The sequence below is a fragment of the Levilactobacillus parabrevis ATCC 53295 genome, assembly GCF_001434055.1.
GTDB classification, from domain to species: Bacteria; Bacillota; Bacilli; order Lactobacillales; family Lactobacillaceae; genus Levilactobacillus; species Levilactobacillus parabrevis.
This window is the reverse complement of the sequence record NZ_AZCZ01000011.1, coordinates 1-57,671: the sequence shown is the minus strand read 5'-3', so window position 1 is coordinate 57,671 and position 57,671 is coordinate 1. Positions and strand designations below refer to the sequence as shown.

44 protein-coding genes (1 of these 44 running past the window's edge) are annotated in these 57,671 nt (G+C 48.8%); 15 read left to right on the top strand and 29 right to left on the bottom strand.

Going from position 1 to position 57,671, the window contains the following annotated elements; all coding sequences use genetic code 11:
* The 7 genes from FD07_RS04375 to FD07_RS04345 all read right to left on the bottom strand — a co-directional run.
* Nucleotides 1–768, bottom strand: the 5' portion of a protein-coding gene (locus FD07_RS04375) for a multicopper oxidase family protein (protein WP_020088727.1). It extends 768 nt beyond the left edge of the window; the window shows 768 of its 1,536 coding nt (coding positions 1–768); its start codon is at nucleotides 766–768; its stop codon lies off the left edge, out of view.
* A 189-nt stretch (nucleotides 769–957) separates the two neighbouring features.
* Nucleotides 958–2,751, bottom strand: a complete 1,794-nt coding sequence (locus FD07_RS04370; protein ID WP_020088726.1) for a heavy metal translocating P-type ATPase — start codon at nucleotides 2,749–2,751, stop codon at nucleotides 958–960.
* Between the two features lie 416 nt (nucleotides 2,752–3,167).
* Nucleotides 3,168–4,502 carry a collagen binding domain-containing protein gene (locus FD07_RS04365; protein ID WP_020088725.1) on the bottom strand — a complete coding sequence of 445 codons (1,335 nt, stop codon included), beginning with the start codon at nucleotides 4,500–4,502 and terminating at the stop codon, nucleotides 3,168–3,170.
* A 255-nt stretch (nucleotides 4,503–4,757) separates the two neighbouring features.
* Nucleotides 4,758–5,162: an iron-sulfur cluster biosynthesis family protein gene (locus FD07_RS04360; protein ID WP_020088724.1), complete on the bottom strand. Its 405-nt coding sequence runs from the start codon at nucleotides 5,160–5,162 to the stop codon at nucleotides 4,758–4,760.
* A 435-nt stretch (nucleotides 5,163–5,597) separates the two neighbouring features.
* Entirely contained in the window at nucleotides 5,598–5,978 is a 381-nt protein-coding gene (locus FD07_RS04355; protein ID WP_027825908.1) for a GntR family transcriptional regulator, read from the bottom strand.
* Between the two features lie 38 nt (nucleotides 5,979–6,016).
* Nucleotides 6,017–7,837 (bottom strand): FtsX-like permease family protein, encoded by a 1,821-nt coding sequence (locus tag FD07_RS04350; protein WP_020088722.1) that lies wholly within the window; start codon nucleotides 7,835–7,837, stop codon nucleotides 6,017–6,019.
* A 13-nt stretch (nucleotides 7,838–7,850) separates the two neighbouring features.
* Nucleotides 7,851–8,609, bottom strand: a complete 759-nt coding sequence (locus FD07_RS04345; RefSeq protein WP_020088721.1) for an ABC transporter ATP-binding protein — start codon at nucleotides 8,607–8,609, stop codon at nucleotides 7,851–7,853.
* A 293-nt stretch (nucleotides 8,610–8,902) separates the two neighbouring features.
* Here FD07_RS04345 and FD07_RS04340 point away from each other — a divergent pair, with 293 nt between their 5' ends.
* The 3 genes from FD07_RS04340 to FD07_RS04330 all read left to right on the top strand — a co-directional run bounded on the left by FD07_RS04340 (nucleotide 8,903) and on the right by FD07_RS04330 (nucleotide 11,234).
* Nucleotides 8,903–9,853 carry an aldo/keto reductase gene (locus FD07_RS04340; protein WP_020088720.1) on the top strand — a complete coding sequence of 317 codons (951 nt, stop codon included), beginning with the start codon at nucleotides 8,903–8,905 and terminating at the stop codon, nucleotides 9,851–9,853.
* A 228-nt stretch (nucleotides 9,854–10,081) separates the two neighbouring features.
* Nucleotides 10,082–10,348, top strand: a complete 267-nt coding sequence (locus tag FD07_RS04335) for a hypothetical protein (RefSeq protein ID WP_020088719.1) — start codon at nucleotides 10,082–10,084, stop codon at nucleotides 10,346–10,348.
* Between the two features lie 226 nt (nucleotides 10,349–10,574).
* Nucleotides 10,575–11,234, top strand: a complete 660-nt coding sequence (locus FD07_RS04330) for a TetR/AcrR family transcriptional regulator (RefSeq protein ID WP_020088718.1) — start codon at nucleotides 10,575–10,577, stop codon at nucleotides 11,232–11,234.
* 25 nt (nucleotides 11,235–11,259) lie between these two features.
* On the opposite strand, the gene FD07_RS04325 is transcribed toward FD07_RS04330, so the two are convergent.
* The 3 genes from FD07_RS04325 to FD07_RS04315 form a co-directional block, all read right to left on the bottom strand.
* On the bottom strand, nucleotides 11,260–13,425 hold the full coding sequence (locus FD07_RS04325; protein WP_020088717.1) for an L-type lectin family protein: 2,166 nt from the start codon (nucleotides 13,423–13,425) through the stop codon (nucleotides 11,260–11,262).
* Between the two features lie 263 nt (nucleotides 13,426–13,688).
* The gene (locus FD07_RS04320; RefSeq protein ID WP_020088716.1) at nucleotides 13,689–15,755 is read right to left on the bottom strand and encodes a lectin-like domain-containing protein; all 2,067 of its coding nucleotides are present in this window, start codon (nucleotides 15,753–15,755) and stop codon (nucleotides 13,689–13,691) included.
* Between the two features lie 253 nt (nucleotides 15,756–16,008).
* Entirely contained in the window at nucleotides 16,009–17,214 is a 1,206-nt protein-coding gene (locus FD07_RS04315; protein WP_020088715.1) for an MFS transporter, read from the bottom strand.
* Between the two features lie 123 nt (nucleotides 17,215–17,337).
* On the opposite strand from FD07_RS04315, the gene FD07_RS04310 reads away from it, so the two are divergent.
* The 4 genes from FD07_RS04310 (at nucleotide 17,338) to FD07_RS04295 (ending at nucleotide 22,310) form a co-directional block, all read left to right on the top strand.
* Nucleotides 17,338–17,700 (top strand): winged helix-turn-helix transcriptional regulator, encoded by a 363-nt coding sequence (locus FD07_RS04310; protein WP_020088714.1) that lies wholly within the window; start codon nucleotides 17,338–17,340, stop codon nucleotides 17,698–17,700.
* A gap of 450 nt (nucleotides 17,701–18,150) precedes the next feature.
* Nucleotides 18,151–18,708, top strand: coding sequence for a hypothetical protein (locus FD07_RS04305; protein ID WP_020088713.1), 558 nt, complete (start codon nucleotides 18,151–18,153; stop codon nucleotides 18,706–18,708).
* A gap of 335 nt (nucleotides 18,709–19,043) precedes the next feature.
* Nucleotides 19,044–19,976 (top strand): hypothetical protein, encoded by a 933-nt coding sequence (locus FD07_RS04300; protein ID WP_020088712.1) that lies wholly within the window; start codon nucleotides 19,044–19,046, stop codon nucleotides 19,974–19,976.
* Nucleotides 19,977–19,985: 9 nt separating this feature from the next.
* Nucleotides 19,986–22,310 carry a CDP-glycerol glycerophosphotransferase family protein gene (locus FD07_RS04295; RefSeq protein ID WP_020088711.1) on the top strand — a complete coding sequence of 775 codons (2,325 nt, stop codon included), beginning with the start codon at nucleotides 19,986–19,988 and terminating at the stop codon, nucleotides 22,308–22,310.
* 158 nt (nucleotides 22,311–22,468) lie between these two features.
* Here FD07_RS04295 and FD07_RS04290 read toward each other — a convergent pair whose 3' ends face one another.
* Complete coding sequence (locus FD07_RS04290; RefSeq protein WP_020088710.1) at nucleotides 22,469–22,906, bottom strand: Rrf2 family transcriptional regulator; 438 nt, start codon at nucleotides 22,904–22,906, stop codon at nucleotides 22,469–22,471.
* Between the two features lie 18 nt (nucleotides 22,907–22,924).
* Nucleotides 22,925–23,788, bottom strand: a complete 864-nt coding sequence (locus tag FD07_RS04285; protein ID WP_020088709.1) for an NAD(P)H-binding protein — start codon at nucleotides 23,786–23,788, stop codon at nucleotides 22,925–22,927.
* Between the two features lie 171 nt (nucleotides 23,789–23,959).
* Between FD07_RS04285 and FD07_RS04280 the strand changes: the two genes are divergently transcribed.
* Both FD07_RS04280 and FD07_RS04275 read left to right on the top strand, forming a co-directional pair.
* Nucleotides 23,960–24,661 (top strand): SDR family NAD(P)-dependent oxidoreductase, encoded by a 702-nt coding sequence (locus FD07_RS04280; RefSeq protein ID WP_020088708.1) that lies wholly within the window; start codon nucleotides 23,960–23,962, stop codon nucleotides 24,659–24,661.
* Nucleotides 24,662–24,900: 239 nt separating this feature from the next.
* Entirely contained in the window at nucleotides 24,901–25,644 is a 744-nt protein-coding gene (locus FD07_RS04275) for a sulfite exporter TauE/SafE family protein (RefSeq protein WP_020088707.1), read from the top strand.
* A 68-nt stretch (nucleotides 25,645–25,712) separates the two neighbouring features.
* Here the strand turns inward: FD07_RS04275 and FD07_RS04270 are convergent, their stop codons facing one another.
* The 6 genes from FD07_RS04270 to FD07_RS04245 form a co-directional block, all read right to left on the bottom strand.
* Entirely contained in the window at nucleotides 25,713–27,818 is a 2,106-nt protein-coding gene (locus FD07_RS04270) for a collagen-binding domain-containing protein (protein WP_027825907.1), read from the bottom strand.
* Between the two features lie 343 nt (nucleotides 27,819–28,161).
* On the bottom strand, nucleotides 28,162–30,471 hold the full coding sequence (locus FD07_RS04265; protein ID WP_020088706.1) for a MucBP domain-containing protein: 2,310 nt from the start codon (nucleotides 30,469–30,471) through the stop codon (nucleotides 28,162–28,164).
* 454 nt (nucleotides 30,472–30,925) lie between these two features.
* Nucleotides 30,926–33,154: a MucBP domain-containing protein gene (locus FD07_RS04260; RefSeq protein ID WP_020088705.1), complete on the bottom strand. Its 2,229-nt coding sequence runs from the start codon at nucleotides 33,152–33,154 to the stop codon at nucleotides 30,926–30,928.
* Nucleotides 33,155–33,435: 281 nt separating this feature from the next.
* The gene (locus FD07_RS04255; protein ID WP_020088704.1) at nucleotides 33,436–34,266 is read right to left on the bottom strand and encodes a MucBP domain-containing protein; all 831 of its coding nucleotides are present in this window, start codon (nucleotides 34,264–34,266) and stop codon (nucleotides 33,436–33,438) included.
* A 242-nt stretch (nucleotides 34,267–34,508) separates the two neighbouring features.
* The gene (locus FD07_RS04250; RefSeq protein ID WP_020088703.1) at nucleotides 34,509–36,635 is read right to left on the bottom strand and encodes a MucBP domain-containing protein; all 2,127 of its coding nucleotides are present in this window, start codon (nucleotides 36,633–36,635) and stop codon (nucleotides 34,509–34,511) included.
* Nucleotides 36,636–36,996: 361 nt separating this feature from the next.
* On the bottom strand, nucleotides 36,997–37,704 hold the full coding sequence (locus tag FD07_RS04245) for an MIP/aquaporin family protein (protein WP_020088702.1): 708 nt from the start codon (nucleotides 37,702–37,704) through the stop codon (nucleotides 36,997–36,999).
* Nucleotides 37,705–37,974: 270 nt separating this feature from the next.
* Between FD07_RS04245 and FD07_RS04240 the strand changes: the two genes are divergently transcribed.
* Entirely contained in the window at nucleotides 37,975–38,754 is a 780-nt protein-coding gene (locus tag FD07_RS04240) for a C40 family peptidase (protein ID WP_020088701.1), read from the top strand.
* 92 nt (nucleotides 38,755–38,846) lie between these two features.
* Here FD07_RS04240 and FD07_RS04235 read toward each other — a convergent pair whose 3' ends face one another.
* From FD07_RS04235 to FD07_RS04215, 5 genes are all read right to left on the bottom strand, one after another.
* Entirely contained in the window at nucleotides 38,847–39,365 is a 519-nt protein-coding gene (locus FD07_RS04235; RefSeq protein WP_081624569.1) for a DUF3278 domain-containing protein, read from the bottom strand.
* A 16-nt stretch (nucleotides 39,366–39,381) separates the two neighbouring features.
* Entirely contained in the window at nucleotides 39,382–39,570 is a 189-nt protein-coding gene (locus FD07_RS04230; protein WP_020088699.1) for a helix-turn-helix transcriptional regulator, read from the bottom strand.
* Between the two features lie 259 nt (nucleotides 39,571–39,829).
* Nucleotides 39,830–40,258, bottom strand: coding sequence for a Spx/MgsR family RNA polymerase-binding regulatory protein (locus tag FD07_RS04225; RefSeq protein WP_020088698.1), 429 nt, complete (start codon nucleotides 40,256–40,258; stop codon nucleotides 39,830–39,832).
* Nucleotides 40,259–40,710: 452 nt separating this feature from the next.
* Nucleotides 40,711–42,528 (bottom strand): glycoside hydrolase family protein, encoded by a 1,818-nt coding sequence (locus FD07_RS04220; RefSeq protein WP_020088697.1) that lies wholly within the window; start codon nucleotides 42,526–42,528, stop codon nucleotides 40,711–40,713.
* Nucleotides 42,529–42,677: 149 nt separating this feature from the next.
* Nucleotides 42,678–43,061, bottom strand: a complete 384-nt coding sequence (locus tag FD07_RS04215) for a MarR family winged helix-turn-helix transcriptional regulator (RefSeq protein ID WP_020088696.1) — start codon at nucleotides 43,059–43,061, stop codon at nucleotides 42,678–42,680.
* A gap of 264 nt (nucleotides 43,062–43,325) precedes the next feature.
* Here FD07_RS04215 and FD07_RS04210 point away from each other — a divergent pair, with 264 nt between their 5' ends.
* Nucleotides 43,326–44,144, top strand: a complete 819-nt coding sequence (locus FD07_RS04210; RefSeq protein WP_020088695.1) for a Cof-type HAD-IIB family hydrolase — start codon at nucleotides 43,326–43,328, stop codon at nucleotides 44,142–44,144.
* Between the two features lie 43 nt (nucleotides 44,145–44,187).
* Here FD07_RS04210 and FD07_RS04205 read toward each other — a convergent pair whose 3' ends face one another.
* Nucleotides 44,188–45,009, bottom strand: coding sequence for an alpha/beta hydrolase (locus tag FD07_RS04205; protein WP_020088694.1), 822 nt, complete (start codon nucleotides 45,007–45,009; stop codon nucleotides 44,188–44,190).
* 288 nt (nucleotides 45,010–45,297) lie between these two features.
* On the opposite strand from FD07_RS04205, the gene FD07_RS04200 reads away from it, so the two are divergent.
* The 3 genes from FD07_RS04200 (at nucleotide 45,298) to FD07_RS04190 (ending at nucleotide 47,868) form a co-directional block, all read left to right on the top strand.
* Nucleotides 45,298–46,332 carry an aldose epimerase family protein gene (locus FD07_RS04200; protein WP_020088693.1) on the top strand — a complete coding sequence of 345 codons (1,035 nt, stop codon included), beginning with the start codon at nucleotides 45,298–45,300 and terminating at the stop codon, nucleotides 46,330–46,332.
* A gap of 205 nt (nucleotides 46,333–46,537) precedes the next feature.
* Nucleotides 46,538–46,807: a 30S ribosomal protein S14 gene (gene rpsN, locus FD07_RS04195; RefSeq protein ID WP_020088692.1), complete on the top strand. Its 270-nt coding sequence runs from the start codon at nucleotides 46,538–46,540 to the stop codon at nucleotides 46,805–46,807.
* 623 nt (nucleotides 46,808–47,430) lie between these two features.
* The gene (locus FD07_RS04190) at nucleotides 47,431–47,868 is read left to right on the top strand and encodes a hypothetical protein (protein WP_020090381.1); all 438 of its coding nucleotides are present in this window, start codon (nucleotides 47,431–47,433) and stop codon (nucleotides 47,866–47,868) included.
* A 297-nt stretch (nucleotides 47,869–48,165) separates the two neighbouring features.
* Here the strand turns inward: FD07_RS04190 and FD07_RS04185 are convergent, their stop codons facing one another.
* The 3 genes from FD07_RS04185 to FD07_RS04175 form a co-directional block, all read right to left on the bottom strand.
* Nucleotides 48,166–50,421, bottom strand: a complete 2,256-nt coding sequence (locus FD07_RS04185) for a glycoside hydrolase family 65 protein (protein ID WP_020090382.1) — start codon at nucleotides 50,419–50,421, stop codon at nucleotides 48,166–48,168.
* Nucleotides 50,422–50,519: 98 nt separating this feature from the next.
* Entirely contained in the window at nucleotides 50,520–51,884 is a 1,365-nt protein-coding gene (locus FD07_RS04180) for an SLC45 family MFS transporter (protein ID WP_020090383.1), read from the bottom strand.
* A gap of 196 nt (nucleotides 51,885–52,080) precedes the next feature.
* Nucleotides 52,081–53,046 (bottom strand): LacI family DNA-binding transcriptional regulator, encoded by a 966-nt coding sequence (locus FD07_RS04175; RefSeq protein ID WP_020090384.1) that lies wholly within the window; start codon nucleotides 53,044–53,046, stop codon nucleotides 52,081–52,083.
* Between the two features lie 368 nt (nucleotides 53,047–53,414).
* On the opposite strand from FD07_RS04175, the gene FD07_RS04170 reads away from it, so the two are divergent.
* Nucleotides 53,415–54,869 carry a tyrosine-protein phosphatase gene (locus FD07_RS04170; protein WP_081624612.1) on the top strand — a complete coding sequence of 485 codons (1,455 nt, stop codon included), beginning with the start codon at nucleotides 53,415–53,417 and terminating at the stop codon, nucleotides 54,867–54,869.
* 138 nt (nucleotides 54,870–55,007) lie between these two features.
* Here the strand turns inward: FD07_RS04170 and FD07_RS04165 are convergent, their stop codons facing one another.
* Nucleotides 55,008–56,342 (bottom strand): sensor histidine kinase, encoded by a 1,335-nt coding sequence (locus FD07_RS04165; RefSeq protein ID WP_020090386.1) that lies wholly within the window; start codon nucleotides 56,340–56,342, stop codon nucleotides 55,008–55,010.
* Complete coding sequence (locus FD07_RS04160) at nucleotides 56,332–57,024, bottom strand: response regulator transcription factor (RefSeq protein WP_020090387.1); 693 nt, start codon at nucleotides 57,022–57,024, stop codon at nucleotides 56,332–56,334. Before FD07_RS04160 ends, FD07_RS04165 begins: the two co-directional genes overlap by 11 nt.
* Nucleotides 57,025–57,671: the final 647 nt, after the last annotated feature.

The following is a 57,671-nucleotide window of genomic DNA, read 5'->3' as shown; positions in this document are numbered from 1 at the left end:
ATTGCTGAAGTGCAGCCGCCACTCGCGCCGGTTTGCCCCATCCAGAATACGCAGTCGTAGCCGTTGCGTGGTGACATCGAAGTAAGGATTGATTGTCCCATTGATCATTGCCGTGGGGCCTTGAACACCATCCGGATCATAATCAGCTTCGTAATCCCATTGATTATCCTCGTGGAAACGCCGGTCCTGTAAAACTAACGGAATATCATCGACCCCGTAGTTTCTTGGAAATGGCAACTTGGCTTCTTGCTCATCGGTGACCAGCGCCAAGCCCGCCAGGCCCTTCCAGACCTGTTCGGCCGTTGATGGACATGGATGGGCGTGTAACCACAACGTTGCGGCTGGTTGGTCGACTTTAAAATCAATGTGTCGCGTCTTGCCAGGATAAACTGGGGCGTGACACCCACCGTCCGTGTATGGCCCAGGAACATTCAGTCCATGCCAGTGGAAAGTGGTCAATTCAGGTAACTTATTTTTTAGATCGATATGCATCGTCTTGCCCTTAGCAAAGACAATGGTCTGACCGAGCAGACTCCCGTTATACCCCCAAGTCTTGGTCTTCTTACCGGGCAACAATTGTGTCTCCCCAGCTTGGGCCTCGACCGTGTAGTAGGTATCCGTGGCGGTCTCCTTGTCAGGCTTTAAAAGTGGGGGAATCCGTAGCGGTTGTTGCGGCGTATCGGGTTCCTCCAACGGGACGTAACCCCCGTCATGCGTGTTAAAAGCCGGTTCATCAAAGAAATAATAGGTGTAGATTGATTTTGTCATCTTTCAGGCTCCTCTTCGATTTGATTTGGCAACACTGTACAAGTCCATGATACCGCATTCACCAATCTGGGGGAAATGAACGCGCAATTTTCAATCGCCCAGTCGATCAGTTCGACCCAACCTTTCCGGAACGTAAAAAGGCCGCCCGCAGGCAACCCGTTTAAAGTTTTATTTTCAAGTAAATAATAGCTACCGATCCGCCCGTGCCCGTAGCGCGTAGAGGATGGTGACCGTATCCACAACTTCCTGGAAGACGGCCCCGATGATGGCTGGGATAACCCCAAAGCTGGCAATCACCATCAAGCCGGTGCAGATGAAGATACCAATCAACACGGCCTGCTTAGCCACGCGCATGGTGTCATGAGCAATCTGGCGTGCCGTACTGACCCGAGTCAGATCATCCTTTAAGACGACCGCATCCGCCGATTCGCTAGCCGCTGTCGCCCCGTGCGCCCCCATGGCAATACCGACATCCGCAGTCGCCAGTGATGGTGCGTCATTAATTCCGTCCCCCACCATGGCCACCGGCCGCTGCTCAGCGGGGAGCTCAGCCAAGACCTTAATCTTGTCGGCAGGCAAACAATCCGCATGAACCTGATCAATACCGACCTCACTGGCAATCGTCTCAGCGATTGGCCGGCGATCCCCTGAGATCATCAGGAGGTGATTGGCCCCAGCCGCCCGCAGAGCCGCCATCGTTCGCCTAGCTTCCGGCCGCACCCGGTCGTTAAAACTGACGTACCCTTGGTAAATGCCAGCAATTGAGATGTAGACTGCCGTCTGATTGGATTTCTCCACGGCTTCATCTGTCACGAAGCCACTCTTACCAACGCGAACTTTCTGACCGTCCACCATTGCCGCCACTCCTTGAGCAGTGGTCTCGTTGACCGCGGTTGCTGGCAGTAACGGCTCAGTTGTAGCCGCAACTAGCGACTGCGCCAGGACGTGACCCGAGTGCTGCTCGGTGCTGGCTGCCAACTGAAGCAACTTTTCCGCGGGCAACGCTGTAACGGGAACGACTTGGTCCACGACCAGCCGTCCCTGAGTAATCGTCCCGGTCTTATCAAACGCAAACGTCTTGACCTGCGCCAATTTTTCCAGCGTCGTCCCCGTCTTAACGATGATCCCATTTCGGCTAGCCCGACTCATCCCCGAGATCAGGGCAATCGGCGCCGCCAAAATCAATGGGCACGGTGACGCCACGACCAGGACCTCCGCTAACCGCACCGGGTCACCGGAGAAGAACCAAGCTAGTCCAGCGATGACGTAGGCCAGCAAGGTAAACGGCACCGCATACCGATCGGCCATCCGCACAAATTTAGCCGGTTGGGCCTCGGCTTGTTGGACCAAGCGGACAATGTTCTGGTACTGACTGTTGTCGGCAGTCTGGTCGGCTTGTAAGTAGACCGACGCCTCACCGTTGATGCTTCCGGACATGACGGTGTCACCGACCTGTTTCTCAATCGGTCGGGCCTCACCCGTCAGTGAAGCTTCGTTGACCGTGGTGGGCCCAGTCGCTAACGTGCCATCGACTGGCATGACTTCACCCGGCTTGACCAGTAACCGATCGCCAACCGCCACTAAACTCACGGCAACGTCGCTCAGCCGCTCACCCACGACCCGGTGCGCGGTCTGTGGTGAATTATTCAGTAACTCTTGAAGCTCGCTGTTGGCCCGACTGGCCGCAAAGTCTTCCAGAGCATCGCCCCCGGTCAGCATTAGCAGAACGATCAGTGCCGCCCAATACTCACCCACGGCTAACGTGGCCAACACCGCCGTAATGGCCAGCAGGTCTACGCCGAATTTACCCGAGCGCAGCGTCCGGACCATTTCGATCAACATAATAATAGCGAGTAGCAAGCCCAGCCCGGTAATTAGGACCTGCGCCCACATTGCCTGATGATTAACAAATTGAAGCCACAACGCGATGGCTCCTAAGATAATGACGAACCAGAATTGGCGGTATTGCCGTAATTGTTGCATTATGGTCCCTCCCCTTAAATCGTAATTGTTACCTCGAGTATACCAAAGCTTGTGACTTTTACCACATGTGAACCGGCGTTTTGCGAAACAAAAAGAGCCCGACCGCGGTCGAACTCTCTACTAAATCAGCTTTAAACCAAATATTATCGTCAATTAAATCAAAAACGGAACTCACTAAATACTTATAGTAAAAGATAGCCCAGCCGGAGGAGGCCAGAAACGTAGCCAGCTGTGACAACGGTGTTAGTCCGGGCGATTGGTTTTTCCCGGTCTTACACCGTGGGACGCATTTGGAAACTCGCCTGAACTTGGCGAGGTTTCAAACCGAGCCGGAAGCCCGTTCTTCGGCTGAAGGCGTTCCCCATAGCAGGCGAAGTTTCTGGCAACCGCAGGCGACATCTTTACACTGAGTAATTTTAGAAGTGACGACGAACAATCACGCCTGCACCTAGCGTTGCTAATACCAGAACGCCACCAAGCACGCCGGATAAGTTCCCCTGATCATTGGTCTGAGGTAACTTCGTGTTTGTGGTCTTCGTGGTGCCAGGATTCTCGGTTGCGGTTGCTTTAGCAACGGCAGCCTTCGCAGCGGCAGCTTTTGCGGCAGCGGCCTTGGCAGCTTGCTTCTTAGCAGCCTTCTTGGCAGCTTCCTTTTTAGCGGCTTGTTCGTTTTCTTTGTCTTCGCGTTCAGCCTCTTCTTCATCGGTTTCAGTTCCACCATCGGTATCGGTCGTCCCGGTCCCAGTATCGACATCGGGATCAACCCCAGGTTCTTCGGTCTCGTGAGTGTCGCCACCACCAGAACCACTGTTACCGTTTGAAGAGGAAACTTTCCCATTTGCTTCTTCGGAATTCTTGTCTCCTGAAGCGCCCCCACCCCAAGTCATGACAGCGTTGTTTTTAAATTTGTAACCAGAATCAATCAACGACGGGTCGGTCACCTTAGTATAGTAATCGATGACCACAAGATTGCTGACGGTGTCGTTAAAGGACAGGTCAAACCCCTTGTCGTTGTATGTAACGTTGTAGTCGGTGCCTTCAGTCATTGCTGGTTTTTCGCGTTTGTAAGTCGTGGTACTTTCCCAGTACCCGTTACTTACAGTCATGCCATGGATCAATTCTTGGTTGGCACCAATCGTGTCGGTAATGTCCAAGTTTTCCATGTCAATGGCCCGCCGATCAACTAAGATGGTCCACTTGATGGTCCCATCATCCTGCAGCGTCCCCTTCTTAGAAAGGTTGGCTTCATTTTCAACAATGTTGATCTGAGAAGTGCTGCTCCCATTGTTTTCGAGTGGGAAAACAACATCCTTCTCGCCAGAGTCTTCGTAACGATACTTAGTCATCATGTTCAAAGTCAACTTGCTGTTGGTTTTACCCTCCAACGCATCGTTCATGGTGATGACAACACCCTTGTCGGATATGACCGCTTCACCAATCACCATGCCATCGTCATCGTACACTTTGAAAGTATCACCGGGGGTCTTCCCCTTCAAGTTCTCCGGAAAATCAAGCGTGATGGTATCGCCACTCTTAAGCGGCGTGTCACCAAAGTCCAAGTTATACTGGACATCAATCGTATCGGAATGCTTGAAATCCGGTCCGTTGGTCACACTGGCTGAGGTGGTAAAGTCTGCACCATTATGGTTGGTTGCGGCTTTGGCCGGTGTCGCCACTTGGCTGACAACTAATAAGAACACTAAACTAAAGAATCCAATCAGCAGTCGCCAAGATTTATTATTTATCTTCAAAAATATCCTCTCCCGAAACTTTTAGATACTCAAAGTATACGCGCCCGTGCAACCGCTTGGCAATAGCAGCGGGACAGGTTGTCAAAATTGAGTGAAGAACTTCCCAATCTGTCAGAGCGTACCGACTAGTCTTCAAAATTTCGGTTCAATTTCGAAAAAAAAGCCTGGGACAAAATCCCAAGCTCGCTGGTTATGCTATTTTAATATAGTCGAAACGTACGCCACAGGGAAGCCGGTTTCGTTCTCCCCAAACGCCTAGCAGATACGCGTACCCAACGTTTGCATTTCCTTCTTCAAATCTAACTTTGATTTTTCTTCAGCCGTATAGGTGATTAGTCCAACGGCACTGTCCAAGATGCCACTGTCATCTCGCAAGGAGAGTTGGTTAAAGACTCGGTCTAAAATCAGGCCATTACTCAAATACAATTCGGTATCGGCATTCGTCTTCAACGTCCACGCCGTATTATTGGTGACGGTAATGGGATAGTCGGGATCATCATCGGTCAGAGCGACGAACTGGAATTTATCACCAATGGCACAGGTGCCTCCCACCGTTGAGTACCGGTTAGATCCGTCATCCGTAGTCAGTAGCAGGGTACTGCCCGGCTGAACATTTTCGGCTAAGTACGCCTTCGCTGCATCTTTAATCGTGATTTCCATGATTATTTCCCTCTTTCTTTCCAACCATCGTTCAATTAATTGTGCACAATTAACTATAACTTCATTCGGCTAATTTGTAAATCAACTCGACTTGGGGCGACTTTCTGAATCATTTTTCCCACCTTGAGTCATAGTAAAAACATCCGCCTGCGGCTAGGTTTTCTTTTCACCCTTTCAAACGTTGACGCCAACCTCACCCCACATTCTGGCTCAAGCAGCATTATGTCTCTGAAAAATACCGTGATTCGACATTAAAGTCTAGACAAATTGCCGCTTAATCAATCATCAAGGCAACGAGATTACCCACGCTCTGTTAGCAGACGGAGTCCCAGCCCATCGCAGGCATCACTTGTTCTCAACCATCGAGAAGCGCACAAAAGCCAGATGAAAGGCTCCAATAGCGCGCCCTTCATCTGGCTCATTCAGCAAATTCGACTAGTCGGTCGGATCGTCCTCATACCCGCGTTTGATCAGCGCAATCAGCTCATCCTCTGACAGATTAAGCTTCTTGGCCTCACTGGTGAAACGACTAACGTAGCGGTCATAGAATTCCGCACGGCGTTTCTCCCGAATCGTCGTCTCAGCCGTGGCTGTGACAAACATCCCCACCCCACGGCGTTTTTCGATGATTCCCGCAGCTACTAGCCGGTTGATGCCCTTGAGCACCGTTGCCGGATTAATATGAAATTCTTTGGACATTTCCGTCGTGGACGGGACCTGTTCGCCCGCCCGATAGATTCCGGTGAAGATGGCTTCTTCAACTTGTTCGGCCACCTGCAGATAGATTGGTTCCGGACTATCGAAATTAAATTTCATTGTCATTTCCCACATTCTTTGTGAACTCGTTCTGTCGACTAGTTCGTTGGCGCCTTGGGCAACACGATTCGCCAATAGAGGGTCAACGTAATCGCATAGTAAATGGCGTACAGGCCGATGAAGATGGCAAAGATACTGCCGATGCCCAGGTAAGGGCTCATCGGACTGGACATGATTGGCTTAAACATTTGCAGACCAAACAGAACATCGATTACTCCCATGATACCAGGAATCAGGAATAAAATCCCGATTTCTTTCGCAATCCCGTGGCGCATCAGGTTTTGACGCACCCCAATTTTATACAGCATTTGGTAACGTTGCTTGTCGCCAGGCGCTCCCGAGAGAATCTTAAACATCAGGCAGGAAGCCAACATTGCCAGGAAGGCAATCCCCAGGAAGTAGCCCATGAATTCTAGACCACCAAAGATGCCACTCATCATCTCATAACTTTGATAGTTACCGACTGTGACCTGCTCGGGGAGGGCAAAGCGTTTCACTTCCATGTGATTCAGTTGCTTCAAAACTTTTTGATCCTGTACGAGGTCCTTGACCCGCACCGTTGTCACGGTCAGAGTGGTCCCTTTTTGCTTAGCAAATTGCTTAGCATTGAGAATCTTCGGCGTATAGAATCCCATGTCTTGACGCACGGCTAAACTTTGAAAATCAAAGTCTTGAATACCATTCTTCTTGAACTTGGCGAGCGACTCCGTGTAGAACTTCGGGTGCTTCAGACTCTTCGCTAACTGCGCACTCTTACTGAGCTCAAATGGCTGTTGCTGCAGCTCAGCGGCATTGTAGTAGACAACCTTACCCTGTCGCTTCTGGGTGTACGTGGCTTGATGCTCAACGTTTAACTGGTCGATTAGTTTTTGTTCCTGAGCATTCTTGTTGTGAATGGCGACGGTATACGTTCCGATGGAATTAGCCATCATTGGCAATTGCCGATGATAGCCGGACCCCACGGTGATTGCACCCAGGGCCATCGCGAACAACAACGATACAATCGTTAACATTCGCGTGTAATTGTAGACCCGAAAGTTCAGCTGGCCTAGGAGGAAGCCGTTTAAATGCCGCTTGGCCCACTTGGTTCGGCGTAACCCCTGAATAATGACCAGCAAGGTCGCACGGAACAGCAGGTAAGTCCCGATTGTAATGGTGACCAGGGCGACCGGAATCGCCGTCATCTGTAGCGTCTTAATGGCTGCCAGTGCCCAGTAACCGATCCCCAGAAAGGCCACGCCCAAGACTGCGGCGACCATCTGCCGGAAGGGATGAATTTTAGGTTGGTTGGCTTGTTCATCCGTGTGAAGTAATTTCAACACGGTGGTCCGGGTCAGCCGTACCATGTTAAACAGTGAGGCTAAAATGAAGAGGCCCACGTAAAGAACCGCCGTTGTGATAATTGCCGGTAAGTAGAATGCGGATAGGTGGGCAAGATGTAGCCCCAGCATATCCAACAAGAGCCCTACTAAGAACTGGCTAATCAGTAACCCCAGTACAATTCCAATGGCGGTCGCGACGGCCCCTAGGATCAGCGTCTCTAGGAAGACTAATTCCCCGATACGCTTCCGAGTGGCTCCGAGCATCATAAACAGACCGTAGTCGTGTTGACGCATACTCAATAGGAAACTGTTGGCGTACATGATATAGACGATGGTGATCAGAATCAGCAGAACCGCGCCAAAACCGAAGATGATGCTAGCCTGATTGACCATCGCGTTGGCCTTCAGAAAGGCCCGGTTGGTCGCCAGGTTGGCAAACATATAGAAGATGGCGGCCGACATGGTCAGTCCCGCCAATAAGACGAGGTAGTCTCGTCGCCGGTTCTTGATTCCGGCCAGTGCTAATTTTCCTAACATTATTGACTTCCCCCTACTCGTTAAACGTCCCCAGCTCATTTAAGATCTGCTGGTAAAAGGCACTCCGGTCTTGTTCGCCACGCTTGATCTCGGAACCAATCTGACCATCCTTGATAAACAGGATGCGTTGACAGAAGCTGGCAGAGAACGGATCATGGGTCACCAGTAACACGGACATGTGCTGTTTCTGATTAATCGTCGTCAGCAGGTCGAGTAACTCCCGGGCACTCGTGGAATCCAATGCCCCAGTCGGTTCGTCACCCATTAGGATTGAGGGGTGGTGGACGATGGCCCGGGCGGCAGCGACCCGTTGCTTTTGGCCTCCGGATAACTCGGCCGGATACTTCTGTAAAAGATCAGCAATCGACAGCGTTGTGGCAACCTCATGGATGGCCTGGTCCATCACCCGAGATGGTGTCCCCTTCAGAGCCAGTGGCAGGCCGATATTCTCTTCGGCCGTCAAACTCTCTAATAAGTTAAAGTCTTGGAAAATAAAGCCAACTTCTTGCGCCCGAAAATCAGCGAGTTGGTTGCCTCGCATCTTCGTGACATCGTGACCATTGACCACGACATCACCCTTGGTAGGCACATCCAGCGTTGACAACATGTTCAGTAGCGTAGTCTTCCCCGAACCGGAAGCACCCATGATACCGACAAATTCGCCGGCTTCAACCGTAAAGTCTAACCCCTTTAACGCCTTGTATTGACGTTCGTTAGCCTTACCGTAAGTCTTTTCTAGATTGTGGACGTTAACCACAGTATTTGTTGTCATTTTTAAAATCCCCCACTCTTTAGTCTATTGGTTAGTTACTTGTGTAATTAACTATAACGGTTGAGCTGGAATTGTCAATCATTATTTTTATCTCCCCAGATAACTTCTTCGCAGTTAGGTCCGTTAACTGCCCAGCACGTCAATGCCTTAGCGGGCCTTACCAGCGCCAGAAAAATTCACCAGTACCCAACCCAGTAATCGCTGACGACCAAACATCTCGCGCGACCTTTCCCCACTTTCGTTGTACAATTAAAATTGTAAGTTCCAAATCTGAAAATAAGGGAGTTCTTCTGATGAAACAACTGCAATTAGGTGGCAGTAACTGGCAAGCCTCCGCCGTCGCTTTAGGGATCATGCGGATGGGCGTTCTGAGTAAGGACGATGCCGTCAAGTCTCTGCAAGCGGCCCACGAAGCTGGCATTAATTACATTGACTCTGCTGATATTTACGTCAACGGTAATTCTGAAAGAATCTTTGGCGATGCCCTCAAAGCCTCCGGTCTCTCACGTGATGACTTTTACATCCAATCCAAGGGTGGCATTGTGCTCGACCCTAACCGGAGCCACGATGACTTGGTCTTTGGTCAACGCTACGATTACGGCAAGCAACATCTGATTGACGCCGTCGATGGGATTCTTTCCCGGATGGGAATCGACTACCTGGATGCCTTCCTCCTTCACCGGCCAGACCCACTGATGGAACCGGACGAAATTGCTGATGCCTTCAACACCCTGCAACGTGAAGGCAAAGTTCGTCACTTTGGGGTTTCCAACTTCAACGTGCAACAATACCTGATGGTGCAAGACGCCGTTGACCAAAAGTTGATGTTCAACCAACTGCAATTCAGCGCAGCTCACGCCGGTATGATTACGGAAGGCCTCCACGTCAACATGGGCGACGTTCCAACACATAACGACTTTGGAATGATCGAGTTTGCCCGGCGGAATCACATCACCATTCAAGCCTGGTCGCCATTCCAATACGGCCTATTTGCGGGAATGTTCATCAATGATCCGAAGTACGCCGAGTTAAATAAGGTTTTACAAAAGTTAGCTGACAAGTATGGTGTTTCCAAGAACGGGATTGCCGTGGCTTGGATTCTTCGCCACCCCGCTAACATCCAAGTCTTGCTGGGAACGATGAATCCCGCCCACATCACGGACAGTGCGGCCGGTGCCGACGTTACACTGACTAAGCAGGAATGGTACGATATCTACCTGGCTGCTGGGAACGACTTACCTTAAACCTAACAACAAGCAACAATTTGCGAAACGCTCAGAAAACTTTCTGGGCGTTTTTTGCTTTTCCGGCAGCCGGTAAAGATTGCCCCACCAGGCGTTCTGGAAAGCGGTTTCAGATTTGTCGCAAACTTTTTTACTAAAGGGGTTGTACTTTTTTTAGATGGTGTTAAACTGTAGTTGTAATCAAGGGCGAGTGATTACTCGCTCGATAACTAGAAAGGGGATTTTATCATGTTTACCACAACATTTTGGATTCTTGCTATTTGGTTAGTTATCAACGGAATTTGGACCTGCACCGCGACGACAAACCGGGAATTAATGAAGTGGTTCGGCTGGATCAACGTGGTTGCTATTATTGCCGGCTTCTGGGTATTCTACGGTGCCGCTGGCGTTGCTGGTCTGACAGGCTGGTTCATTGCAGTTAACTGGGTCAACGTTATCTTGGCAATCACACAGTTCTACTTTGCTTACAAGAAGACTGTTGCACAGGCACATTAATTTAAATAAAGCTCTTTACTTAAAAACCGGGGATGACTGCGAGCATCCCCGATTTTTAATACCCCGTAAAGATTTGGCGATTGTTACCAGGGCTTCCCTAATCCCATAATTGGTATTTTCCGACTAAGCTGGTAAGATGAAAAGGAACCCCATCCTAACCAATAACCTTACTGATGACCGCGGCCGGTGTATCAGTAAATTTCAAATCCAAAAAGGTGGTCGTGCCATGTCTGTTAATAAAATATTGGATCAGTTTCCCGCCACTATTCAAGCGACAAAGGAACTTACGCAGAAGCAAAAGGACGTGCTGATTGCGAGCATTCAACTCTTTGCCAAGCAAGGGTATGCCAATACCAGTACTCATCAAATTGCAGTTGCTGCCCACCAATCCGAGGGCACCATGTTCAAACACTTCAAGTCCAAGGCCAACATTCTGCGAGTGGCCCTGGAACCCGTCATCTTCCAAATCATCCCCGATGTTGCTGCCGAATTGAAGAAGGATACGTTGAGCAAGCCCTTTACGAATCTCCATGACTTTCTGATTATCTTCGTCCAGAACCGCATGGAATTCGCCGAGGCCAACCAGGATGCGATTAAAGTCTTCTTCAGCGAACTACTCTACAACGAGGATCTGCGTCAGGAATTCATCGATGTTGCCCGCGACCAATTCATCGTTTCCTTTGAAGGGACGGTGACCAAGTTGCAAAAACACAACTTGATTATTGACTGGCCATTTACCATGATTTTTCGCTACATTGCATCCGTCGTTGCCGGCTACATTCTCGACCGGTACGTGCTCTTCCCCAACCGAGATTGGGATGACGACAATGAGGCCAAGTACCTCGTCGCCGAACTCGAAAAAGTCTTAAAACCGGAACAAGCCTAGACACACACTGCCTAGGCTTGTTTCTTTATGGTGCGTCCGTCAGTTGCCACAGCAGTTCACCGCTATAATCACCGGCAACTGCATCTCCATTGACTTCAATTAACACACCATCGTTATCTTTCCATTTTTGAGCAACGTCAACACACTCATCGTCTTCCTTAGTCGTTTGTTCTTCAATCACTGTCGGCTTGTCCCCGATAGTCAGCTTTTGACGGGCCTTCCTATTGCGGTAAACGACGTCTCCACTCAATTCGCGACCATCCGTGGTGGTGAACTTCTTGCTAACGTTCAGCTGGAGCTTCCACGAGCTCCCGGCTCCTCGGCCATCACGCACCCGTAACTGCCAATCCTTGTCTCGACCAATCATCTGGTGTCTCCCGTTCAGCTCTCCCTTAAAGTTACAGTTACAAGGCATCGTGTCAAACGCCAAGTCCCCTGAGCGTTGGTTAATTGCAATTTTCAAAGGTTCAGCCGCATCTTTACGGTTCGTTGCTTGAACCGAAACATTATTTTTACCCGGCTTCAATAATCGACTAGGCACCTTGAACCGGAATTTTCCAGACGTTCCTTCCCAAGTCCCCTTGAGCTGGTTCAGATTGAAGGTCAGTCCACCGACATCAACTCGAACCTTGGTATCTGCCACAATGTCGGCATTAACATCTTGACCCGCGTTGGAAAGCCGGGCGTGGACCGTTGCGTCTTCCCCCTTCTCCACACTCAGTGCTTTATCATCTAAGCACTCCAGTTTTAAATTAAGTTTTCGTTGCACGGTATATCCCGCCGACTGCACTTCAACGTAATGATCCACCCCGGAAAAGATGAGTTTACGCGGTGGCACATAAACATCGTGATCCACCGGCTGGATTTCCGTCTTCAACCAGAAGGCTAATGCCGGATTCGCCACAGAAAAGGCCCGGCTCGCAATTCGGGCATCCACGCGATCTGCCAATAGTTCCTCGCTGTTTAACGTATGAAGGGCATGAACCCCATCATTCGTGAAGTGCCCCCGCACCCGTTTGACTGCGGATGTCGCTGGTAACAATGCTGTTGCCGTGGTCAGGGTTCCCACTTGCGTCGGATTGTTAGCCGTCGCATGCAGGACGTAGCGCAACGTTTCCCCCGGTGTGACCGTGTCTCCTTCTTTAATCTTTCGTTTGATTGACATATGTTGCATGATGTTCGTCTCCGCCAACGTCGAGAAATGAAGCTGACGCGGCGTCTGATCAAGGACGATCAGTTGATTGGCACTATTAAACTTACCGGTAGCCCCTGTAATTCCCCAAGTCACCTTGTCGGCGGGCGTCTTCCCGTCAGCCGAGAGCTTCTTACGATCAATTGTAACGGTATCCTGTACTTCTGGCGTCACCGATTGCCGCGTCTTAGGATTCTGATCATTGAAAGCATAGGTTAGCTGACTACTTGCGACTTTCCAATCAATCGTCACGTGACGCCAATGACCATCGGCTGGATTTGTCATCAGCTTAGGTTGCTGATGCTTCAAGGCAAAGTAATGTTTGTTTCGCTGTCCATACTGCTTATACATAGACGCATCTGCTGGGTAGCCACTCGCAATATGCGGGCCTTGACTCGGAATGCCCTCCGCATCGTAGTAATTCCCCGCCCCCGGACTGGACGTCTTATTAACCGTGGTGTCAAACTCCAACGCCCAACTGTGCTGAATCGCCGTTGTGGCCAAATCCGACGCCGATGCTCGCGAATTGGTATCGCCAGCCCAGACTCCCAGTGATTGGCCCTTACCAGACCTGGCAATCGCCTGAGTATTTCTCCCATCATTTTGTAAAACAAAGGCTATCCCAGAACTCTGTTTAGCTGCCTTGTTCCCAAAGTAAAGCCAAAACGACCAACTTGTATCGTGCATCAGATTGACCTTGGCCTCGGTTTTACCGAGTCTCTGCGACCAAAGTGCCCCCACCTGTTCCGCTTGTGGGCTAATGTTATCATTGGTGATCTGGGCGATTGATTCCTTCGTAAACGTCCCGTCCACTAACTGGGTAGCTGAATCTTGCACATCTTTTGCATCAAACAGTGACGACAAGGTCATTCCATTCGGTGCGGTCTTAACCGCTGCTTGCATATCTTCATCTAAAGCGACTCCGGCAGCCTGGGCCTGCCGTTCACTTAGCAAGCCAACTCCCAGGCATGTTATAATAATGATTAATAATCGGCGCATGTGTATTTCCTCCCGTAATCTCTATCGAATTAACACTCGCTTAGGGAGTATACAGGAGAAATGGCCGTTTAACCGCAAAATTAAGTTGTTTTCATAAAGAATTGTGCAAAATATAATTGTACGCAATCAAAAGTGCTGAATTGATAGGCTTTCCCCGCTGTTTAGGGTGGCCTATTTTTCGAAGGATGGCCGTTTAAAATTGACTATTTTCATTTTTTCCACAATGGTTTCGTGGCGTGACTATTTCTGTGTTCAAATTCAACCTAACCATTATTCAAGTCTGGTACATCTTCAAGCGACCACTGCAAGGTTCCAGAATAATCACCGCCTATCGCATCTGCAGCGACCTCGAGTAGAATTCCCGTGTCCGCCGTCCAAGTCCGATCTACCCAAAACACTTTGTCTTGGGTCCGATTAGGCTTCTCAGCAACCGTTACGTCATTCTGGTCCAATGGCTGATAGCCCTTAGCCGTCATTAATAACGGCCGGCCACGCAACTTCTGCCCCGTCATCGTCATAAATTCATTAGTCACTTTTACCTGCAATCGCCAGTTCTTTTCTGGACCACGCTCATCACGAACGCCGAGTTGCCAATCATCATGGCGCTTCAACAATTGCCGCCGGCCATCTAAAGCATGGGCTTCAAATGAGGCAGCTTGGGGTACATGTTCAAAACTCAAAGTCCCTGGCGAGCGAACTAGTGAAATGGCAACTTCATTCGAAGTCGACTGATGACCCACAGCTTGTAAACGTAAGTCATTTTCACCCTCCTGCAGTCGGCTGGCCGGAATCCGAATCTGATACGTTCCCGGTACTTCATCAGCCACTAACCCACCCGCAAACTCCGTTAAGGCGTGGGCCTTTCCGTTTAGCTTGAGTTGAAGTGGATACTGATCGACTGTAGCTGGCTCCAAGGGGATGTCGCCATTCTGGAGACGGACCTTCACCGTTGTCGTCCCATCGCGTTTCACCAGGTACATATCATCCCCAAGATTAGTCAGTTTTAAGTACAAGCCACCTGCAACCTTGTAGGCTGGCGCGGTTAACGTGGTCTGATAGTTGCCCCCATAGAACTGGGCAACCGCTGCCGGACGGGTCACTGGTTGCCGGGTTGGTAAGGCCTTCCCCGTCACTCTGACGGTTGCGTGATGTCGCTGTTTTGACAATCCTTGCGACCATTTCACTTGGATCTGCTTACCTTGTGGCTTGGCAATTTTCTCAGTCTTTTGATCGCTGTAGCTGATTTGGCCACCAGTTACGTCCAATCCCTCCGGCACCGGCATGGTCATCGTTAGTGGCTGGAGTTCCTGCTCGTCATCAGTCGGTTGGTAATCAAATTCATAGCGATACGTCAGCTGATCACCAGCAGCCACCGTAGTCTCTGCTGTGACTGACTGCTTCATCGTCTCATCATCGAGATGTACGTTGGCCGTGACCTTTCCCAAGGACGAAGCGTGGTCGATCATCACTAGATTATTCGCCTGATTATTGGGACCCGTTGCCCCAGTGATCCCCCAATAGGCCTTATCTTGATCACTTCCCGTTGCCACATCTTCAGACTTCACACGAAACGTATCGGAGTCAAAAATTTCTCGTTCGGCATTCGTCGCTGGGTCCCGATCATCATAGTAATAAGTTAAGTACCGCGAGTTTGGATCCCAAGACATCGTCAAATGGTGCCAGGTCCCATCCGCCCCATGATGTAGCGGATTTGCGTGATAGTGACGCAGCACATAGTTGTCGGCCAAAGAACCATTTGTCAATTCTGGTGTCCACAAATAATAGCTCGGATCCGCTGGTGAGGCGTAGGCGATATGTGGTGTCTTACGTGTTGCCTGAGCCCCATCAAAGTAGCCCGCCAATTCGTGTATATCGGCATCAACGTGCGTATCAAACTCCAGCGCCCAACTGTTCTGAATAGCGGTCTGCGCAATTTGTTGCGCTAATCCCTTTTGGTTACTCGTCACGTGTCCCCAGACCCCCAACGATTGGCCACTACCCGCCAAGGCATGATCCCCCTGCGCTGAATTCTGCACAACAAATGCCATGCCTTCACCAGCTGCCTCACCACGATCACCGAAGTATAACCAAAACCCCATCTCCATTTTCTGGGTCAAATTAAACTGGTTTCGCTGATTGCCAGCGCTCTTCCGCGACCAAATAGCCCCAACCTGATTGGGTTCTTCCGGCGTAATCTGCGCGATTGATTTTGGAACGGTCGTCGAATCCAGTAGCTTCGTTGATGATCCAATAATATCGGTTGTAAATGCTTGATCCAGCGGCATTCCCGTCGGTGCCGTTGCAATCGCATGTGCTAAATCAGCATTCACACTCGCTGCCTGTACCTCCCGACCATGCCAGATACTAACCATTATTCCGATCACAAAAAATATGAACAAAAACCTTTTCACTATGCTCCCCCTAGTCTGTCCTCATTAAGGTCAAATTATACCGGAGAAAACCCGTTAACGGCATATAAAACTCCCGATATAAATAATTAAGTATTGGTATTTTTGTGTTAGCGATTGCATTTAACGCAAAATAAAACGGCAGCGAGTTTTACCTCCCTGCCGTACCATTTGACTAGTTATGATTAAATTTATTGATCAGGACCTTAGAGGGCCGTGCTAGCCGGATCAAGCCGACCGTTAATGCGATACTCAACGCAACCATCAACGCCCCAAATAATGGCGTCCAGCCCAGGCCAAAGCGACTCGTCACCTGGCCACCGATACCGGAACCCAGCGCAATCCCAACGTTAAAGGCCGAGATGTTCAGGGCTGAGGCCATCGTGATATCAGCTGGCGTATACTTTTCTGCCAGCTGAACAATGTACAACTGTAGACCAGGCACGTTCATGAAGGCGAAGAACCCCATTACTAAGACCGTCAGCAAGCCTAACCACTGGCTGTTCGCGGTTACCGTTAAAACCAATAACGTGGCGAAAAGGCCGATAAACATTTTCAATAAAGCTGCCAGTGGCTTGGCATTCGCCCAGCGACCGCCCAACGTGTTCCCGACAGCAACCATCAAACCGTAGACGACCAGAATAACCACGACGGCACTGCTAGACCAGCCCATTTGTTGTTCCAGCAACGGAGATAGGTAGGTGTAAGCCACAAAGGTTCCCCCGTAACCCAACGCGGTCACCAATAAGGCCACTAAGAGTTGTGGGTTTCCCAAAACACGTAAGATGCCGCGCGCTGTTGCCTTGCTGGGCAGTGGCAGATTCCGCGGAACCAGAATGTAATCGGCAATCAAACCGATTACGCCAATAACACTGATAAAAATAAATGACCAGCGCCAACCGCCTAATTGCCCAATCATGGTTCCCAGAGGCACCCCAGTAACCGTAGCCACCGTCAGTCCCGTAAACATCACAGCGATTGCTGATGCCCGTTTGGAAGGCGCCACCACATCAGCAGCAATCACGGACGCCACCGTCATGAAGATACCATGGGCCAAAGCGGCAATAACTCGCCCGGCTAAAAGAATCACGAAAGTTGGGGCAAAGGCAGCAACCAAGTTACCCGAAATAAATAGCAGCATGATCACCACCATCAGTGTGTGTCGGTTGATTTGCCCAGTCAGCAGTGTCATGACAGGGGCGCCGACCATGATACCCAAAGCGTAGACTGAGACCGTCAACCCCGCTTGAGCTAGGCTCACATGGAAGCTTTGAATCAATAGGGGAATCAGCCCCACACTAATAAATTCAGTTGATCCAATTGCAAAGGCACTAACGGCCAGTGCAAGTAGTGTAAATGTTGGTGAAAGTTTTTTTGTCATAATGACCTCCTTGAATTGCGAACTCGATAAATATTGATTATACTGACTGAGAACTCAAGTACAAGAACCCACTTTAAAGTGCCCTACCCACCAAAAGGTAACTATCAGTCAGGAGGCCGTTTCATGCCCACAAAAACTTATCACATTGGTGTCGAAGCCACCATGGAGATCATCGGTGGCAAATGGAAATCGATCATTCTCTGTCACCTACGTCACCAAACCATGCGGACCGGTGAGCTTGCTCGCGCTATTCCGCAAATTTCTCAAAAGATGTTGACCCAACAACTCCGCGAATTGGAGGCTGCCAACATCGTCTCCCGCCACGTCTATCAGCAGGTCCCACCGCGTGTTGACTACAGCCTAACCGATTACGGCCAGTCACTGTCGGGAATCTTGCATGAACTCTGCGTCTGGGGCGAGGATAATATCGACCGGCGACAAAGTAACGGCGAGGCCATTACCCTGCTCAGTCGTGACGACGTTTAGGCTCTGACCATCAACTAGCCAATAGCCAGCTCTCCTAATTGTCGTTAGGGAGGCCGGCTATTTTTAACGCGACGCTTCAAGGTGTGGCTTGCTAACCAAGGCAATCAGTTCTGACTGTGAACAAAGATAATTATACGAAAAGTCAGACCAATTTCAGTTACCAACAGCTTGACCATATTGGGCCTACTAACCCTGTTTAGACCACTCAGCCATCCCGATTTCTCGCGAAGATAATGCTTGTCAGGCGTCTCAGCGAATGCTATGGTTTAGCTAATCCAATACCCTTAACAGGTTATCTCGATCAAGAATAGCGGTCTTTACCAATAGATTCATATTTACATGATTATTTTTGTACTACAATTCTGATAAAGATTGGTTACTATTCTATTATTCGCAACATGCCGCTTGCCTTAAATATCGCCCCGTCCAGCCAAGTGAGAGGAGAATTCCATGAAACGTCCAAAAGTTGGCAACCCTCGCCATATCATTGGGTTATTTCTGACCGTCATCATCCTAGCTACCACGGTGATCTTACCGGCAACTAACATCTCTGCCTCTAAAATATCCGGTAAACAAGCCCTGCGAACTGAAAGAAAAACCTTCATTAAGAAAAACCAGAAAGCACTCAAAGCGGCGACCCTAAACGCGAAGGGTCTCTCTATCGCCTGGAAGGATGTCCTCCAGCACAAAATCAAACTCCTTAACCGTTTGAAAAAGACCGTTGCCCAAGAAAAAGGCACCGTCTATTCTGCAAAGCAGGCCAAGACGCTGACTCGTAAGATCAACAAACTACATAAAAAATACGCGACTAAGTTAAAAAAGCTAAAGCGCCAAAGGCAGTCCGCAAACATCGTCTACGGCTCCTACGTTGATGGTAACTACGTTTCGTTTATGAAGGAAAAAGTCAAACAAGTCGGTAACCGAACCTACGTCCTCTGGGGTATTCATGAACACAATGGGAAGTTTACCAATTATGGTGGTCACGGTGCCGGCTTTACAGTCGGCTAGTGATTGGTGATTATTGGGGCATCACTAATCATCAAGCAACCCCTCTTTAGTAAAACTAAGCACTCAGTCAGAAAACGCAGACCACTTCTACTAATTTAGTAGCCACCCGTAAGGCCAAATCGATTGCTCTACGGGTGGCTACTTGCGTATCTATATCGCCATCGAAATTTTCCTCCAACAAATTGATTTCTCCCTTAATCCACGATTTTATTAAAGTTTTTCCCCGTTTCAAAATAGTTGGTGCATTGGCCTGCTAAACTCCGTATAATAGGAACGTTATAGCTTTGTCACGTTTTCATAATTAGCTACATACCTCATCGGAGAAGGGAAAAATAATGCACGTATTTGTTAATATTGTGCCGCAAAACCAGTTAGACTGGGCGTGCTTAAGCACACTCGTAGGGGAGTTGACCAGTCAACACTTTGCGGACGCCTCTTTTAATCTGCAATTACCAGCAGATCAGGCCCTCACACCCGAACAACAAGACCAAGTTGTTGCCTGGGGGTTAACGGTCAATCAATTGCAACCGACTTTAACACCTCACAACTATCTCATTAATTTAAGAGAAACTGACCACGTCCTTCCAGGTGCCCTTCACCAGTGGGCGCAAGTCATGGCAAAACACACTGGCAGCCCAATTAGTCTGGCGGCTTTTGATTCATCAGAGGACTTGGATGCCCAGATCATGGCGTACGTTGCTGATCATCAAGAATCCGGTCTGCAACAAACCTACCGGCAAGTCGCCACGGCCAGCATCGACGACCCAGATGAACGGCTCCTCACCCTCTGGAGCCTTCAAAGTTACAGCGTTCAGACGAACCTGCAGAACATTCGGCAAATGACCCAACGCATCCGGCCAACGGGCATTCTATTACCAACTGAACTGTTGACACCAACTTTGCCACTCGTATCAGCTGCCCAAGCTTTTGCCGTCTTGCGTCAAGGTACGGATATCGTGCGTCTCCACGTCCCAACAATTCAACGCTCAATGTGGGCTGAAGCTACGCCTATCGCTTGGCTTGATGAACTGACACAGGTTGACACAGCCCAACTGGATGTTATGTGGCAACCTGCATACACGGACTACGTACAACACCAGCTTAATTTCTTGCTAACGACAGCCAGTCGTAAACAACTATCCAAGCAAGCACACACAACCCTAATGACACGTATCAAACAACTGATTATTGGGCCTACCCATCGTTGGTCTCGCCTTGGACTTTTACAACTGATATCGCCTCGTCTGGCACATCAGTTGTTCTACTAGGAGGCCCCCATGAAATTTAGCATAATCACGCCCTGCCAACCTGCAGAGCTATCTCAGTTACTAGAACTTCGCCAAAACCTGGTCAATCAAACCACGCATGATTTCGAATGGCTAATTGCCCTAAATACACCACTCGATTTAACCACCCCCGACTGGCAGCTGCCCTTTGCTGTACATCAAGTCAGCTTTGATGGCTCGACTCTTGGCGCTGCACGCAATGCCGCCATGGCCACTGCAGTCGGTGACTGGTTGGTCTTTGTCGATAGCGATGACTACCTGACAGCTAACGCTTTAGCTGAAGTTTCAGCTATCCAACCACTCTCTGCCGACACGCTGGCTGACCTGTATCAATACCCAACTTATGAACCTCATACGTCCTTCGTGGCGAGTCAAGAACAGGCACCCATCGCGGACAGTCTTCCTAAATGGGGCGGTCCTAAGCGGCGGCAGCTCAAGAATCGCGCCGTTAATCTGAATGAGGCGATGCTTAACCAACTTTCGTCTGATCAACAGCTGGCACCAGTCGCTGCTAATTGGCTACAGCACAAGTACGTTCGCTGCACCGGTGATGACCGGTGGGCCCAATTCAACCGCCAACTGAAAATCACTGGAAAGGTGATCGACCGCCGCTTGGTTCAAGATAATCAATTAGTGTTCGACACTTCCAATGCCCTTTACCCAGACTATGCTTTCCTGACGCAAGTTATGGCCCGGACTAGCAGCTATCTTCGCTTGGCCGACCCAACCTACATCCGGGTAAAGCACAACGATCCGATCAACCAGCCTTCTGTTCACCAACTTGAAGCACCTGACCGCTGGCAACAACGACTGGCGGCTTGGCACACCAGCTTGGCAAACATCAGCGACGAAGGCCTCCATCTGGCTTTTAGTCGCTATTGTCTGAACCGAATTCACCGGTACCTATACATGGCTTTAGCTACCGGGGCCACGGTCGATGACGATGACACGTCGACTATCTCTAACGTTCCACAGCTGATTACACAGCTTCATGATTTTCTACAACTGGTCGATGCGGAAGCGCTTGGTGAAATTTCAATGTTGAGTCGTCACATTCTCAACAAGATTCGGCGTCAACCGGTCTACCCACATCACGCCATCAACCGTATCGTACATTTACGCCAGTTGGGCCGTGTGATCAAGCATCGTGGACGCGGTATCACGCGCCTCTCCTACATGTGGTGGTTCACCAAGCTCCCAATTAAGCCCAAAACGATTCTCTACGAATCCTTCCTGGGTCGAAACTTCTCAGACAGTCCCAAGGCTGTTTATAACTACCTGCAAGCCAACTATCCTGGTCAGTTCAAACACGTTTGGATTTCCAATCCCGGTGTGACCGGTATGCCGGATAAGCGCCCCAACACAATCGTGGTAAAACGATTCGGCTGGCGGTACATGTATTACTTGGCTACCGCTAAGTTCCAGGTCATCAACATGCGCCAACCCAAGTGGTTCGTCAAACGACCCAGCACCAAGTTTCTGGCGACTTGGCATGGGACGCCACTAAAGCACTTAGTCTTTGATATGGATAACGTGGCCAGTGCCAATCCGCTCTACAAGCAGATTTTCTTCCAGCAGTCTCGTCAATGGGACTATCTGGTCACGGCCAATCAGTTCTCCGTGGATGTTTTCGAGCACGCCTTCATGTATCCGGTCGAAAAGATGCTGAAGTCCGGCTATCCACGTAACGATATTCTGAGTGCCCCGGACCGCGACGCCCGGGCCCGGCAGATCAAGGAACAGTTAGGCATTCCACAGGATAAGAAGATCATCCTTTACGCACCAACTTGGCGTGACGACGATTACTACGGTGTCGGTGATTACAAGTTTACCTTGAAGCTCGACATCAACCGTCTGCGTCGTGAACTGTGTGATGAGTACGTACTGGTCTTACGGACCCACTACTTCATCACGGAACACTTGGATACGACTGGTTTTGGTGACTTCGTGTACAACGAATCTAGTTACGACGACATCGCCGAACTCTACTTGATTTCAGATGTCCTGATTACTGACTACTCCAGCGTGTTCTTCGATTATGCCATCCTGAAGCGCCCCATTCTCTACTTCGTTTACGATTACGAGAAGTACGGGAGCGTCCTACGAGGCTTTTATCTCGATATGGAAAAAGATTTACCCGGTCCCCTGTTGAAGACCAACGACGATGTCTTGGCGGCGCTGCATAACCTGCCACAGGTCACTCGCGACTATGCGGCGGCCTACCAGACCTTCAGTCAGCGATTCAACGTTTGGGAAGATGGGCACGCCACCCAACGCGTGGTTGACGCCTTCTTCGATCAAGACGATTTAAAGTAAGCTTTCAGCAATTCCAAAACTCCCATGCCGGTAATTTCGCCAGCATGGGAGTTTTTGTGATCTATTCAATTCACTAATCATCGCGCTTTGAAACAGCTGACCCACTAGATACGGTTAGTCTCGCTATCCGTCAGCAAAACTGTTACTCTCAAAGTAAACTAAGATTGCGTTCTCTGCTGTTCCCGCTGCCGAATATCCGCAATCAGGCTAGCTAGTGTAATGGTGGCCATCTGAGTTTCAGCCGCTGTCTGCACCGTCGCATAGGCCTCGCGCAATGTTTCCTGGATATTGCCACCCACGATACACTGTGGATTGGTCTTATCATCGATGTGCAAGAGATGATCATTCGTTTCGACCGCTCGATAAATATCCAAGAGTGAAATATCCGCTGGATCACGCGTAATTTCCGGCGCGGCCGTTCCCCGTTGCGTCGCAAGTAAGCCCGCCGCTCGTAACGCAGCCATCAAACGCCGGACCAGTCCTGGATTGGATTCAACACTCTGAGCGATCGCCATGCTGGATAAATCATCGTCGTGATAGATTTCAACATACGCCAGAATATGCACGGCATCACTAAGTTTATGGGAATACCGCATGGTTCACGACCTCCTTGATTACTTCTCCACCGCCAAAGCCGTCGTTAAGAAGTCTGGTAGGCTCTGTGCGGGTTGGCCCATAATTTGACGGTAATCATCGGTCACCGTCGCCAACAGGCCACGCCCTCCGGCATCGTACATGGAAGCCAACATGTGACCTTCGCCACCTTCGTTGTACAGCGCCGCAAACTCACTGAGTGTGACCGGCGCATAGCCAATCGTTTCATCCGAAACGTTGCTGAGGACCTTGGCGAGCGCTGGCATCGTGTATGAACGCTCCTGGGTCAGTGTGTACATGGGTTGTCGCCACAGCGCTGGGGTAACAGCCACCTTGGCGAAGGCAGCTGCACTATCGGCCAAACTGATGAAGCTCAGTGACGCATCCCCCATGGGATAAATAACATTATGGCGTTCGATCAATTCCGGCAAGTAAGGTACCAATGGATCGGCGTATAGCGCATTGCGTAAAATAGTGTAACTCAAGTTCGTGCCTGCCAACCTGCGCGGGACATAGCCGTAAAATGCAGAGAGGTCAAACGGATTGTTCGTCTGATCGGCAATGAAGCCCATCACGATCAAATGCCCCACCCGTGCCTTTTCAGCCGCCGCAACTACGTTTTCAAATTCCGTCACGCGGCTAAAACTGTCGTGACTCTTGCTAGGAACATAAATAGCCACATCGGCAGCATCCAAGACGGTGGCCACCGTATCGGAATCGCGATAATCCAACGGCAGGACCGTCATCCCCTGGGCCGCAAACGTTGCGGCTTTTGCCGGCGTATGAACACCGAGCGTCATCTGCTGTGGCGCAACTAATTGGGCTAAGGCTTTAACAATTTGGGTACCCAAGTGACCGGCGGCACCTGTAACGACATATTTCATCATGAAGGACTCCTTTAGACTAGTTGTTACTTTAAAGATAACATCAAAACCTCTCCTCGTCCATCAACTCGCCTCAGATTTTGACAAATTGCACTGCTTATTCGCCACAAACGACTATAATAAAGTTAAGATACATTAACCTAAAAATAGTTTCGATGAGGAGTGAGTAACGTGGTTCAACAATTAGCTAATAAAGTTGCAATCGTCACTGGTGCCGGTTCTGGTAAGGGCCAAGCCATTGCCGAGTTATTTGCCAAACAAGGTGCCCAGGTCGTCGCTGCCGACAGTAACGCCGAAGCGCTGAATGCTGTGGTCGACGGCATCAATTCCGCTGGCGGAACTGCCATCGCAGCGGTCACCGACGTCACCAAAGACGCTGATGTTACGGCCATGGTCCAGCGCGCCGTTGACCAATTTGGCCACCTCGATATCTTGGTCAATAACGCCGGGATGCTCGATAAATTAGCACCCGCTGATACGCTGACCAACGAGCTGTGGGACAGAGTCATGACGGTCAACACGACCAGCGTGATGTTGGCCACGCGTGAAGCCCTCAAGCGATTCACCGCCCAAGACGCCGGGGTCATCCTCAACATTGCCGCGGTTGAAGGCGATACCAGCGACCGGGCCAGTGCGGCCTACGCTGCCTCCAAGCACGCGGTAGTCGGCCTGACAAAGAATACGGCCTTCATGTATCAAAACGCTGGGATTCGAACCAACGCCATCGCTCCCGGCAGTAAAGACGCCGAATCCCCACTGGGCATCACGGTTCCTACCACACCTAGCGGTAACAAGATCGCCCAAACGGCACTGTTCCTATGTTCCGATGCCGCTAGCTACGTCAACGGCGTCATCGTCCCAGTGAAATTCTAACTTTCAACCGAAATCAAAACTGGCATCGTAACGCAACAGATCATGTTGCGTCGCGATGCCAGTTCTTGCTTCTATCCCCAATTGCTTTAACCATGCGCCACGCCAATTTACCTGAGATACCGTCCAAGGCCGTCCCCACACCATCGGAGCCTGGCCATAACGGAATAAATTGACGTCATCTCACCCGACTTGTACACTGGAAAGCAGTTGCTTTAACGGGTAAGGAGATGCGTCATGCTATGACATGGTTAATTTTACTAATCACAGGATTCTTAGTTGGGCTACTGGTTATCTCAACCGGTGGCGGTGGGGCAGCCATTTATCTTGGCCTGCTCACGACCGTCTTTCATTTAGCTCCCGGTTCGGCAGCGGCCACCTCACTGTTCACAGCGTTTCCATCCCTCCTAGTCGGCGCTTATGGGCATTACCGCACCGGTCAGATCCATTTTAAGGTCGGCAATCAAATGCTGATTGCGGCCATTCCGGCAACTATCGTGGGTGCCCTGATTTCCCCCGACATCCCAATCAAGCTGTACACTTGGCTGGTTGCCATTATCTTATTCTTACTGGGAGTCCAGATCCTAGTCAAACGGTTCAGTCATCGCCAGAGCAAGCCCGTCCACCATCAGGGCCTGCAAGCCGCCTGTTACGGCGTGCTCAGTGGCCTGATGGTCGGCGTTGCCGGTCTATCCGGTGGTGGCCCAATCATTGCCGGCCTGCTGGTTCTCGGTCTCGATATGATCCCAGCCGCAGCTACCTCGGCCTACGTGTTAGTTGGGACGACCCTGATTGGCCTGATCTTCCACATGTCGGCTAACAACGTCAACTGGAGCATCGGTGTTAGTCTGATGATTGGCGCAATGCTGGGAGCCTTCTGTGCGCCCCGCCTCCTGATGCACGCGGACCCGCAGAAGCTAAACGCCTACCTCAAGCCCTTTATGGGCGTACTGATCATCTTCATGGCCTTAAAAATGGTCTTCTAAAACTTAACCTAATCACGACTAAAAACGCCAACCAGCGAACGCTGATTGACGTTTTTTAATCCTTAAATTTAGTCGCGACGCTTCTTAATCATGACGGCGCCCAACGTTCCCAACAGACTAGCTAAGAGTGCTGTCCCAACGGCTGGTGCCCAGTTATTCTGGGCTTCACCCGTTTGTGGCAAGCCACCCAAGTCGGCTAGGATTCGGTTCTTCAGTGCCTGAAGCTGAGCAACTCGTTGTGCATTGCCTTGAGCCTTAGCCGCTACAATGGCTTGGTCGACCCGCTGTAACAGAGCTTCTTCACTCGCATGCGCAGCGGCTGGTGTCTCTGCTTCATCGGCAATCAAATCGTCCCAGTAGTCCTCGACCACTTCATCCTCGGCGTAGTTTGGATGCTCATGTTCATAGGTCAGGTCCTCTTCGCCTTCCTCGCCCTCTTCACCAGGTTCTTCGGTATCGGGGTCAACAATGTTAGGTTCCTCAGTTCCTGGCGTTTCGGTATTTGGTTCCTCAACGTCTGGTCCTTCAATGTTTGGCAATTCCACATCGATACCGGGGTGAATTGGCTTTTCAAATTCTTCCTCTTCGTTATCGCCGTTACCTTGCAGATCCCACCGGTGAGTTTCCGCCTTAACGATGACCTTGTCGGCAATGATGTTCCCATCAATGTTTTGGTTGGCGACAATCGTTGCGGACGGTGCCAACATACTGCCTTGGAATGCTGCATTGACGTTAATTTCACCACCGTACTGCTTGTCACTAGCGGTGCTGTCGTAGAAGTTCCACAGCAAGTGATTGTCCCCAAAGTCTTCTGTTTCGTGATTGTTCCGGTCACTACCATCGCTGTAGACGATCTTGATCTGCGAGTTGATATCATAATCTGCCTGGCCACCCGTGTCCACGTTAATGATCACGGTGTTCCCATCAGCGTCCGGTGATAAGCCCTTGATGGTCAGTGGCCGATCCTTTTGCAAAACATCTGGCGACAGGTTGATGACGATTTGACCGTTGGCATTTGGCGTCATATCACTGATGTCGATGACCCGGTTATTTTCATCCGCAAAGTCACCGTTGCTATAGCTAACCTCGCTAGCCTTATTTGCCAGGGATTCGTTCAACGTCTTCAGCTTAGCAAATTCAGCATCAAAGTCGATATACGTCTGGCCATTCTGGTCTTGGTAAACTTCATCCGCCAAGAGGTGATCGATGTAGACACCGTTGACCATTGGTCGGTTGGGATTGCTGATATCAATGTTGATACCTTCCCCAAAGACCACTTTATTTTCACGGGTATTACCTTTAGAAACAAAGGAACTACCAGCAATATTGGTAAAGTTCTGTATGTAGGAAATATCCTTGTCGAGTAATTCTTCAATCACATTCGTCCCGAAGTTCACATTTCCAATCAGGTTTTGAACGGCAACGTTCCCGTTGGTATGGGCGTTCAATTCAGCTTCTCGGGCAAAAATATGGAAGACGGAAGAGACTCCTAACAGGTTATCCAAATCTGGATAGTCATCGTAGACGGTGCCACCGGCTTGAATTTCGGCTTCTGACAAAGGTTCAAGCGCCGTGGTCGTAGCTGGCAGATACTTGTCTTGGGCCTTTTCAACCAAAGCATTGACCTTTTCACGTAGTTTGGCATTAGCTAAAGCCGTCGAAAGACGCTCCTGAGAGGTCATCAGGCGTTTGTTAATGTCTGCTGCATTCGCCTTGTGCGCCATTTTATAAAGATTCTTTTTAGACGTTCTTACTTTCTTTGTAGGCTTATTGTTAGACTTTGAGGTCCCGGAAGCATTGTTGTCTCCCTGATGTTGACCATCAGTCTCAGTGGTCGTCTCAGCCGTAGAGACCCGTGTGCTTTCTGACTGGTTCTGCTTCGACCCACCATTATCGCTAGTGCTGTTGCCACTAGTACTAATGCTCGTGCTTTCGCTGCTACTGTTACTGCCGCTATTAGTACTACTATTACTATTACTATTACCACTGACACCACTACTGCTACTCTCAGCAGACCCCACGATGCTAGAAGAGACTGAGCTACTGCTACTCTCGGTTGCCGAAGCGTTGACCGTCACCATGCCGCCACCCCCAATGGCAAGCATCACTGCGCAGGCGAAGACCCACTTACGACCGTCTTTATACATCTTAAAATGCGTTCGTTTCGTTTCCATATCGACAAAATCCCTACCTTTCACTATAAGACTCCATCCCTATTTTCGTCCTCTCCGGGGGAACATTCAACGTTATTTTGAAATTATTTTTTAATTTAACAAATTAACTCTTATGTAGTTTAACTAGATAATATTATCGTCAGATTGTTAGTTCATCGAACCAGCCATACAGCATGGTTTCACAAAATTAACGGTTCTTTTGAAATTTTGTGAGACCAAATCACCATTTTTTACATTGGTATTAATAGTGGGCAAGCTAAAACGGCCCCGACCGTTGGTTGTCGGAGCCGTTGGCTAACTATACTTTAAAAAGCTAAGTCTTTAATCACACTGCCGCCCAAAGCTAGTGCCGCCGCTTGCGATTTAAGGCAAAACCGGTCAGTGCCCCACCGAGTAGTAGGGCTAAGCCAGCCCACGGTGACATGGTAGCCTCGTCGGTCTGTGGCAAGGTAGCCGCCGCATCCGTAGCCACCTGTTGCTGAGTAGCTCGCTGAGTCGTTGCCGTTGTGGCCTTTGCATTCAGCTTCACCGCTTCAGCACGTTTGCTCGTCGACTTCTGAGCTTGCTTACCAGGGGCAATCCGATCAGCATCCCCACCAGTCACGGCATCACCTGCGTCATCAACTACTGGCGTGTCAGGATCAATAAGGTCCCCATCGCCCCCCGTGCTCACAGCCTGATAGGTGAAAGTGACGGTCTGCCCTGCCGCGGTGTAGGTGCCACTTGCGGCGTCGTTACCGACCAATTGATAACCCGGCAACTTCTGGGCGTTGATGGTAAAGGCGTCGCCAACATTGCCAGATTGTTGCGTCTGACTGATGACCTTCCCATCCTGATCGACATTGACGATAGTGACGGTTCCGGTGGTAACGCCCGGATCTGGTGTCCCTGGATTACCAGGATCGACTGGCTTTTCATTTTCAATCTTGAAGGTAATGTAGGCACTGTACCCCCACAACGCGCCATAACTCTGGTTAATGATGTGGACGGTATAGGTTCCGTCTGGCACATCATCCTTCGCGGTAAACATCAGCGCTACCTTGTTGCCAGAAATGCGTTGAACGCTGAACCAATCCGTGGCATCTTCAGCGGTGGTGGCCCAAGCCGCAATATCTTCGGTTGGCAGATTAGGGTCAAGGTCGCCATACGCAATGGTCACGCCACTAGCCAATGCGGCCGTCCAGGTTCCTTCGTTATCATCAATCTGGCCGGTACTCATATCCTGAAATCCAGTGATCACCCCGGTGACTGGGTCAAACGTCCGGTTGTCGGCACTGATCTTGTGAGTATTACCGATGAGGCGTTGGTAGACACCATAGTTCACTGTTGGCTGACCATTTTCGCCAAGGACCTGAATAACCCCATTGCTCAATCGGTTAAACATGTAGGACATTTCGCCACGATACCCGCTCAGATCTGGTAATTCTCCAGTTAATTGATTATAGGAAACGTCTAGTGTCGTCATTGACGGCCACTTGCCAACATCAGGAAAGGCACCACTCAGTTGATTATGACTGACGTCGACAGACCAGAGATCAGGTAACGCGCTCAGGTCAGGAATACTTCCGGTCAATTTATTATCATTTAAATCCAGCATGGTTAGCTTCGTATAGCGACTAAAGTCGGGAATATTACCGGTTAGATAACTATTCCGTAAGTGGATAAATTTCAGGGCTAAGTTATTGCCAAAGTAGGTGTCCATAATAGACGACAAGTCGTGATTTTCGGCATCATCAACTAAATGGAAACTGATATAAGAAAGGTTTGGTAATATTGAAAAGTCAATGAGGTTTGCTACCGAAATATTCATGTGCATGAAGTTTAATGATACGTTGTTCACAAAATACTCGATACCTGTGAAGTCGGTAATTGTCCCTACACCCGCCATATCGTCCAATGATTTCAGATGATCGACGTACTGGTACAAATTATCCTCTGTCACAACATAATAGGGAATATTAGTCCCAGCGTAGTGTGGCACCCCCATATTCAGGCGCTTAATAATTAAATCCCGTAATGCCGCATCCGGAAGCCATTCACTCGCATTCACACCATCAATCGGTGACACCGTAGCTCGCGCGCCCATACGCATTGGTTGCTGTGCTGGAATTTCAGGCGTCACAACCTCATTTGGCGTCGTCGGTGGCGTCGGTGTTTCATTCGCTGGATCGGTTGCTGGATCAGTTACTGGATCAGTTACTGGATCAGTTACAGACGTCTCGACATCTGATTCTATTGCATCTGGTTGCGGATCAGTATCCCCCTCAGGTGCGACATCCGGATCGTTGACTTCTTCCGAGTTAGTCGCCTCAGGCATTGTTGGTTCCTGAGGATCATCCGCAGTTGGGACCGACGTGGGTGGTGTTTCTGGCACTTCTGGCTCCACCACTGACGGTGTATCCACCTTTTCTGCCGCTTCATCTACTACCGTTGTCGGTGTTGTCTGCAACGTGACTTCTTTAGCCGGCGCTGACTGTTCCCCAGTTGTCGCTTCAGTGGTAGCCGGTGCAACATTTTCATCCGCTTGCGCCGTTTCGGTGGCCCCCATCAGGCCCAATCCTAGCGTCACGGCGGTAATGCTGGCGACTACCCAGTGCTTGCCTGCCTTGTAGCTCTTGTAATGAACTTTTGCGTCACTAGCCAATTTATTCATGGGTCTTCCTCCTCAACGTTTACACGTTCGTCAGCTTTATTGTCGGTCAAGCGTTTTGTAACAGATTTATTAAGATGGATAAATACTCTACACCCACATTGTAACCGATTTCACGAAACTAAGATAGGTTACTTCCTGACCGTTTTCTATGTATAGATGTTAGTTGCGCTAACTATCTGCGATTATTGACTTCAGTAAAGCGATATACCCGTGAGCGCCATGCCACTCTGTTTTACGGTTAGAGTCTTTCCTCCGCCGTAACTTTTAGGGGATAAATCATTTTATTATTATCGTTATTCATAGATTTAGCGAACCCCCTTACCTAATTTGTCGTTTCCTGACCCATTTGCCGTTAAAGTTTATCAAAAGTATCCGTCTTCCTCAGCCCGTACGACACGTAAAAACCGCCGCACCACTTTTCGTCGTGTGACGGTTCGCTAGTAATTAACACAAATTATTTCATCTTTCGTTTAATCCCCAGTAGACTGTACAGCGTCGTCAACAGGACGATTCCCCAGAGAGCTGAGGTCTGTCGCTCACCGGTCTGCGGCAACTCGGCGACTGCATCGTCGCTACCACTTGCAGGGCTGGCCGCGCTTAAAGGACTAATGCTCCCCGTAATCGGATTTGGTGTGGGTTGTGGATCAGCCTGACTCTCAACCAAGTTGCCCAAGCCATCTTGATTAATCACATCGTTCTCCGGATGGACCAGGTCACCAGACCCACCACCTGAAATCACGGTGTCCCCAGTATCCGTATCGCCATCCCCAGGAGCAGTCGGCGCGGGCTGACCAGTTGTCCCACCATCACCGTCAGTCCCAGATTCAACGGCTTCATAAATATAAGTGACTGCCGTATCCCTATCCCCAAACTTACCGCTAGCATTGGCCGGCATGACCACCAGCTTATAACCGGCAGGCGTGGCTGGCTGAGTCGTGTAGTTTTCACTAGGCTTGCCCGTTAGTACTTGATCCGCAGCGACCTGCTGACCAGCCGCCGTCTGGTGATGAACCGTTACGGTCGTCTGTTTCGCAGGTTCTGTGGGTGGCACTGTTGGTGGCGTTGTGGGTTCCGTTGGCGGCGTCACCAATGGTGGTTTGACAGGATTACTCTTCTTGGCGTAAACGTAAAAGACGTCGGTAGGTTTTTCGCCGTATTTACCAGTCGCATTCGCCGGTGCTTTTTGTAGGGTGTACCCTTCAATTTCCTTCGCCGTGGTCGTGTAGTCCTCGCCAATTAGCCTTTCTGGTAAGACCTCGTCGTCAGCAATAGATTTACCAGATTCATCTTGAAAATGAACCGTGACGCTGGCGGCAGGCGTAGAAATCGCATAAGGCTGAATGACATGAAAATCCGATATATCTGCGGTTGGTTTTGACTTTCCTGTCAGATAATAATAATCTTTCTGAACATCAATTGTCACATCCATATTGGGGAATTCTGGAAGCGAATTTGCCCCCGGCTTCTGTTCCTGAATATTTGAATAGTTGATCCCGCCATTACCATCCGGCATAGGATTACCACCCGTGTAATATACCCGGTAAGTAAAGTGTTGATTGAAAAATACTGGCTCCGCAATAAATTTCCCAGCTTGTAGCGGCATAACTTGTCCATCAATACCAAAACACTGAATTTTCAAATGACCCGTTTTATCATTTCCATTAATCATGATCGGATCAAGCATCAAGAATTGTCCCTTACTGGCAAACGACTTATAGCCTTTCCCCTTTAATGGCGAAAAATCTCGAATATGATTATAAACCAGGTCCATATTCGTCACGTTCTCTAGATCAGAAAGTGGCGTCACATCTTCAATTCGATTATGACTAAGATTTACGACCTTTAACTTTTTCAAACTACGCAGTACTGATATATCTACAATATCGCCAAAAAATGCACCCGGTTCTATATTAAGCGAGGCTCCCATTTCAAGATCCTCTAAATTAGTTGCATACTGTAACCCCTCCAAAGAAAACTCAGTCTTACCATCAATATACGTGTCAATGCCATTTTCACCGGTGGCTTCCAACGTATTCAGAAGTACCATATCTTCTTGTGTAATATCCGCTACACTATTCCATTCTTTACTATTATCCAGCTTTCTTAAGTGAATCAAAACCAACTTTTGTAGCGTCTTATTAGGCATCCACTGATCAATGGTGCCTGTGTCCTTAGTTGCCTTGAGCGTCTTAGCTTTCGTAACGTCACTCTTATCTCGTGCAAGCCTAGGCAACTTGTCACTCGTCCTCAGCTCAGTCCTTACAGGGGCTTCAGTCGTTGTCGCCGCCTGAAGCGGTTGAACAGTCGCGTCACCTTCTTCCTTGTGTGTTATCTTCCCACCGGATGACGCGGCATCACCAACTAAAATTGGCTCGGCCACCGACTCCCCTACGATTGGCGTTGATACGCCTGATTCTTCTATTACTGCTGGAGCTTGCTGATCCTCTTGATTTTCCGAATACTTGGCGGCCGTCGTTGAAGCGACCTCCTGATTCAAAACCGTAGGCGCTTTCATTTTAACGTTTGATTCTAGCATCTCGTGCGTTGCCCCCTGCTCATCTGCCTGGGCTGTCACACCACTGAGCGCAAACAACAGGGTGCCACTCACAATTCCGGCGATCACCCACGTCTTCCCCTTTTTGTACATCTTGTAATGCTCTTTTGTCTGCATGTGCTGGTTCATCACTCATCTCTCCTCTAATAAGCCAAGTATCGATTCGTTTGAAAACTTGATATGAAACGGGAACTGTTCATTCAAAATACCGTTTCCAACACAAATTAGTATAGTAAACCCAACTACACCATAGGCTCTTTGCTTAAAATACAAAGCTAATGCTTCCGCTTGTGAATTTTCACAAAGTGATCCCTAATGAAATTCATTAGTGCACGTTAAAATTGGGCAAAATATAATTTTTCAAATAAAAAAGCCAGCCATTTCTGACTAGCTCTACGCTATACCTACGCCTATTCTTCCTGATCTTTCCGGCGCCGCCGATAGGCCAAGAAAAACCAAAACCCAATGATCACACCACCGATGAGCCACCAGGAAAACAGTGACTGCCAGATGTAATGCTTGTGAAATGCTGTATGTTTTGGCGTCACCACCTTAGCTGCAGCACCACCATGATGTTGAGCCTCGGCTGTCTGCTTCCGCCTGGAAACTTGCCGTTGGGATACTGACGACGGTCGGACTACTTTAGCTACCGAGTGACCGCGGCTAGCTCGTGTAGCAGGCTTCACTGTGGCACGCCTAGCAGGTTGTCGTGGCACCGCATGAATGGGATGACGCCGCTCTTTAACCGGTGGCAAGTCACTACCGATTGTCGCTGCCCCTGAGGTCACAACGGTTCCCTCATCACTATCAGGAACTGCACTATCGGGAACTGTCTCAGTTTGGTAAACGTACGTCACCGTTTGTGGCTGCTCCAAGAATACGCCCTTGATATTTCGAGGAACATCATAGAACATATATCCCTCAACCGTCACTGCCACTGCTTTGTATGGTTCGCCAACGTTCCCATGAAGGATCACATTCGTGTGAAGTCCCTTTCCCTGCTGATCCACGTAACACACAGTAACGGTCGCTTTCGTCGTGTGAGCAGTCCCCGGTAGCGTTGGCTTTTCCGGCAATTCTGGCTGTGAATTTGACGACTGGGGTAACGTTGGTGGCGTCTGGTCAGCATAAGCAATATGCTCGTCAACGGCCAGCACGCTGGCAACCAACACCAAGGCTATAATCGATAACCATAATTTAGCAGAAATATACAAATTCTTTAACGAACTCAATTCTTGCAAAATACTCCCCCTCCAGCACGTTACCTACCTCTCAGCCGCAACAACGATGATCCTGAGTTTACGTTACATTCTTGATTATACCCACGTTTCGTGTAGAAAGATACTATAATGTTAATTGTTATATATGTTATTAATTATAAAGTCTGTCATTCTCAGTGCGACTCTTGACTTTATCCGAGCCACAACCCGTTATTTTCCGAAAAAAAGAGACTCTCACTTGGAGGCCTCTCCTTCAAACTTTATTATCGATCTTTTCGCCGAGACTTAAATCCTAGGAATCCAAGGACGCTTAGTAATAGCGCCACGCCCCAGGCCGGAGACACTGTCCGTTCATCAGTCTGCGGTAGGGTTGTCGCAGTTTGACCATCTGGTTTTATTGCTAGCTGTTGTGGTGATTGGCTAGCTATTCCAGTCGGGTGACCACTGATCTGGTCACCCTGACTACCTGTTGACGTATCCGGCCGATCAACTGTCACTTGGCCATCATCAGCATCTTCACCATCGGGTTCATCAACATCCGGTTCGGTCGTTATCCCGTCACCGTCACCAGAATCCTCGATTTCTGCATAGATATAAGTGATCGTATCATCACTGGTTCCAAACGTTCCGGAGGCATTACCTGGCGTTGAAACAAGGACATACTTCGTTCCATCCACGGTAGCTGGTGAAGTCGTATAGGTCTCCCCGGTTTTCCCAGTCAGCAGCTGGTCAGCCGCTACTTTGACCCCATCAGCCGTTTGGAACTGAACGGTAATCGTGACAGTGGTATCAGGCTGTGGATCAACTGGTGGCGTGACAGTACCGCCATCCTTCTTGTAGACGAAGGTCACCGTGATAGCCTTGTCGCTAAACTTTCCACTGGCATTGGTAGGCGTCTTAGTCAGCGTGTACCCTTCAAAACTTTCCGCCTCAGCCGCATAATTTTCACCAATCATACCGGTCAATGTCACCGGTGCTTTCAAAGCCGTCCCTTTCTCATCCACGTAATTCACCGTGACCGGTTCAGCTTCATCGGCCATCACGTATGGCGTAAACAGGTTGATGACCCGACCCGAGTTGCTATCAATATAGGTTGAGGTCAGGAAGTACGTGTACGCGTTAGGATAAGCATCGTAGCCGGCAAACGGACTGGTCGTTGGTCCAGGCATTATCTGATCAACGATATTGGTGTAAACCAGTTGGTCACCTACCAATTTTGAAGTCCCACCATTGTAGTAGACCTTAGCCTGTGGCTGGTCATGAACCCCAATTGGAAAGATTGGAATCCCGGTCCGATCACCACCCACGCTCGCCGTCAAAGTCACGCCTTGTGGTGCCTTCATCGGATTGGTCATCGTATAGGTCCGTGTTTTCTTATTCACGTAAACCACCGACTGTTCAACGACTTGGGCATCGTAACTAAAGGTTTTTGTGTATTGCGACGCTTTCAACGAAGATAAATCAGCAATACAGTTATTCCCAATTTGCAACTTGTTAACCTTAGTCAAACCAGCAACTGGACTAATATCGGAAATTCGATTATTTCCCAGTTGAATTGAGACTAGGTTTTCCAGATGCCGCAATGGACTAATATCCACAATATCACCACGAAAAGCGTTGTTATGAATATTCAAACTGTTATAGAGGTCTAATTCAACTAGATTTGTCGCATATTGCAATCCCGCCAATGAAAATTCAGTCTTCCCATCAATATAGAGAGACACACCAAATGCCTGCGCACTCAGCGACTTCAGCAGCAACATGTCTTCCTGAGTCACGTCCTTCGCGCTGGCCCAGGTGCGATCCTTATTGTCCCGCTTCAATTGTTGCCACACCAAATTCTGCAGCGTCTCGTTAGGCATCCACTGATCAATATCCGCCTTGACTTGCGGTGTCGCCTTAACCGTCAAAGCGACTGGCGCTGCAGCTCGGGCGGATTTAGGCAACGCTTGAGCCGTATCCGCTGGTGGTGGCGTAATCGCTGGCGTCTCCGTGATTTCAGCTGGTGCTGCCGGCGGTGACGTTGGTTCACTAGTTGCCGGGTTTACTGATCCGTTTGTGTTAGCGTTTTCATTTCCAGGCACTTCAACTATGCTATCCTCGATATCTTCAGTCCCTGTAGTCGTAACGTCCGTGACCGGCTCTACCGGCACATCGGGGGTTACTTCGGTTGTCATTGGCTGGTCGTTGGCCGTGGTTCTTAGTGTTACTTCCTGTGATTGAGGGGTTACCTCAGGTGTTGCTAGACGACTCGCGTCCGTGTCAGTAGCTGTATCCGCATGGGCAGCCACTGATTGCGTCCCCAGTAAACCCAATCCCAGACTGGCTGTGATCACACCAGTGTAGAGCCAAGTTTTACCGTGTTGGGGGGTATGCCGTGAGTTAGTCATTGTTGTTCCTCCTTAATGATTGCTCAGCTAAAGTATCCCGCATTCATATTCAATTTTAGATTTACACATCCCACCAGAAGTACGACCCCTTTGGTACCCTCATTATAACCAGAATTATCAGAAATAGCTAGGATATACACGTGAAAGTTCACAGGTGGATACATCGTTTGATTTGTCTAATGTTATTCCTCATCCCCACTAGTTTTCCTTTTGTAGCAAGTGATAAGCCGTTCTAAGTCTCCACAATCGTATGTTATTTCATCGAAAATGCTAAAGTTACATAATTTTAAATGTGGAAAAGTCATCACAAAAAAATACTACCCGCTACGGTAGTATTTTTTAAAATTAAATTGCTAAGACGCTACTTGATCCAAGCCTGCAACCCAGCGGCTAACAAACCACCTAAGAGTGGTCCAAACATCGGCACCCACGCATAGTTCCATTCAGCGGAACTCTTGTTGGGTACGGGTAGAATCGTATAAGCTAACCGGGGGCTCCAATCACGCGCCGGATTGATGGCGAACCCGGTGGTACTCCCTAAGCCCATCCCAATGGTCATAATCAGAATACCAACGATGAACGGCTTGAGTCCCTGCGTAAAGTCGCCCATATTCAAAAGGATAAAGATGAAGGCCCACGTTGCCACAATTTCGGAGATGAAATTAAACAAGGGGCTTTTGATGGCCGGCCGCGTTGCGAAGATGCCGACGCTGTTCCCAGCCGCCTCATTCGGCGTTGCTTTGAAATGTGGGTAAAACTGAGCAATGGCAATGGCAGCGCCTACAAAAGCGCCCAAGAACTGCCCAGCTAAGTATGGCAACACGTTTGCCCACGGGAAGAAACCGAACGCAGCAAAACCAATCGTCACCGCGGGATTCAAATGCCCATCGGAACCGAGCATCCCAGCCACGTAGACGCCCATGGTCACCGCCATCCCCCACGCAATACTGACAAACGTCCAGTCACTGCCAGTCGCATAAGACTTTTTGAGGTTGATTCCGGCACCCGTCCCGGTCCCCAACAGGATCAGAATCAGGGTTCCGAAGAACTCGCCTATAAATCCATTCATAAAATGACACCCACCTTGTTATAATTTCGCAATAATTTTTCAGACTATCAATAGTCTACCATAACTCAGAAACAAAGGGGCGCTTGATTTTACGGCCTCTCAATCGATATTACTATTTCGATAGAATCATCCAACCCTTGTAATATTACATTAGTCGGCAAAAGCGTAATGCCAATAATATTGGGGCGTAACCATCCTGTAAAACTTCTAGGTTATCTTAGAAGATGTACTTAAGCGATGACAATTTTACATAAGGGATGGATAACAATCATGCATATGAAACAAATTGGACTGGCAATTGCCTTTGCCGCTGCCCTGGTTCCCGCAATCAGTTTAGGCACGACAACGGCTCAAGCCAACAGCACGAACACAATCGTTAGCACTAGTAAGATGACCGATACGTCCTACGTTCGCAAGAGCGCGACCGGTTGGACTTATAACCTGGGTGGCACTGCCAGCAACATGACTTTCGGCAAGAAGACCCACTACTTAAAGAACTATCCCAACACGACTTGGCACGCCACCAAGAAGCGCTACATCATCAAGAAGAACGGCGTGAAGTACCTCTACTACTACGTCACAAATGGGCGTAAGACGGCGTCCGGTTGGATCTGGCACGGCTACCTGCAAAAGAAGAGCTACGCCCACACCACAACCGCCAACGCTGCAACGGCCGGTAACGGCACCTACGCTTCCATTTATAAGCAGGCCCAAAACTACTTGGGTAAGCCTTACGTATACGGTGCCAACGGTCCCAGTGCGTTTGACTGTTCCGGCTTCACAAAGTACGTCTACAGTAAGGCCATTGGCCAAACACTTCCTCGTACGGCACAACAGCAATACGATGCCTACACCCACGTGAGCGCTAAGAACGCGCAACCGGGCGACCTGATTTTCTTCGGGACCAGTACCAACAACATCACGCACTGTGGGATCTACCTGGGTAACAATAAAATGATTGACGCCCAATTACGCGGTGTCGTAACTGAAGCCACCAACGTTTCCTGGTGGCACACGGTCGGCTACTCCCGTCCAGCAACGTTAAGTTAATGAAAGTTTTGAAAGTCGCGATGTGAATCGCGGCTTTTTTGATTTTAGAAGACATCTCTCTTCATGCGCAAGTTCTTCTATTCTTTCAAAGATTAGAGTTGCTTTTTTAGACGTCCCCAATTTGTGATACCCATTATCACTCCGAAAAAGATTCCACCCAGAACAGAACCCTTGATGTTGCCTAATGAAACTAATTGCTGGACAAAATTATCACCATCGAAGAACCAGTTGAGCAGAGCTTTTAAAAGGTACGTGAAAACTGCAAAGTAAATAGCTTGTCCCAGAGCTGATTTCAAAACGTGCCCCCACGCCATTGGCATGTCATTGGCGTCAACTTCATTGTCTGTAAGGTGCGCACGATGACAAGCTATTGCGAGATAGGGACAAACGACTACCCCGAAAAAAATTGAATTGAATAAGATGATACCGAGAAGTGCGTATTCAGGCGAAGTAGTTGCCCAAAAAATGGCGATGAGTGGTGGTAATAACAGCGCAGGTATGCACATCAATAGTGCATTAGTCCCAATACGATTAACTTCCTGACGTTTATATTCGTCAAAATCCCCCGAAATATTGAAAAAGTGTTTTACAACTCGATCACGTAACGTTATCCCTTTTTCATAATAATCACTCCTCCCAGAACAAATGGTTCAAATCCGTATTAAGGGCCTTTGCTAACCGTATACATAGATCAAGTGACGGATTATATTTATCATTTTCGACTAAGTTAATGGTCTGACGGGCAACGGCCACCTGTTTGGCAAGTTGATACTGAGTTAAACCAGCAACTTTCCGAAATTCTCTGACACGATTCACGCAGGTCACCTCTTTTTAAATATTAGATATATATGACATTTTCAGTATAGAAGCGTGTTATCCATATGTCAACTATATATGACTTTTTGCAAAAATCTAAAAATAACCCCTTACTAATTACGCGTAAGATGTAATCAATTCAGTAATTTCTCTGCCAGAACGCCATAACAAGCATATTCATGGCTGAATAAAGCCTTTGAAAACTGCACAAAAAAGCTGCCACTCAATTGAGTAGCAGCCTTTATTTACGCGTTCATTACTATGCTGGTGAGACATCCAGATTCTTGTTGCCACCGTTTAAGATTCTGAAGAAACTAGCCAGTTCCTTCTTCCGGTATGCAGCAGGAACAAATTCCCGGATGGTTTCCAAATCGAAGCCGGTCGCTAACTTATTGCGGTCAACGACGATCGGATTCTTTAAGATCCCTGGGTTCTTTTGCAAGAGGTCCACGAGCTCATTCATCCCCATGTCTTGCACAGAGTCGGGTAAAGCCTTGTAGGCCTTCGAACGGGTAGAGATCAGGTCGTCAGTCCCATCTTCGGTCAGGGACAACATGTATAGAATTTCATCACGTGTTAAAGGTTGTTTTTTAATGTCGCGAGCAGTAAAGATGGCGTCGTGGTTAGCAAGCCACTTCATGGCCTTCGTTACCGCAGTAGTCTTAGCATGAAAGTACATTTTAATCATAGAATCGCCCTCCAATTATCTTCTCTTCGATGAGGTACCAGGTTTAGCACTCTTTTGCCGGAGTGCTAATTTATATTTTCATTGTACACCACAATGAGAAATGATGAAACCCATTACTCTCAGCTAAGCTCACCTTTTAATAATTTCGCAAGATTCTCGCAAACCGGTGATTTACCAGCAATCCCGTTAAATCGGGCTTACAGTAACCTTACCAAGATAATCCAACCTTTTTAGGATAGAAAAATGAAATTTTTATGAATTTGTTAGGGCTTACATTTTTCAAGTCCTCATGAAAGCCTCACGCCTCATTTTGGTTCATATTTCTTAAAGGTTGGAAACAGTGTACCATTTTTCATCGATAAAAGTCCTTGATTTGAATCAAAAAAATAAAAAAGACACGACCCACCAAAATCGGTGAGACCGTGTCCTCCTAAAACGATAATCTTATTAAGTTATGAATCCAAATCAAAGGCTAATGCCCGCGTCCACAGACCATTATCCATCTGGTAGTAAGTTGAAACCTTCCCATTGGAATCAGTCCGCTTAACCCGGTGTGTAATGGTAACACGCCGTTCTGAAATATCCGCGGTCGTTCCTTTTTGCTTAGCCAGCATTGAATCATTGAATGGCTTCGTGTAGACCGGATAGACCTTCATTAAGTTAAATGATCGGTCGTAGCTCTCACTCTTGAACGTATCGAACGTCAAAGCACCCTTACGAATCCAGTACTTTTTGGCGTTGTCACTCTTGCTAAAGCGAATCCGGTACCACTTACCCGTATCTGCATTAGCCCGCATATCAATGTAGACCCGCTTGTTCTTGATGCTCTTCCAATTGAACTTCAAGATGTTCCAGTTCTTGTGACCCTTGATGTGATTGTATACAGCATACGTCTTGTACTTAGATGACAACTGTGCATGTTGCGTTGCCAGACCACCATAGTACTTTTCAGACTTATTGGTCTGCTTACGCTTCTTCAGCTTCTGAGACGTAGTATTGCTGACCGAAGTGGTTGGAATCGTTGGTTTCTTCGCCACTTTCTTCTTCTTGGCCTTCTTAATGGTGTTATTACTGATGTCAATCGTATCGCCAGTTAGCGCGAAGTTACTCTTCACAAAGGAAGCACCCTTCTTCTGGGTAGTGACTTTGTTCCCAGTAATTGAAACACCCGTCATAGGGTTGTCAGCATCCGCACTATCCAAGAAAATATATTGCTTAGTTGGATTGACGTTAGTAAACGTATTATCTTCAATGTTTAAGTTCGTCATCTTATAGTCAGATTCAGCGTTATACAAGTAAATGTAATTCCCGGAACCTAAAACGTGTTCATTGATGAACTTGTTACCCGTAATCCACAGATCAGAAATTCCTTTAAAGTGGATCGTTGCAACACCATCGTCCATCAATGGCTTAGGATCGACCACTGTGTTGTTGGTGAAGTATACGTTGTGAATAATCCCGCCCTTACCGTGGGCGTACACAGCGTGTTCACCAATTGGATTAGGTGCATAGGATTTGACTTGTCCAGACTTCTTTGCGACTGGTAAGAATTGGTTTTTATTGACTCTGACATCATAGGTTGGGAGGTTATCGTACTGATCGCCAGGATTCTTATAAGACATTGCCTTGGCGTTCGAATAGTCGACTTGGATAGCTTCCTTGAAATCTTGTGATCCATTGAAACCCGTGAAGACGGAGTTGGTGATGTCGATATCATGACTGCCGTCGAGGTCAATGTAGTGGCCAGTTGGTGACTCGGCGTTGTCGAAGACACACTTGTCAAACGAAATATTTGTCGCATGGTGGACACTCTGGGTGAAGACGCTTTGGCCCATTTCCGTATTGTCCCCTTGGAACGTGGCACCTTCCCACTTGACGTTACTGATTCCGCCATCGTAACCCGCTTCGGGACTTGGATAAACAAAGTTCACCCGGTTGCCTGAAGTGATCCGGAAGACGGCACCTTTATCAAATTTGAACGTGATGTTTGAGTGTAATTTGATATTCCCCGCATCAAACACGTAGGTGCCCTTCGGCACATGCACCGTGAGATCATCGCTGTCCCACTTGTCTAACATATCTTGCAAAGCCTCATTGTTCGCCGTCTTGGCATCACCAATCATTCCTTGATGCTTGGCATTGATTGTCGTCGCCGCCTGGGCTACAACGGTATTGCTTACTTGTGGTGTTCCAGGAACACCGCCCAGTCCTAGGACGGTTGCCCCCATTGCAACCGTGGCCAGCAACCCGAGTTTTACCCGTAATTTCAAAAAATCCCCTCCAGTTCCAAATTCTTCCAACAGTTCCATTATAGCTAAGACATTAAAGCGTTGGGTCATCTTAACCAAATTGTCACACGATTGAAAGATTCTAGTCGTAAAGGGGATTTCTTTTTCAATTGTAAATTAAGTTAAATTTATTACATTAATTTGGCAATATCGTCATGCAAACCGTTCAGGCGTTTAACTACTTGGCCGCGAACAGACGTGTAGACCTTAACACCATCTGGGGTTAATTTCAGATTGTGTTGACGACGGTCAACCGTTGAAGCGATACTTTCAATTAAACCAGCCCGTAATAACCGTGAGATTTGACCGGAGATCATTGACTTGGAAACACCGATTTGGCCAGCAAATCGCGTTGGGGTAAATTCTTCACGCTGAGTCGTGATAGCATGTAACAGGTTGAATTGTTCCAAGGAAATCGTGATTTCCTCCGTTTTAATCGTTGTTACTGGCCGCATAATCTTTTGGAGTTGGGAAAACCATTCCAAGGATTGGTTTAATTCGTTAGTTTGCGTCATTTTTTGCTTTCTTCCTTTCCAGTTGAGGGTTACCAAGTGTGCACGGTAAAAAGATGTTACTATTCTTACCCGCTAACCATTTATTATAACCCTCATTTTCAGCCTTTATGTTACCGATTCATTAATAGTTTATAGCATTACGAATGAAAAAACTAGTGATACGCCATCATTTTGTCATATTTCTTACAGATTAGAACATTGAATTCAGAAACAGAACCCCGTATGATTAAAGTTAAGAAAAAATAAACGAATGAGGAGCTTGGTATGACAAGAATTAAAATGATTGCGACCGACGTTGATGGAACCTTCTTAAATCAGGATCGGCACTACAACCAGCCCCGCTTTGCGCGCCAATTATCGGCACTCGAAGCCGCTGGCATCCGCTTTGTTGTGGCTAGCGGCAACCACCTAGGTCACCTACACCGCGTCTTCGCGCCAACGCCGGCCGTCCAGACATTTGTAGCTGAAAACGGCGGTTTGATTGTGGATCACGGACGAACGCTGTTTGAAGATATTATCCCCACACCAACCGTTCATCAGATTGTGGCCGCCATTCTCGCCGATGACACGCTTCGTCCACAGGTTTTACGCCTATCCGGTGCGCACGGTACTTACATTAACCGGCGCGACCACCCGAGTGATCCCACATCTCAGGCCTACTTCTTCAATAACATCGTTCTGGTCGACGATCTTACCCAAGTCGAAGATACCATCTATAAAATCAATGGCGAGTGGCCAAACGACACGATTCAACACTTAGCGGATCGGCTGAATCACCGATTCCCTGGCCAAATCAATGCCATGGCTAGCGGCTTTGGTAGTATCGATATCGTGGCGGCTCACATGAATAAAGCCGTTGGGGTGACCCAACTGGCGAAGTCCTGGAACATCACCCCGGCTGAGATTGCCGCATTCGGTGATAACGACAATGACCGCGACATGCTGGCCCACGTCGGTTTAGGCGTTGCCATGCAGAACGGGACGGACACCGTTAAAGCTGTGGCCGACCTCATTACGCCCGCTGATAATGATCACGATGGCGTTCTCGATGTCATCGATTCTATTTTAGCAGGTGAAGTTTAAAGTAAGCTAAACTTTTAACCGTTGACCTAAATCAGGTCGGCGGTTATTTTGGTATCTGGCCCCAAATCAACCTGACAATCAGCCGCCACATTCTCCGTGAAGCGTGCAATTGACCGTGACTCGTCTCTGGTACGTGTACTTCTCGGTAGGTCACCGCGCTATCCGCCAAGATCGGTCGTAACGCCGTCACCTGGTACACGGGAACTGAACCATCCGTAAGACGACCTGAGAGTGTCCCATAGACGTTAATCACGGCGCTCTGATAAGTTACCGGCAAACGGTATTGTGCGGCTCTCAGCCGCTCATAGGCCATATCAGCGGGGCCGCCCGCTTTCCCCTCATCAACTGGCGCTCCCAGCAAAATCAATCGGCGCAGCTGTGGCAAATCCGCGCGGTGGCCGTGTAGCACCAGACTGTGGACCGCCGCACTGCCACCCCAAGAATGGGCCACAGCGTTGTATGCTGTTACACCATAGCGGGCCTTCAGTGCCGCCAAAATTGCCGTAAGCCATTTAACCTGTGGTTGATAGTCACGTGTCAGGCTATGATCAAACAACACTTGGATCAGTGGGTTAGTCGCCGTGACCGACCAGTCACCAGCAAAATGGAGGCCCCCGTGCCAATCAACGCGAACCGTCAAGACCTTGTGACCGTATCCCTGTTGTGCCAACCAGCGCAATAGACCATTATACGTCCACGCGTGACCACCCCATCCAGGAATCAGGAGCGTTGGCACGGCCGAATAGGTCACATCCGTTCGTCGCCGCATCAGTGGTTGTGGCGCAACGGCTAACCGACTCACCCAACGATAGCTGAGCCAGCCGCCAACAGCGATCGTTGGTAACCAATGCCATTTAAGAGTCAATGCGTTCCCCCCTAAACTAAACCATTATGCCAGTTATTTTAATTGCGTACAAGTTATATCTATGTCGATTAACATTTGTTATGATAAACTGCAATTTTTAAAAATTATCCGCATAAAGTTACGCCGGCCGAGACTGCCGTAGTTGCGGGCTTTATCTCGTTGGCGGTCAAAAAAGGTTACCCGTTTAGTGGTTTTCGTCCCAACTATATTTGACAATTGTACGGATAAAAATATAGAATAGAGCCAGAAATGAAAACGCTTTAATCTATAGAAATCGAGGACTTGCTCATGAAAACTGCTACGACGAAATGGGATACTTACCAGAATCAGGCTGTCACCGAATATACGATTGAAAATAAGAACGGCGTCAAACTCGGCATTCTAAGCTGGGGGGCAACGCTACATACGTTATCCGTACCAACTGATAAGGGTGACAAGAACTTGGTGTTATCTTACCATAAAATGGAAGATTACCTGTCCAATCCGTTTTACGTCTGCATGGGGATTGGCCGGATCGGTGGTCGTTTAGGCGGCGGTACCTTCGAAATGGGTGGTAAGACTTACAAGGTCGACACCAACGAAGGTAAGGATACGAACCTTCACGGTGGCCCTCATGGCTTTAACACCGTTAACTGGGATGGCGAAATCGATGACTCCGACGAAAACGAAGCCAAGATTATCCTGAGCCACACCTTCAAATCCAGCGATGACTCCTTCCCTGGCGATATGACCGCCAAGATGATCTATTCTCTCGACAACAACGATCGCGTTAACTTGAAGTTTGAGTCCAACTCAACGGCTCTGACCCTCTTCAACCCAACGTTACACGTTTACTTCAACCTGAGTGACGACCAATTGATCTCCGGCCAAACGTTACAGATCAACGCCAAGGAACACTTGGAAGTTACTAGTGAAAAGATTCCTACGGGGAACTTTATCCAAAACGCTGGCACGCCATTTGACTTCAGCAAGGGTCAGAACTTAGGCGAAGCTATCCGCGGGATGCAAGGGACTAACGAAAAAGGGTTCGATGACTTGTTCCACGTTGAACCGGGCGAGGACAATAAGATTGCTGAATTAAGCGATCCACAATCCAAGCGCTCCGTGACCATCAAGTCTAGCCGGAATGGTCTGGTCGTCTTCACGGCCAACTCCTTCACCTCTGACATGAAGTTAGCCACCGGTGCCGGTCAACCTTACATGGGGGTTGCTCTGGAAGCACAAACCTTGTCCGATACGCCACACCATCCAAACTTTGGGGACGTGTCCGTACCTGCTGGTGAGACCAAGACTTACCAAATCTCATATGAAGTTAAGTACTAGAAGTGTTAGAAACGCCCCGCTACCCGTCGGTAGTGAGGCGTTTTTACGCTAGTCGTAGTGTACCATACCGCCACGAGCGCGAGAAGCACAATCGTTTTAGCGCCCAATGGGTTAATGAGCAAAATCGTTGACAGCCTCAGCGGCATCATGGTATGCTGGCAAAACGTAATCATTACTAATTAGATAGAAGGAGATTCCTTAATTCATGGCTAAAAAATCAAAGATTGCAAAAGAAAAAAAGATTGAAGCAACGGTCGCAAAGTACGCTGACCAACGTGCAGAATTAAAGGCTGCCGGTGACTACGCCGCATTGGCCTTGCTCCCCCGGAATGCCTCACCAGTCCGGATTCACCACCGCGACCACTTAGATGGCCGGCCACACGCTTACATGCGAAAATTCGGGATGTCGCGGCTTAACTTCCGCCAACTCGCCCACGAAGGAAAGATTCCAGGCGTCAGGAAGGCTAGCTGGTAAGAGAGTGGAGCAAACCGGTTAGACTCTGAGCATTAGGGAAATAAGGGGCTTCTGTTCGGCCTCGCCGGGCAGGAGTCACTTATTTTGCTAAGCGGAAGAATCTGGCTTGCGGAACTCGTTTCAGACCAGAGTGTGAAGGCGGGCGGTAGGTCCTGAGCATTAACGTAGCTAAGTGCCCGCTCGGTGGAACCGAGCCGGTGCTTAGCTGGGTTAAGCGCAGGGACCTGCCCAACTGAACACGTTTCAGAGGCCGCAAGTCTCCGGATATCAAGGCAAGGAGAAAGCCCAACGACCCAAACCCGTCCAGCCATTATCAACAATCGCCAGCCAGGAGAACTTAGATTTCTAAGCGGAAGGCCCTGCCCGACTGAACACGTTTCAAAGGCCGCAAGTCTCCGGATATCAAGGCAAGAGAAAGTCCAACGCCCCCACCCCGTCCGACCATTATCAACAATCGCCGAACAAGAGACACTTAACTTTCTCCCCCTCAATCGCTTGCAGCCTCATCCAAATCCAAAACAAAAACCATACAACCCACGTCAACCCTGCCCGCGGCTTCGTTTGACGTGGGTTTTCGTATGCTCTAAACTGAAAACATCAAACACAACAAAGGAGTTTTTACCATGACAGAAGTCTTAACGGTCATCCGGGAATTTGACGTGTTCGGCAACGCCGGCCAGACCCCCTACGGTATCGACACACCCAAAATCAACGTCCAATTCGTTGGTATCAGCCCAGCCATGGCTTTTGACGCCAACAATCAACCCAAGCTGGCCCGCACAAACGAACGCAAGCTCCGCGACATTGAGGACGGCCTACGCCGCGAGTTTCACGACAAAATGGCAGCCTTAGATGGCAATGATCTTGCACAGAATTTACAAGCCATCCAGGACCTGATCACCACTTTCAAATCACGCCTAGAACAAGATCTGCTCAGCGACAACCAGTTAGAGTTGGAGAGCTTGACCATGAATGGTGAATGGCTGACCTACTGGCAAGACAATGCCCCCCTCGCCAAAACCAAGGCCCAGCAACAAGAGAACCTCCCGCAGGACTTCTAAATAGTCTAAAAAATCACCATTTCTAGTGCTCACCGGCACTAAAAATGGTGATTTTTTGGAAGTTCAGATTTCAATTTAATAACATGAGGTGAGAACCTTGGAATCTGCCTTCGCAACTACTGATTTCGAGGCCACACAACGATCCGTGGGCTGGACGGCTTTCATGTGACTTCATCCATCAGCAGTTATTTTTAAAACTAGTCTGTCAGCCCAATCACGTTCCGACACGCTTGCCACGCAAAGGTTACATTGCAACCATATCAGGCGTTAACCAGCGACGGTAACTAATTTTTAAACTTATTTCACTTCCACTGATTTACCGGCCACGTCAATCGTCAACGGTTCACCGCTGAGTAACTTGAAGTGAGCACCCTGACCATCGACCGTAACCTCAACCAAGCGACCACGGAAGACTTGCCGGAAGGAATAACTCGTCCAGTTCTTTGGCAAGAATGGTGCATAGTGGAGTTGACCATCACGAACACGCATGCCGGCGAAGCCTTGCACAACGGCAATCCAGCCACCGGTCATGGCCGTGATATGCAGGCCATCCGTAGTGTCATTGTTGTAGTTGTCCAAGTCCAACCGCGCCGTCCGTTCGTAGAGTTCGACCGCTTTATCTTCGTATCCCAGGTCGGCAGCCAACACAGCGTGAATGGCTGGAGACAGACTGGATTCGTGAACCGTCAATGGTTCATAGAAGTCAAAGTTAGCCTTCTTCTGTTCCGGTGTAAAGTCATCGATGAAGTCCCAGACACCTTGCAGCACATCCCCCTGCTTGATGTACGGTGACCGCAAGATCTTATCCCAAGACCAGTGTTGGTTGATCGGCCGTTGATCGGCTGGAATCGCGCTAACGGGCTCGATATCCTTATCGAGGAAGCCATCGTGTTGAACGAAAATGTTCAAGTCCTTATCGTAAGGCAAGTACATCCGGTCCACGATATCTTGCCACTGCTTCTTTTCGGCAGCGGAAACGTTGAGCTTCTTGGCCGTTGCGGCATCAACCTGATCCAAGACTTCCAGGGTATACTTCAACGTCCACTGTGCCAGGAGGTTGGTATCCCAGTTGTTGTCAACGTTGTTTTCATATTCATCGGCACCGGTGACCCCGTGGATCATGTACTGGCCGTTGCGCTTGCTGAAGTGAACCCGGTCGGCCCAGAAACGAGATATTTCAGAGAGGACCTTGGCCCCTTCGTGTAGGACGTAGGAGGTGTCGCCGGTGTAACGGGTGTAGTTGTAGATGGCAAAGGCAATGTCCCCGTTCCGGTGAATTTCTTCAAAGGTGATTTCCCATTCGTTATGACACTCGATCCCGTCGAACGTCACCATTGGGAATAAGGCTCCCTTGAGCCCCTGTTCCTGGGCGTTGATGTAGGCGCCATCGAGTTGCTTATAGCGGTACATCAGGAGGTTCCGGGTCACTTCAGGATTGGTGATCCCCAAGTAAACGGGAACAGCGAAGGCTTCGGTATCCCAGTAAGTCGCGCCACCGTACTTTTCACCAGTGAAGCCCTTAGGTCCAATATTCAAGCGAGAATCCTCACCATAGTAAGTGGAGAACAACTGGAACAGGTTGAAGCGAATCCCCTGTTGCGAGGCGTCATCCCCACTAATTTCAACGTCAGACTTTTCCCAGCGGTCGGCCCAGATCTTGGTGTGGGCGGCTAACAAGTCCGCGTAGCTTTCGCCAGCGACCTTGTCACTCAGGTCGTGCATGGCCTGGGTTAATTTTTCTTGCGAATCGTAGTCCCGTGAGGTCACAACGATCACGCGCTTTTCTAATTCTGCTGATGCATTGGGAACGAGGCTGCCCGTGTAGGCGGTCATGACTTCCTTATCGTTTGGTTGGGTCACGGCGACATTGTTAAGGGCCGTCACGACGCGCATTTCCATCCCAGAGGTAAACCGCGGCGTGCCAAATGGATTCGGCGTAGTCTTAGCGACGATACTCCCTCGGTCGGCCCGTTGGTCGGTGGCCAGGACGTCCCAGAAACGCTCGTCGTAATTGGCTTCTTCGTTCATTACATCGGCATCGATGCTGGGTTTCAAGGTGATGTCAACTGCCGTGGCCCCCAGGTTCTTCACCGTCACCTTTTGGGCGGAGAGTTCTTGTTGACTGACACTCAAGAACCGTTCGAATTTCAAAGCGACACGGACGTCGCCACGTTCAACCGTAAAGGAACGGGTCAACACGGAGCGGTGCAGGTCGAGATCGAGGGTAAAGTCAGAAATCGTGTCTTTCGCCAAATCGACCGCTTCCCCATTAAGTTCAACGGGAAGCTTGATGAAGTTGACGGCATTGACGACCTTCCCAAAGTACTTGGGATAGCCGTTCTTCCACCAGCCGACCCGGGTCTTGTCTGGATACCAGACACCACCCAAGTAGATTCCTTGAAGCGAATCGCCGCTGTAGCCTTCTTCAAAGTCGCCACGCATTCCCATGTAGCCATTTCCGATACTGGTCATGGATTCCTGGAGGCGTTTGTCTTTGGGGTCAAAGGTATGGGTGATGACGTTCCACGGTTGTACCTCAAAAATTCGTTTCATCGTGTCATTTCTCCTTTTATCATTTCGAGTTTGTTTCATCGTTATTTTATAGATTAAGTCTTAACTTTACAGAAATTGACGCAGACTTTCTAGCGAAACTAAGCGCGATAAGTTTCCTTGATGGTGAAGACGGACAAGGCACCAATGGCCATGATGATCCCTGCTAACAGGAACATGTTGGCCTGGGCGTGCCCAAACAATGGGAACAACGCGAAGCTGGCTAAGGAAGCCACGATTTGTGGCAAACAGATTGAACCGTTGAACAGGCCCAAGTAAGTCCCCATGTGCGCACCAGATAAGGCGTTGGTAACCATCGTCAGTGGGTAAGTGTTCATGGCCGCCCAAGCAATCCCCACGAGGATAAAGGAAATAATCAACGCGTACTGGTTGTGGACGAAGAAGACGGAAATGAACCCGAGGGCACCTAAACCTAAGCTCCCAGCATAACCTAACTTGTGAACACTGTTTGGTAACTTAGCTAAGACGTATGACCAGACAACGGCGGCAATAGATTGCACGGCGGCTAAGACCCCGTACCAGTTCCCGGCAGCTTGGTAACCAGCAGATGCAGCGTTGGTGGTGTGCCAAACGTTAGAAGCAATGGCCCCAGCGGAGTAAGTCCAGAGGTATTGGAAGGCCACCCAGCAGAAGAATTGAACTAAGGTAACCGTCCAGAAAATCTTAGGAGCCGACTTCAATAACGTCCACCAGTTCCCACCGGTTGCGTTATCTTCTTTGGAAATCCCATGGTACTTGGCGTAGGTATCTGGATCGTATTCTTTGACCCGGAAAATGGTGAATAGACTCGTGATGACTAACAGAATTGCCCCAACGTAGAAGGCTACCGTAACCGTAGCAGGCACAACCCCTTTGGCAGCAGTATTGGCTAGGCCAATCGCCGCGAACAGGAAGGGTAAGATCGCAGCTAACACGGCACCCGTGTTGGATAAGAAACTTTGAATCCCGTAGGCATAACTCTTCTGGTCATCGTTGACCATATCCCCAACCATCATCTTGAATGGCTGCATGGCAACGTTAGAGGACAAATCCAGGAAGGCCACGGTGATGGCCCCGAAGAGCAAGGCGGCTAATGACGCATATCCAAAGCCCATACTCCCGGAGTTCGGCAACAGGCACATGACGATGACAGCCACGATGGTCCCTAACAAGAGATAAGGTAACCGCCGACCACCCAACTTAGGCGCCCAAGTTCTGTCGGAATAGTACCCGACAATCGGTTGCACGATCATCCCAGCTAATGGTGGTAAAATGAAGAACCACCCCAAACTATTCGGGTCGGCCCCAATCGTTTGGAATATCCGACTCATTTGAGAACTTTGCAAGGTGAAGGCGGTTTGTACCCCCAAGTATCCAAAGTTGATCATCCAAATGGTACTGGCTGATAATGTCGGTAAACCGTTATGTTTCTTGGCTTCTTCGGCCGATAATGATTCGTCTGCCATGATCCAAAAACCTCCTCAGGTTAATTTCAATTTTAATAATTGCTAAGTAATTACTTATCGCGTGAGTTCATTATGGCACCGCTTACATCTAAATGCAACCGTTTGCGCAAAAGTTTATTCGTGCACTTTTTCACACCTGACAGTTAAAAAAGGCCCGGTTGTGGGATTTTTCTCCCGCAAACCGGACCCTAATTTTTTATTTAATTTCATACGGAATTCTGATTTGCTTAGCGGCACTGGCATCCCCAGTCTGCCGATCGCCAAACAACAGGCTGACCGTAGCGGACCCCATCTTCTCGGGGAATAGATTGACGGAGTGCAGGTCGGCATCCGTCAGACCAGCTGGTAACGAGTGGTTGTAGCTGACCACCGGGAAATGACTGACAGCGACCTGTTCACGCACCAAGCGGTAAAACTCGATGGCATTGAAGTCATCAGTTGCCATGATCCCATCAATTTCGGGGTGATGCTTAATAAACGACTGCGCGTACTCAATATCACTGAGCTTGCAGGTCAGCGGCTCCACGTTGAACTGAGCGGCTACCCGTTCGTACCCTTGGCGTCGTTGTCTTTCATAGCCCCAATCGTGCCCGGACTCGACGAACACAGGATGTTTCACAGCCAATTGGTCTAGGAGGTAGGCCGCCCCACCGATCCCCGCTTCCAAGTTGTCGTTATCCACGAAATAATCATGTGTGCCATCGACTGGTTCCCCAATGGTCACAAAATGGAGATGCTTGTCACGCAGGAAAGCCGCCACGGGGTCATTCTGGTCCACATAAAGCAACACGAACCGCTTGATCTTCCCCTGAGCCACCATGGATTTCACGTTCTCTAACAGCGCATCGGCCGTCTTGCTGATGGCCACGGACAGAACGTACTGGCGCTTCATCAGTTCGGTGTTGATTCCCCGTAAAATGTCGATATAGAACGGGTTATCTGTTGAGTTACGGTCGGACGTGGGAAACACGACGCCCACCGCATTAGCCTCGCCAGACGTGAGGTTCTTGGCATTATAATTGGGCCGGTAGCCCTCGGCTGCGGCTAACGCCTGAATCCGTTTCCGGGTAGCGGCGCTGATACGTGGATTGTTATTCAATGCCCGGGAGGCTGTGGAAACCGAAACGCCCGCCTTAGCGGCAATATCACGGATTGTTAACATCTCTTCAAAAGCTCCTTATGCGCTGACTTTAAAGTCCTATTGAATCAAATCTTACCATAGAAATGAGCCGATTAAAACAGTTCTACCCGCCAATCATCTAAAATTGGTCTATGTTTGTTGGTCGGAAGGCTACGTGTAGTCGCCTGCGGTTGTCAGAAATTTTATCAACCTAAGACAATAGTGCTTCATTAAAAGCGAGGCAATCTCACATATGGAATAATAAGGTATTACCCACTACTTACAAATAGCGTTTTCATAAAAATAAAAATTTATTATTTACCAAAACTATACACAACGCTAATCATAAATATACATAAAACCCTTACGCTAGTTATTGTACTTAAATTTTATTTTTTCGGAGGGTTTTCATGAATCATAGATTAAGACAGTCATTGAGTTTAGCTATGTTGACTTTAACTTTGGTTAGCGCCGGTGCACCAGTTGCTTCAGCTCTAGCCAATACAGCACGGCTTAACGACCAAGCCTCAACCGTAACCGATAAACCCGCTACCGATACGAGCAACAACGGAAACAGTACCGCTAAACCAACCCCAACACCCGCTCCAGCACCAACAGCACCTAGCAAACACAAGCCACCAGTTGCATCGATTGACCCTAGTAAAATGCCAACCGGTATTCCTACAACATTTGATGTACCGGCTGAACCAGCAATTGGCGAACCTGGTTCTCGAATCAAGTTAAGCAGTAGTAAGTTACAAAATCCTAAAAGTAGTGAAAGTAACGATAATACTCGAGACCTAGGTGGCTACGTCACTGCCGATGGCAAATGGAAAATCAAGGCCAACCGTTTATTACGATCCGCTAACCTATCCGGCCTTTCAGCCGATGACATCAAAATCTTGCAAAATCACAATGTCCGGCACATCATTGATATGCGAACTAAAGGACAAGTAAAAAGCAAAACGGACAAGGTCATCCCGGGCACCTATTGGGAGAATATTTCAATTTTAGGTGAATTCGCTGGTGCAGGACTCAACACCGATGCCAACGGCGACTTTGTTCCTAACAAGAACAAACCTGGAGACGCTGGATTCTACAATCATCAGTTAGAATTCAGCGCATCGGCAACCACTGGTTATAATAAGTTCTTAAACGGCTTACTGACCCAAAGCGGTGCAACCTTATTCCACTGTTCTTCTGGTAAAGACCGTACTGGCATTGGTTCCGTATTGATCATGTCCGCTTTAGGGATGGACACTAAAACCATCGCCAAGGACTTTATGCTTTCTCAAACCTACAATCACCACGTCCAATACTCATGGTTAAAAGAATACTACCGTGAAATCAACACCTACTACACGAACATGCCAAACTACTTGGTCAATGGTTTGAACTTCTCCAAGCACCAACAAGAAGTTTTGAAATCAAAGTACCTAGTTTCTAATGACAAGGAAGAGCGGGCTTACCCAGCTCCCAAAACGCCAAGTGTATCTGTTCCTTCGACACCAAGTACACCAGCCCCAGTAAAACCCGATAACACAAAACCAGTACGACCTGAAGCCTCAAAACCAGCTAAGCCTGCGCACAAACCGACTACAAAGAAAAAAGTCGTGAAAGTAGTCTCAGTTAAAAAAATCAAGAAAGTCCAATTTGTCCACTTAAAACGTCATCGTGCCTACTTTTATGACATAAAACTCAAGCATAAAGTCGGATTTACTAAGCAATCAAAAACTAAGTGGCGATTAATGAAGCGCGCTAAACTACAAATTAATGGTAAGAAAGTGACTTACGTCCAAATCAAGAGTCCTCATGGCTATCACCGATGGATTCAGCTCAACGCCGTAAATCAGATTAAACGTTAAGCATTCCACTTCTTTGGGATGTCACCACTTAAAAGTGACGATTAGATTCAAAAAATATCTTTTACCGGCAGTCCTACTTGATTATCGGTAAAAGATATTTTAATAACCCAATTTTTCTAAGCATTTAAACTCGGTCAGTTAAGCCTGCTTCTCACGGTGACCACCCAACCCGACCGGCGGGTTCAGTGGCAAGGTCGTGATGAACCGGCTGCCCTGCGGATCGTTGGCCTTCACCGCAATGTTGCCGTGGTGCAGGTTTACAATCCAATGGGCAATTGAGAGTCCCAACCCATTGCCACCGGTTTGGCGGCTCCGCGAGCTGTCGACGCGATAGAAGCGGTCAAAGATTCGTTTCCGTTCAGTCTCATTGACCCCGATTCCTTGATCGGCAACAATCAACTGCCACTTGCGACCGACGACCTTAGCCGACAACGTAATCGTACTGTCCTTGGGCGAATACTTCAGAGCGTTGTCGATTAAAATGTTTAACAATTGATGAACCAGGTTCTGATCTAACGTCGCATGAAAATCCGCGACCGGTGCTAAGACCAGGTTCTTTCCCTGGCTAGCCGCAATCTCCGTATAGGGTTCCACCGTTTGCTGCAAGAATGACGCTACGGGCGTACTCTCAAAGTTTGTCTGCAGCGTATTGGAGTCCGACCGGGCCAAGGCCAATAAATCCTGCGTCAGCTTCTGTAGTCGCTGACTCTCGCTATTGGCAATGGCAATATTTTCCGCCTGATCGATAATTTTATCGTTGGGCTTCGTCAGTAAAAGTTCTAATTTGTTCTGAATGATGGTCAGGGGCGTCCGCAATTCATGTGCCGCGTTGCCCACGAATTCCGTCTGCCGACCCCACGACTTCAAGATTGGTCGCATAGTCAGGCGTGACATCCAGATACTCATCAAAATTGATAACAACCAGAAGATCCCCATTGTGATCAGCAGTACGCGGGTAAAATTACTCATCGCTGCCTTCTGCGGATCGATATTTTCCATGAGTAACAGGTACTTCCCCGCAACTAATCTATCCGAATTGTGTTTGGGCACCTTAACCAATAGCGTCCGGAAATTATACTTACCGCCAACCTGAATCGTGTGTAACTGGCCGACCTGCGACTTATCCAGTGTGATATTTCTCAGCGTTTCATAGCGAGACCCCAGTTGATCGCGGTTGGCGATTTCACCCTGATCATCGAAAATCAGCGTGGTCGTCATAAACGGATGAATCGCCTTGCTAGCCGGAACCCGACTGCCGGGCTGTTTGCCCTGGACCACTGTCTTCTTCGCCAACGGACCACCGTCCAATCGGGAGGACCGTTCGACGCGTAACGCTTGGTCGGTACTGGTCAGCATCGCGTTGCGAAATAGCACGAAAACAATGATTCCCAGCAGAACGAAGATAATGGTGAATCCAATAAAATTACTGATAAACAACCGCCACTGTTGGGCGCGATTCACCTTATTGCTCATCGGGGGCCTCCACAATGTATCCCGCGTTACGGATCGTCCGTAACGACAGGTCACTGCCGGCATTCTTGAGCTCCTTTCGCAAGTTACTCATGTAGACCTCGACAACGGAGAGACTGGTCTCAGAATCGAAGCCCCACAACCGGTTAAAGATCTGTTCCTTCGTGATAATCGTGCCGGGGTTCGCCACCAAATAGGCCAACAGATCGAACTCACGGCCCTTCAGTATCAGTGGTTCCCCCTTAAACGTGGCTAAGTGCTTACTGGTGTTGATTTCCAGCTGACCGAGACTAATAACATTGGTGCTGTTCAGATAGCCTGTGCGCTTCAATAAGGCCTTTACTCGAGCCAACAGTTCTTCACGGTGAAACGGCTTGGTTACGTAGTCATCGGCCCCATCGTTGAAGCCCCGCAACTTATCAGCAATCGTATCCTTAGCCGTCAAGATGAGCACGGGCGTCTTAATCTCCTGATTACGGATGTGTAGCAAAAGATCCAGCCCACTCTCTCCAGGTAGCATTAAGTCTAAGATAATTGCGTCAAAGACCCCTTGGCTGGCCAAAAATTCACCCTGTTCACCATCAAATGCAGTGGTTGTTTCGCAAATCGGTTTAATCAATTCGACAATGTCCGCGGATAATTCACGTTCATCTTCCACGACCAACACTTTAGCAGTAGTACTCAACGGGCATTCCTCCTTTAGTTTTTTTCAAAAATAGATCACATAATTAATTTCGTAATGTCTTGCCAGATGTGGCCCTCACGATGAAAAAGCTAACAGTCTCACCTAGCACTTAATGCTAATCTGGTCTAAGCGTACCATGAACTCATGGTCATCAAGACACATGCTGCTATTATTTAGCCTAACTTTTAAAATTCTAGTCAATTTCATTCAGAATCAGTTAACACTAGACCCTTAGTCAAGACTAACAATGGACACCTGCCTATCGCCGCTAACCTCACCGTCACGGTAAACCGCTATGTGAGCCGCAAGGGCGAGGCAAATCGACCAAGCCATGAGAAAGAATTGGTGTCTTTGAAACTCGAATTTTGAGGTTCAAAGCAAGCCTGGAGACCGCTCTGTGGCTCCGGGCGTCCGCCCATAGCGTCACGGTTGATTTGCATCACCCGGCAAGGCGATGATCCCCACAACAGGCGAAATCCATAATAGCCACAGGTAACACCCAACATTAACTAGAATCATAGTCTACTAAATTAACGATAACGCAACCTTAAGTCATTTTCCTTACCAAAGTCTAAGTTTATTCGAAGTTTAGCACGTTCTTTGCCGCAGTGCCCGGGATTTAAGGGAGTGTCAAATTTTTTGTGTAA

Excerpts from the sequence above, each read along its gene's own strand:
- FD07_RS04370 (WP_020088726.1), bottom strand. The coding sequence starts at position 2,751 with ATGCAACAATTACGGCAATACCGCCAATTCTGGTTCGTCATTATCTTA.
- FD07_RS04325 (WP_020088717.1), bottom strand. The coding sequence starts at position 13,425 with ATGCGCCGATTATTAATCATTATTATAACATGCCTGGGAGTTGGCTTG.
- FD07_RS04265 (WP_020088706.1), bottom strand. The coding sequence starts at position 30,471 with ATGAATAAATTGGCTAGTGACGCAAAAGTTCATTACAAGAGCTACAAG.
- FD07_RS04225 (WP_020088698.1), bottom strand. The coding sequence starts at position 40,258 with ATGATTAAAATGTACTTTCATGCTAAGACTACTGCGGTAACGAAGGCC.
- FD07_RS04290 (WP_020088710.1), bottom strand. The coding sequence starts at position 22,906 with ATGCGGTATTCCCATAAACTTAGTGATGCCGTGCATATTCTGGCGTAT.
- FD07_RS04345 (WP_020088721.1), bottom strand. The coding sequence starts at position 8,609 with ATGACAACAAATACTGTGGTTAACGTCCACAATCTAGAAAAGACTTAC.
- FD07_RS04270 (WP_027825907.1), bottom strand. The coding sequence starts at position 27,818 with ATGGAAACGAAACGAACGCATTTTAAGATGTATAAAGACGGTCGTAAG.
- rpsN (WP_020088692.1), top strand. The coding sequence starts at position 46,538 with ATGGCTAAAAAATCAAAGATTGCAAAAGAAAAAAAGATTGAAGCAACG.
- FD07_RS04360 (WP_020088724.1), bottom strand. The coding sequence starts at position 5,162 with ATGGAAATCACGATTAAAGATGCAGCGAAGGCGTACTTAGCCGAAAAT.
- FD07_RS04245 (WP_020088702.1), bottom strand. The coding sequence starts at position 37,704 with ATGAATGGATTTATAGGCGAGTTCTTCGGAACCCTGATTCTGATCCTG.
- FD07_RS04350 (WP_020088722.1), bottom strand. The coding sequence starts at position 7,837 with ATGTTAGGAAAATTAGCACTGGCCGGAATCAAGAACCGGCGACGAGAC.
- FD07_RS04210 (WP_020088695.1), top strand. The coding sequence starts at position 43,326 with ATGACAAGAATTAAAATGATTGCGACCGACGTTGATGGAACCTTCTTA.
- FD07_RS04170 (WP_081624612.1), top strand. The coding sequence starts at position 53,415 with ATGAATCATAGATTAAGACAGTCATTGAGTTTAGCTATGTTGACTTTA.
- FD07_RS04200 (WP_020088693.1), top strand. The coding sequence starts at position 45,298 with ATGAAAACTGCTACGACGAAATGGGATACTTACCAGAATCAGGCTGTC.
- FD07_RS04335 (WP_020088719.1), top strand. The coding sequence starts at position 10,082 with ATGTTTACCACAACATTTTGGATTCTTGCTATTTGGTTAGTTATCAAC.
- FD07_RS04330 (WP_020088718.1), top strand. The coding sequence starts at position 10,575 with ATGTCTGTTAATAAAATATTGGATCAGTTTCCCGCCACTATTCAAGCG.
- FD07_RS04185 (WP_020090382.1), bottom strand. The coding sequence starts at position 50,421 with ATGAAACGAATTTTTGAGGTACAACCGTGGAACGTCATCACCCATACC.
- FD07_RS04315 (WP_020088715.1), bottom strand. The coding sequence starts at position 17,214 with ATGACAAAAAAACTTTCACCAACATTTACACTACTTGCACTGGCCGTT.
- FD07_RS04305 (WP_020088713.1), top strand. The coding sequence starts at position 18,151 with ATGAAACGTCCAAAAGTTGGCAACCCTCGCCATATCATTGGGTTATTT.
- FD07_RS04190 (WP_020090381.1), top strand. The coding sequence starts at position 47,431 with ATGACAGAAGTCTTAACGGTCATCCGGGAATTTGACGTGTTCGGCAAC.
- FD07_RS04250 (WP_020088703.1), bottom strand. The coding sequence starts at position 36,635 with ATGACTAACTCACGGCATACCCCCCAACACGGTAAAACTTGGCTCTAC.
- FD07_RS04300 (WP_020088712.1), top strand. The coding sequence starts at position 19,044 with ATGCACGTATTTGTTAATATTGTGCCGCAAAACCAGTTAGACTGGGCG.
- FD07_RS04340 (WP_020088720.1), top strand. The coding sequence starts at position 8,903 with ATGAAACAACTGCAATTAGGTGGCAGTAACTGGCAAGCCTCCGCCGTC.
- FD07_RS04355 (WP_027825908.1), bottom strand. The coding sequence starts at position 5,978 with ATGAAATTTAATTTCGATAGTCCGGAACCAATCTATCTGCAGGTGGCC.
- FD07_RS04260 (WP_020088705.1), bottom strand. The coding sequence starts at position 33,154 with ATGAACCAGCACATGCAGACAAAAGAGCATTACAAGATGTACAAAAAG.
- FD07_RS04285 (WP_020088709.1), bottom strand. The coding sequence starts at position 23,788 with ATGAAATATGTCGTTACAGGTGCCGCCGGTCACTTGGGTACCCAAATT.
- FD07_RS04310 (WP_020088714.1), top strand. The coding sequence starts at position 17,338 with ATGCCCACAAAAACTTATCACATTGGTGTCGAAGCCACCATGGAGATC.
- FD07_RS04295 (WP_020088711.1), top strand. The coding sequence starts at position 19,986 with ATGAAATTTAGCATAATCACGCCCTGCCAACCTGCAGAGCTATCTCAG.
- FD07_RS04240 (WP_020088701.1), top strand. The coding sequence starts at position 37,975 with ATGCATATGAAACAAATTGGACTGGCAATTGCCTTTGCCGCTGCCCTG.
- FD07_RS04275 (WP_020088707.1), top strand. The coding sequence starts at position 24,901 with ATGACATGGTTAATTTTACTAATCACAGGATTCTTAGTTGGGCTACTG.
- FD07_RS04165 (WP_020090386.1), bottom strand. The coding sequence starts at position 56,342 with ATGAGCAATAAGGTGAATCGCGCCCAACAGTGGCGGTTGTTTATCAGT.
- FD07_RS04180 (WP_020090383.1), bottom strand. The coding sequence starts at position 51,884 with ATGGCAGACGAATCATTATCGGCCGAAGAAGCCAAGAAACATAACGGT.
- FD07_RS04175 (WP_020090384.1), bottom strand. The coding sequence starts at position 53,046 with ATGTTAACAATCCGTGATATTGCCGCTAAGGCGGGCGTTTCGGTTTCC.
- FD07_RS04215 (WP_020088696.1), bottom strand. The coding sequence starts at position 43,061 with ATGACGCAAACTAACGAATTAAACCAATCCTTGGAATGGTTTTCCCAA.